The sequence below is a fragment of the Pimelobacter sp. 30-1 genome (assembly GCF_018831735.1).
In the GTDB taxonomy this organism is placed as follows: Bacteria; Actinomycetota; Actinomycetes; order Propionibacteriales; family Nocardioidaceae; genus Nocardioides.
Genome location: NZ_NHTS01000006.1, coordinates 527,444 through 584,789, shown reverse-complemented (window position 1 = coordinate 584,789; position 57,346 = coordinate 527,444). Strand labels below are relative to the sequence as shown.

The window sequence follows — 57,346 nt, the reverse complement described above, 5'->3', positions numbered from 1 at the left end:
GCTGGCAGATCGCCGGTCAGGTCCCGTCGCGGAGGAGGTCCGCGGCCTTCTCGCCGATGAGCATGGTGGGGGCGTGGGTGTTGCCGTGGGTCACCCGCGGCATCGCCGACGCGTCCACCACCCGCAGCCCGGCGACGCCGTGCACCCGCAGCTGCGCGTCGAGCACGCCCTCGGTCTCGGTGCCCATCCGTGCGGTGCAGCTGGGGTGGTAGGTGTGCTCGACGCCCCGGCGCACCGCCGCGGTGAGGTCCGCCCGGCCGCTGCCGTACGACGGCCCCGGGTGGATCTCGTGGTTCGCGAACCCGCGCAGGGCCTGGGCGTTCATCACCTCGCGGGCCCGCTCGATGCCGTCGAGCATCGACGTCATGTCGTCGGGGTGGAAGAAGTAGTTGTTGCGGATCCGCGGTGCCCGCTCGGGGTCGGCCGACGCCAGCCGGACCGTGCCCTCGGACTTCGCGCCCACCAGGGACAGCCCGATCGCGATCGCCTTGCCGTCGTACGTCGCGGCGCCGTGCTCCCAGAAGTAGACCGGCGCGCCGATCATCTGCATCGCCGGGGCGTCGTCCGCGACGCTGGTGCGGAAGAACGCGCCCGCCTCGCCGATGTTGGAGGTGAGCATCCCCTTGCGGCGCAGCAGGTAGTTGACGAGCTGTGCGGGCTTCTCGGCGGAGGCGAGGTTGTCGGGGTGGCTGCTGTCCCAGTTGACCAGGTACATCGGGTGGTCCATCAGGTGCGCGCCGACGTGCGGGTTGTCGACCACGGTGGCGATGCCGTGCTCGGCGAGGTGGTCGGCCGGGCCGATGCCGGACAGCATGAGCAGCTGCGGGGTGTTGTAGGCGCCGGCGCTGAGCACGACCTCGCGCCGGGCGCGGAAGGTGCGCGTCTCGCCGCCGACGCGCGCGACGACGCCGGTGGCGCGGCCGTTCTCGAGGACGACCCGGTGGACCAGCGCGTGGGGGGTGATGGTGAGGTTCGGGCGCTTGCGGTGCGGGGCGAGGTAGCCGTCCCAGACCGTCCAGCGCTGGCCGCGGCGGGTGAAGCGCTGGTAGAGGCCGGCGCCCTCCTGCTGCGCGCCGTTGAAGTCGTCGGTGCGGCCGATGCCGACCTCCGCCATCGCGTCGACGAGGCGGCGCGAGCCCTCGCGCGGGTCGGGGGCGTCCTCGACGTACTGGGGGCCGCGGGCGCCGTGGAACTCGCTCGCGCCCCGGCTGTTGGTCTCCATCCGGCGGAACAGGGGGAGCACCTCGTCGTACGACCAGCCGGTGGCGCCGGCCTTGGCCCAGCCGTCGTAGTCGGTGCGGTGGCCGCGGATGTAGATCATCGCGTTCATGCCGCTGGTGCCGCCGAGCATCTTGCCGCGCGGTTGGTAGATCCGGCGGCCGTCGAGGTGCGGCTCGGGCTCGGAGTCGTAGCCCCAGTCGAGCTTGGTCCGGAACTGCTTCGCGAACGCCGCCGGGATCTGCACGTTCATGCTCGGCCGGCTGCGGCCGCCGGCCTCGATCACCAGGACCGAGACGGACGGGTCCGCGCTGAGTCGTCCGGCGAGGACCGCGCCGCCGGAGCCGCTGCCCACCACGATGTAGTCGTACTCGCTCATGGCCTCAGCGTGGGCGCAGGTCGGTGGGAGGCGCTTGTGACCGACCCCACAATGCCCGGCGGCTTTTGTGGCATGCTCCAAGCCCCGGGTGCCGTCCGCCTCGTTGACTGCGTCGAGACGTCGGGGACACCAAAGAGGAGGGCCCATGGGGGTGCGCGAGAACGAGTCGCCCGCGGTGCGTGCGTGGCTCCAGCAGTTCGTCGAGGACGCGCTGCGCCCGGCCGAGGTCGACGAGTTCGTGCGCAGCGTCGACGAGGTGATCGTCGCCGCGATCCCCGAGATCGCGGGCGACCCGACCCTGGTCGAGGAGCTGCACGCCTCGACCCGCGCGCACTGGCGCAACTTCCTCGTGGTCGGCCTCTCCGACGAGTACCGGCTCGCGCTGCCGCCCGCCGCGATCGCGCTCAGCCTCTCGATCGCGCGCCGGCACCTGGACATCAGCGTCCTGCTCAAGGTCTACCGGGTGGCCAACAAGAGCACCTTCCGCTACCTGACCGAGCACACCCACGCCGACCTGCTCCCGACCGGGCTCCCGCGGGACGAGGCGCTGCTGACGCTGTGGCAGCGCGCCGAGCAGTGGATCGACGAGTCGATCGAGTCGCTGATCCTGCACTTCACCCAGGAGCGCGCGGCGCTGACCGAGGGCGCGCAGGCCCGGCGTGGCGAGATCATCGAGTCGCTCATCGCCGGCGCCGAGCCGGGCACGATGACCGAGCGGGTCCTCGGGCACAAGCTGGGGCTGTGGCAGACCGCGTTCGTGCTGTCCGCGGCGCCGACCGCCCTCACGGACACGCCCTTCTACGACGTCGCCGTGCGGGTGTGCCACCTGCTCGGCCTGCCGGCGCCGCTGACGCTCCTCGCGGCCAGCCGCGAGCTGTGGGGCTGGGTGGCCACGGCGGAGCCGCCGGTGCTCGACACGGCCGAGGTCGGCGACCTGGTGGACTCGCTCGACCTCCACCTGGCCCTCGGTACGCCGTGCAGCGGGCCCGGGGCGTTCCGGACCAGCCACCTGCAGGCGGTCGCGGCGCAGCGGGTCGGCGTACGGGCGCTCGCGTCGTGCCACGCCTACGGCGACGTCGAGCTGGTCAGCCTGGTCGGCGACTCCGACCTCGCCCGCGACCTCGTGCGCCGCGAGCTCGGCCCGCTGCTGGGCGGCGCGCGCGGCCAGGACGCGCTGCGGGCCACGGCGCTGACCTACCTCCGGGTCGGGCAGAACGTCGACCTCGCCGCCCAGGCGCTCTTCGTGCACCCCAACACCGTGCGCTACCGGGTGGGCCGGGTCGAGGAGCAGCTCGGCCACCGCCTCGCCGACCGGGCGGCGGTGCTGGAGACGAGCCTGCGCTGGCTGGAGGTCTACGGCCCCGGCGCGCTCGACTGAGGGGCGCGGGGGCCCGGGCTCAGCGCAGCCCGAGGTCGCGCAGCGCGAGCTGGGCCGCCCGGTAGCCGGCCATCCCGTGCGCACCCGGTCCCGGCGGTGCGGCCGCCGAGCACAGGTAGACCCCGGCGGCGCCGGTCCGGTAGGGATTGCGGCCCGGGCGCGGGCCGAGCAGCAGCGCTCCGGGCGACTTGGCGCCGGTGAGGATGTCGCCGCCGACGTAGTTGGCGTTGGCCTCGGTGAACTGCGCGGGCCGGGTGACGTGGACGCCGACGATCCGCTCGCGCAGGCCGGGGGCGAAGCGCTCGACCTGGTCGATGATCGCCTCGGTGGCGTCGCCGTCGTAGCCGGCGGGGACGTGGGCGTAGGTGTAGACGGGGTGGACGTCGCCGCGCGAGCGCGTGGGGTCGGCGAGGTACTGCTGGCCGAGGAGGACGAACGGGCGCTCGGGCATCCGTCCGGAGGCGACCGCCTTCTCGTTGGCGATGATCTCGGCGGGGCCGCCGCCGAGGTGCACGGTGCCGGCCCGGCCGACGTCGGGGTCGCGCCAGGGGACGCCGCCCTGGACGGCGAGGTCGACCTTGTAGGCGCCGGGTCCGTAGCGGTAGCGCCGGTAGGAGCGGCGGGTGGCGGCGGGGATCCGGTCGGCGTAGAGACCGAGCGCGGCCTGTGGGTTGAGGTTGAGCAGGACGGCGTCCGCGCGGGGCAGCTGGGAGACCGAGGTGACCGGGACACCGGTCTCGATCTTGCCGCCGAGCTCGACCAGGGCCGCCGCCATTGCGTCCGTGAGCGCCTGGGTGCCGCCCACCACGACGGGCCAGCCGTCGTGGTGGCCGGCGGTCAGGATGCCCATGCCGATCGCGGACGAGACCACCTCGGTCAGCGGCCGCATGGCGTGGGCGGTGGTGCCGAGCAGCAGCGCGCGGGCGCGCTCGGTGCGCAGGAACCGGGCCAGCAGCGCGGCCGGCAGCACGGTCGGGGCGCCGAAGCGGCCCATCAGCAGGGGATGGCGGGGCACGTGGACGACGGGGCCGAGGATGTCGCCGGCATAGGTCGGGTAGCGCTTCGAGGGGCCGTCGAACAGCATCCTCCAGCGCCGCCCGTCGGCGCCGAGGCCGGCGGCCGTCTCGGCCACGGAGCGGTGCAGGAGGGCGGCCGGGCCGTCGTCGAGCGGGTGCGCGGCGTCGATCTCGGGCCAGGCCCACTGCAGGCCGTGGGCGTCGAGGCCTGCCAGCACGGGCGACTGCAGGGCCATCGGGTGGAAGGCGGCGCAGTGGTCGACGAGGATCCCCTCGCCGAAGGGCTGGACGGTGCGGGTGCCGCCGCCGATCTCGTCCTGGGCCTCGAGCACGGTCACGGCGACGCCGGCCCGGGCCAGGGTCAGGGCGGCGGCGAGGCCGTTGGGCCCGCTGCCGATCACGAGGGCGTCGGTCATGGGACGACCGTAGGGCGCGCGGGGGCGTCGTACCCATGTCCTGCGGGGCCGGACTTCGGCGGCGGGCTTTGGTCCCAGCGCACAACGGCCGCCTCAGGCCACGCCGACGAGGACCGCGCGGCCGAGCCAGTGGCAGGCGGTGAGGGCGAGCTCGATGGCCTGGCGGTCGGAGCTGATCGAGCGTCCGAGCGCCTTCTCGGCGGACGCGATCCGGTACTTCACGGAGTTCTTGTGCATGAGCATCGCCTCGGCGGTGGCGGTGTAGCTGCTGTCGTTCTGGAAGAACAGGAGCAGCGTGTGCCGCAGCCGTTCGTGCTGCTCGTCGTCGCGGGCCAGGTCGCCGAGCGTCTCCTGGACCCAGGTCCGGGCGGTGTCGAGGTCGTGGGCCAGCAGCGCGGCGATCTTGAGGCCGGGCTCGTCGAACCCCGTGACCGTACGACGGGCGTCGTCGCCGACCATCGCGACCTGCTGGGCGTCGAGCGCCTCGCGGTGGGTACGCCGGAAGCCCTCGACCCCGGACGAGGGCCGGCCGAGCGCGACCCGCGGCACCGGCGGTCCGCCGGAGCGGGTGAGGAGCGCGGCGATCTGGTCGAGGTCGGGCACGACGTCGTCGGCGACCGCGAACCACGCCCAGGCGGTGGCCCGGTCGTGGGGGATGATCAGCGGCGCGCGGGTCGAGCCGAGCTGCTCGGCGATCACGCCCGCCGCCCGGGTGAATCGGGCGAGCTGGTCCTGCTGGGTGCCGGCCTCGTGCACCCACAGCACGGCGCCGAGGTGGGGCACGCGGAGCCGGTAGCCGAGCACGGTCTCGGCGGCGTCGACGTCGGCGACGCGACCGGCGATGAGCTCCTGGACCCGGCCCACCCGGGCGTTGCTGCGCTCGGCCAGCCAGCGCTCGCGCTCGTCCTCGTAGACGGTGATGACGCGCTGCGAGATCCAGTCGATGTAGTCGAAGGTGACCGCGACGACCTCCTCGTACGCCGCGGCCCGCGCGGCCGGCTCGGCGTCCATCCGCTCGCACTCGGCGAACATCAGCTCCAGCAGGTGCTGCTGGCCGAGGCGGTAGGCGCGCACCAGCGCGCTCACCGCGACCCCGCGCTGGGCCAGGCGCCGCGCGTACTCGTAGGCGGCCGACGGCGGCTCGATCTTGTCGAGGGTGATGTCGTGGCGCAGCGAGTAGAGGATGTTCTCGATGTTGCCCTCGATGCTGGCGTAGAGCAGCTCGATGATCGCGGCGTCGCCGTCGAGCTCCTCGATCCGGGTCGAGAGCCGGTCGCGCAGGGCGCCGGTGAGGTCGGGGAGGCGCTGCTGGAGCGCCGCGGCGACCGTCTCGACCAGGTCGCCGGGAGCCTCACCCATGGCCGCAGTGTGGCAGATCGAGCTCGCGCAGCAATCCCTTGACGAGCTTGCCGACGGAGTTCTTCGGCAGCTCGGCGAGCACCTCGACCCGGGCGGGCACCTTGTAGCGGGCCAGTGACGCCGCGCAGTGGGCGAGCAGCTCGTCGGCGCTCGCCGTCCGGCCGGGGCGGGTGGCGACGTACGCGACGGGGACCTCGCCGAGCACCGGGTCGGGCCGGCCCACGACGGCCGCCTCGAGGACCGCGGGATGGCCGTAGAGGCACTCCTCGATCTCCTTGGGGTAGATGTTCTCGCCGCCGCGGATGATGAGGTCCTTGATCCGGTCGACGATGCGCAGGTAGCCGTCCTCGTCGACGATCCCGACGTCCCCGGTGTGCAGCCAGCCGTCGCGCACCGTCCGGGCCGTCTCCTCGGGCCGGCCGAGGTAGCCGCGCATCACGTTGGCGCCGCGGATCACCACCTCGCCGCGCTGGCCCGGCGGCAGCGGATCGCCGGCCGCGGAGACGACGGCGACCTCCTGGCCGGGCAGCGCGATCCCGACGGTGCCGGGCTTGCGGACACCGTCGACCGGGTTGATCGTCGAGGCGACGCTGCCCTCGGAGAGTCCGTAGCCCTCGACGACCGGGATGCCGAAGCGCTCCTCGAAGCGGGTGATCAGCTCGGCCGGCATGGGCGCCGCGCCGCACACGGCGAAGCGCAGCGACGAGGTGTCGTGGGTCCACGCGGTGCGTGCGTCGAGGACGGCGTAGATCGTCGGCACCGCCGAGAAGTACGTCGGCCGGTGGGTCTCGACGAGCCCCCAGAAGGTGTCGGGCGAGAACCGTGGCGCCACCACGACGTCCCCGCCGGCCCGCAGCGGTGAGAGCACGCTGGCGATCAGGCCGTTGGCGTGGAACAGCGGCAGGACCAGCAGGCTCGTGTCGGCGGGGGAGAGCGCGAAGTGCTCGACGAGGGAGGCACTCATCGCGTCGAGGTTCGCGTGGTCGAGCAGCACGCCCTTGGGACGACCCGTCGTGCCGCTCGTGTAGATGACCAGCGCGAAGTCGCCCGGCTGGGCCACGGGGCCGGCCGCGCCGTCGTCGGTGGCGGACGCGGCGGCGGGCGCGTGCACCGTCGCCGCGTCCACCCAGGCGATGCCGAGGGAGGCGGCCAGGTCCCGGGCGCGCTCGTCGCCGACGAGGACGGCCGCGGCCGAGTCCTCGAGCTGGTAGCGGGCCTCGTCGTCGGTCAGCACCGGGTTGATCGGCGTGAGCGCGGAACCGCCGTACCAGGCGGCGAACTGGGTGGTGACGATCTCCGCGCAGTTCGGCAGCATCACCGCGACCAGGTCGCCCGGCGCCACGCCCAGGCCGGCGAACCGGTGGGCGAGGCGTCGTACGGCGTCGGCGAAGGCGGCGTTGTCGAGCGAGCGCTCCCCGTCGCGGAGGCAGGCCCCGGTGGGGTCCTGCGCGGCGCGGTCGAAGGGGATCCGGGCGAGCGCGCTCATGCCGTGACCTCGGGGGAGCCGAGCGCGGGGTGGTACTGCGGGTGGCGCCAGGTGACCTCGGTCGGGACCGGGCCGTCGGGCAGCCAGGGCTGGGCGTCCACGCAGTCGCGGACCCGCCAGGTGCCCCGCTCGACGATGCCGAGGGCGGCGTCCATGACGAAGTAGGCCTGGGTGGGCTTGTGGATCGGCTGCGACTCGACCCAGACCACCACGAACTCGCCGGGCTCGAAGCCGATCCGCCGCTGGATCGCGGTGATCAGCTGGTCGTCGTGCAGGTGGCCGTCGCCGAAGTTCCAGCCGATGATCGCGTTGCAGCAGAACTCCGCCTCGCGCAGCGAGTAGGTCTCGTACTCGTCGCCCAGGTAGTTCTGCAGCACCGAGAACAGGCCGCGGCCCTGGCTGTGCATCGAGCGCCAGCTCAGCGTCATCTGCATCGTCATCTCGGCGACGTCGGGGTCGTAGCCCATGCCGTCGACGAGCTGGTCGATCTGGTTCTTCGCGGGCTTCTTGAGCTGGTTGAGCTTGGCCTCGGCACCGGGCTTGAAGGCCCAGGTCGCGGACGCCCAGTTGCCGGCGTACTGCCGCATGGAGGGCAGGAACGAGACCAGGTCGGGGCGCAGGTTGCCGAGCACGGGGAAGAAGAACAGCGCGACGACGAGCACCGGCAGCAGCCACGGCTCGCTGAGGTCGGTGATCGCGTAGCCGTCGCCCGCGAAGTGGCCCGCGAACAGGAACACGGCGATGTAGGCGAAGAGGATGTTCCACTCCAGCGGCACCGCGAGCGGGAACGTCTGGGTGATGAAGAGGTGGAAGAGCACCATCGCGCCCACGGCGAGCAGGGTGAGCGGCCAGCTCGTGCTGAACAGCAGCACCAGCGGCACGACGAGCTCGGCGGTCGTGCCGAGCACGTGCGCCATGAACCACGCGACCTTCGACGGCTTCAGGTCGCCGGGCAGCGAGCGGTAGTGGGCGCGCTTGACCCACTTCGGCGTGAAGGGCGCGTTGGAGACCATCGGCGGGACGACGTTCTCGAAGTGCGGGTTCATCTTGGAGATCGCGGCACCGACCCAGACGATGACGATGATCAGCTTGGCCGCGACGATGAAGTCGGTGAACGTGAGGATCGAGCCCACGGCCGACGAGACCAGCAGGATCGGCAGGTACTGCTCCCCGCGGGCGGCGAGGAAGAGCGTCTTGTCGCGCAGGCCGCAGAGCACGAGCAGCACGGCCGGGACCAGCATCAGGACGGGGTCGACCATCGCGAACGGGATGCCGTCGATCGTCGCGGGGCCGGCGAAGGCGGCGTACAGCAGGCTGCCGAGGCAGGCGAGGTAGAGCAGGACGTCGAACGGCGTGCGGTTGTCACCGGACGTGAGCGGCACCTTGCCCGGCCACGGGGGGAGCCGGATGGTGTCCGGGCGGGCCCAGTAGCTGATGCCACCGGTCATCGGCTTGAAGTGCGCGGCCAGCGGGCCCCAGGTGCCGCCGATCCCGAAGAGCTCGAGGAAGACCGTCCACAGCACGAGCTTCTGGTAGATCACCGGCTGGTCCCACCACTGCCCGACGTCGAGGGGACCGCCGACGTCCGAGGTCAGCGTCGCGAGCGCGACACCGCCACCGATGTAGAGCACGAGCAGCTTCACGATGTAGATCGTGTGCACCATCTTGGGGGTGCCGAAGCCGTACTCGCTCCAGAAGGTGGCGAGCACGCGGATCCGCTCCTGGCGGGGGCGGGTCAGGAACTCCGCCGGCTCGACCGGCGGGACGTCGGGGGTGAGGAATGGCATCGGTCTGGCTCCTTCGTCGGGACGGGTCGCTCGGCGGCCCGCGATGAAGGTAGGTCCGCGGATGTGGCGGGGGTCACGGCCGCGACGACCGAAGATCGCGGCGTCCTTCGTCCGCCGCGGACAAGCGTTGCTACGTTCGCCGCCATGACGGCGAACGAACGGCGGGCGCCCTGGCGCGCCCCGGACGAGCTCGACGCCGGCCGGCGCGCCCTGTACGACGCGATCGTCGGCGGCGACCGGGGCCGGGACGCCGCGTTCGCCCTGACCGACGCGGAGGGCCGCCTCGAAGGTCCCTTCGACGCGATGCTGCTCGCCCCGGAGAGCGGGGCCGCGGTCCAGGAGCTCGGGGCCGCGCTGCGCTACCGGACGTCGTTGAGCGGGCGGGAGCGGGAGATCGCGATCCTCGCGGTCGCCCACGCCCACCGCAGCGACTTCGAGGTCTGGGCGCACGAGCGGGTGGCCCGGCGCAGCGGGCTGAGCGAGGCCGAGCTCGCGGACCTGCGGGTCGGCCGGGCGGCCGGCACGTTCGGCGCCGAGGAGGCGCAGGTGCACGCCGTGGTCGCGTCCCTCGTCGCCACCCGCGACCTGGACGACGCGACCTTCCGCGCGGGCGAGGCGGCCCTCGGGACCGCGCGGCTGGCCGAGCTGGTCACCCTCGTCGGGTACTACGAGATGCTCGCGCTCAGTCTGCGCGTCTGGCGGGTCCCGCTGCCGGAGACGCCGGACGTCTAGCGTTGCTCCATGGCGACTCCCACCGTCCCCGTGCCCGCGCTGCGCGACCACGCCACCCGGCTCCGCGCCGCGGCCGGCCTCGACGAGGCGCCGATCGCGTCCGCCGCGGGCCTCTGGCTGCTGCTCGCCTCGGTCGCCGAGGTCGTCGAGCCGCCCGACCGCGCGGTGCTGGAGGACGTGCTCGGGGTGGGCGCCGCCGAGGCGACGGCACTGGCGACGGCGCTGCTCGCCGACCCGCACCCGGCGGTCGGGGCGGCGCTCGGCGGGTGGCTCAAGCCCGGGCTGACGCTGGCGCGGGCGCTGCCCGGGCCGGTCGCGGTCGAGCCGCTGCCGGGCCAGGACGTGCTCGACGCCTGGGCCGCCGCGCACACCCGGGGCCTGATCGAGAGGTTCCCCGTCGAGGTGGACGAGCGCACGCTCCTGCTGCTCGCCTCGGCCTTGGTCACCGAGCCGCGCTGGCGCCGCCGGCTGGGCACGGACGCCGACGGCCTGCTCCTGCTCGACGGCGAGCTGCAGGCGATCGTGGCGACCGAGGCCGCCGGACCGGTCGCGGTCGCGAGCCCGCCGAGCGGCGACGACATCGACGTGCTGAGCGTGATCGCGGCGCCGGAGGTCCCCGCCGCCGACGTCTGGCAGGCCGTCGACGAGGTCGTCGCGCGGCACCTCGGCGGCACGCTCGCGCACGGCGACCGGCCGGCCGGGGCGCTCGCCGACGGGCACGCCTGGCGGGTCGCCGAGGGCACCGAGCGGTTCGAGGCGTGGGGCGCGCCCGAGGACGGCGCCGAGGTGTGGACCGGGCGGCTCCCCGCCTGGAAGGCCGAGGCCGAGCACGACCTCACCGAGGCGCCCGGGGTGGCCGAGACCGGCCGGGGGCTGGGTGCGCTGCTGCCGCCCGAGGCGACCGCGCGCGGCATCGACCTGCAGTGCGTCCAGGCCGCCACCGCGTCGTACGACGCCGACGGGTTCCGGGCCGCGGCGGTCACGGCGATGTCCGTGCGCGCCGCCGGCATGCCGTCGTACGTCGAGCGCCGGGTGGCGCGGGTGACGGTCACCTACGACCGCCCCCACGCGCTCGTCGCGCTCGCCCGCGGCGGGGCCTGGGAGGGCGTCCCGCTGTTCCACGCGTGGGTCCGGCCGTGAGCGGGTGATCAGAGCCCCGCACCACCTGCGCGCGACGCTCCCGCGCTGCGGGAGCAGGTGACCGGCACGGCCCCGCCGTGCCCTGTGATGTGCCTCACTCCGGCGCCGCCGGAGGTGCGCCGAGCCGTCTGCTCGGCCTCCCGGAAGGAATCTCACGATGGTCACCGCCCACGACAGCGCCCTGCCGCCGTCCGCCGCCCCTGGCGCTCCCGGAGCCCCGGAGCAGTGGACGCCGCGCCTGGTGTTCTCCCTCGTCTCGATCGTGCTCCTGCTGGAGATGCTCACGATCAGCTACCTGATGATCGCCATGGCGCTCCCGACGATCACCACGCACTACCAGACCAGCCAGGGCGCCTGGCTCCTCACGGCGTTCCTGCTGCTCGGGGCCGTCGCGGCGCCCCTGGTGGGCCGGCTGGCGGACCTGCACGGCAAGCGCCGGATGCTGCTCGTCTGCGTCGCCGGCTCGGCGCTCGGCTCGCTGCTCTCGGCGGTGGCGACGAGCTACGGCGTCCTCATCGCGGGCCGCGCCCTGTCCGGCCTGCTGGTCCCGTGCCTGTTCCTGAGCTACTCGCTCATCCGCGACGTCTTCCCGGCCCGTACCGTCGCGCTCGCGGTGAGCGTGGCGACCAGCGGCATGGGTCTCGTCGCGATCCCGGCGCCGTTCCTGACCGGTTGGCTCATCGACGACCACGGCTTCCGCAGCATCTTCTGGTTCTCGCTGATCGGCCTGGTCGTGCTCGGCGCGATGATCGCGGTGTCCACCGACGAGTCGCCGGTCCGCTCCCGGGCGCGCCTCGATCTGCTGGGCGCGGTCCTGCTGGGCGGCGGCATCGCCGGAATCCTGGTCGCCGTGAGCTTCGGTCCCACCTGGGGCTGGACCTCCGGCCGCACGCTCGGCTACCTCGTCGCGGGCGTCGTCCTCGTCGCGGCCTGGCTGCTCTCGGCACGCACCATCACCGAGCCGCTCATCGACATCGACGTGCTGCGCCGCCGCCCGGTCCTGCTGACCACCATCAGCGCGGGCTTCGTCTACGGCTCCAGCGCGCTGTTCACCATGCTGCTGCCGATGATCGCGATGACGCCGGCCGTGCTCGGCCTCGGCTACGGCTTCGGCCTCAGCGCCGAGGGATTCGCCGTCTTCCAGGCGCCGATCGGCGCGATGGTCATGGTCGGTGGCCTCGTCGTGGGCCTGCTCGTCGGCCGCCGGATGCGCCCCCAGCCGCTGCTCGTCGCGGGCCTGCTCATCATGGCCGCCGGCTTCGCGGCCGTCGGTGTCGCGCACGACGGCAAGGGCCTGCTCATCGTGCTGGCCGGTGTCTTCGGCTTCGGCCAGGGCCTCGGGTACGCCGCCATCCCGAACCTGCTCATCGCCGCGGTGCCGCCGCAGCTGCAGGCCTCGACGGCGAGCATCGTGGGTGTCTTCCAGAGCGCGTTCCCGGCGATCCTCCCGGTGGTCGTGTTCGCGGTGCTGAACAACTCCTACGTCGCGCCGCTGCCGCCCGAGATGACCGGGGGAGCGGTGCTCTACACGAACGACGGCTACCTCGTCGCGTTCTCCATCAGCGCCGGGGCCGCCGTCATCGGCGCGCTCGTCGCGGCGCTGCTGCCGCGCACCATCCGGCAGGTCGACGCGCCTGCCGCCGCGGACGCCGTGGTGCTCACGCACTGACGCGCAGAACCCTCAGGTGCCGTCACCCCGCGCCGATCGGAGCGGGGTGACGGCCGCGCGCCCGTACCCCAAGACCAAGATCCCCGCCCGGGGCACGCTGCACGCCCTGCAGCGGCTCACCGCCGGCTACACACCGGCGCTGAACCGCCAGGTCGTGGCGGCGGGTGGCTTCGCGCGCTGGTTCGACCGCCAGCTCGCCGGTGCGTACGACGACCGCTGGGCCACCCAGACCGCCGCCTGGTGGCCCTCGATCGACGCCACCCCGGCGCAGGTCTGGCAGCGCCACGAGTCCGGCGTCGAGGAGCTGTGGCGCGCGGACGCGAACTACCAGTGCTGGTCCCTGGTCCGCCGGTTCGGCTCGCAGCGCCAGGTGCTGGAGACGATGGCCGACTTCTGGGAGCACCACCTGCACGTGCCGGCCAGCGGCGAGGTCGGGCCGTTCCGGGCGTCGTACGGTCGCACCATCCGGGCCCGGGCGCTGGGCCGCTTCGCCGACCTGCTGCAGGCCGCGGTGACGCACCCGGCGATGGCGGTCTACCTGACCAACGCGAACTCCTCGAAGCGCGCGCCCAACGAGAACCTCGGCCGCGAGCTCCTGGAGCTGCACACCGTCGGCCGCGGCCAGTACGGCGAGGACGACGTCAAGGCGTCCGCCCGGATCCTCACCGGCTGGCGGATCGGCCTGTGGCGCGACTGGGCGGTCTCCTACGACCCCGCGCACCACTGGACCGGGCCGGTCACCGTGATGGGCTTCTCGCACGCCAACGCGGCGGCGGACGGGCGGCCGGTGGTGACGGCGTACCTGAACTACCTGGCCCGGCACCCCGCGACCGCGCGGCGGATCGCGACCAAGCTGGCCCGGCGGTTCGTCTCGGACAACCCGCCCGCGGCGCTGGTGAGCCGGCTGGCCGGTGTCTACCTCAAGAACGACACGGCGATCGTGCCCGTGCTGCGGGCGCTCGTGGCCTCGCCCGAGTTCGCGGCGGCGCGCAACGCCAAGGTGCGCACCCCGGCCGAGGACGTCGTCGCGACCTGGCGGGCGCTCGACGTACGGCTGACGGCGCGACCGCGCAACGGCGACGACGAGGTCGCCGCCAACGTGGTGCTCTGGCAGACCTCGTCGCTGGGGCTCACGCCGTTCGGCTGGCAGCGTCCCGACGGCCGTCCGGACGACGCCGCGGCGTGGTCGTCGACCTCGCGCTTCCTCGCCTCGGTCGACGTGCACTACTCGCTGTCGGGCGGGTGGTGGCCGAAGCGGGGGATGACCTACCGCACGCCCGCGTCGTGGCTGCCGGCCAAGAAGGTCCGCTTCGACCAGCTCGTCGACCACCTCGCCCGCAACCTGCACGGGCAGCGCGCGACGCCGCTGCTGCTGCGCGTGGCGTGCGAGGCGACCGGCTGCCGCCCGGCCGAGGCGATCACCCGCAAGCACCAGCTGGTGCGCTGGGAGATGCCCCGGCTGCTCACCGTCCTGCTCGACAGCCCGACCCACATGACGAGGTGAGCGCGATGACCACCAGCGACCAGGACGGGTGTGCCGAGTTCAGCCGGCTCTCCCGTCGCGGCCTGCTCCGGGGCACCCTCGCGGTGGGCGCCGGGCTCGGTGTCGCGAGCGCCTACGGCAGCGCGTTCGTGCAGACGTCGTACGCCGCCACGCGCTCCGCGCCCGCCGTGCTCGTCGTGCTCTCGCTGCGCGGCGCGGTCGACGGGATGAGCCTCGTGGTGCCCCACGGCGACCCGGTCTACTACGCGGCGCGGCCGCGGATCGCCGTCCCCGCGGCGACCCTGCTGGCCAAGGACGGCTTCTTCGGCCTGCACCCGAACCTCGCGCCCCTGCTGCCGATGTGGAACGCGGGCAAGATGGCCGCGGTCCACGCGACCGGGCTGCCCGCCCCGAACCGCTCGCACTTCGCGGCCATCGAGGAGGTCGAGGACGCCGATCCCGGCTCGGCCGCGCGGGTCGGCTGGCTCAACCGGCTGATCGGCCGCGACGCCGACACCCATCCGCTCCAGGCGATCCAGCTGGGGGAGTCCGTGCCGCCCGTGGCGCTGGCCGGCCCGCAGCCGTCCGTGGCGGTCGAGAGCATCGACGACATGCGGCTCGCCGGCGCCGACCGGTGGGACACCGCCGGACGCCGGCCGCGCTCGATGCGCACCATGTGGGCCGGGGCGCCCGGCCCGCTCGGGGTGGGCGCACGCTCGGCGATGCGCGCGATCGACGACTACGGCCCGGTCCGGGCGACGTCCGGTACGCCGGCGAACGGCGCGCGCTACCCCGGCGGCGACCTCGGCCGGGCACTGGCCGCGACCGCGCGGACGATCCGCGGCGACGTGGGCGCCGAGGTGATCACCGTCGACCACGGCTCGTGGGACCACCACGCCGACCTGGGGACGCTCGAGTGGGGCGACCTGCAGCGGATGACGACCGAGCTGGCCGCGGCCCTGGCCGCGTTCTTCACCGACCTCGGCCCGCTCGCGGACAAGGTGACGCTGGTGACGCTCTCGGAGTTCGGCCGCCGGACCAAGGAGAACGCCAACTACGGGCTCGACCACGGCTTCGGCACCGCGATGCTGCTGCTGGGCGCGGGCGTGCGCGGCGGCTACCACGGCACCTGGCCGGGGCTGACCAATGACGTCAACGCCGACCTGCTCGTCACCACCGACTACCGCAGCGTGCTCTCGGAGGTCGTCGTGAAGCGGATGGGTGCGTCGTCGGCCGCGGTGTTCCCCGGCTTCCGGCCCGAGCCGGTGGGGGCGCTGGCCTAGGAAACGCCCTAGAGCCCGAGCGCGACCAGCACGACCGCGACCGCCGGGAACGCGAGCTGGGTGATCGCCGCGCGCGCCTTGTCGGGCGAGGACAGCAGCAGCACCAGTGCGGCCGCCACCATCGAGCCGGTCCCGGCCAGGACCAGCGTGGCGCCGACCGTCTCGTCGCCGGCCAGGTGCACGATCGCGCCCCCGCCCGCGAGCAGCGCGAGGAACAGGTTGTAGAAGCCCTGGTTGAAGGCCAGCTCCTTGGTCGCCTCGGCCTCCTCGGCGGAGATGCCGAAGGTGGCGCGGGTGCGCGGGCTGGTCCAGGTCAGCGACTCCATCACCCAGATGTAGACGTGCAGCAGGGCGGCGAGCCCTGCGAACACCAGACCCACAGCGGTCATGAGGCGTCTCCTCGGGGTGCGTGGCGGGCGAGGTAGTCCGCGAGGCCGGTCGCCGCGTGGCCGGTGAGCCGCGCGACGTGGTCGGTGACGCCGGCCAGCTCGCCGGCGGCGACGGCGGTGTAGGTCGAGACCCAGGCGTCGTACTGCCACGGCGGCGCCTCCCAGCGCAGCCGCGAGGCGTAGGCCTCCTCGACGGTCTCGTCGTGGAAGGTGACCGGACGCCCGGTGTGGGCGGCGATGACCGCGGCGATCTCGGTGAACGTCAGCGCCTCGGGCCCGGTCAGGTCGTAGGTCGCGCCGACGTGCTCGCCGGGCGCCAGCAGCACCGCGACCGCGCTCGCGGCGATGTCGTCGCGGGTGACCGCCGCCAGGCGTCCGTCGCCCGCCGGGCCGCGGAGCACGTCGTCCTCACCGACCATGTGCGGCAGGAAGTCGAGGTAGAGGTTGTCGCGCAGGAACGTGAACCTCATCCCCGAGGCGCGCAGGTGCTCCTCGGTGAACCAGTGATCGCGCGCCAGCGTGAACGTGGCGTCGGGCGCCGCGCCGTAGAACGACGTGTAGACCACGTGCTCCACGCCCGCCCGCGCCGCCGCGTCGACGAACGCGCGGTGCTCGGCCAGGCGGTCGGCGGTCTCGGCGGCCGAGACCATGAGCAGCGTCCGCACGCCCTCCAGGGCGGCCACGGCGGCCGCCTGGTCGTCGTACGTGGTGCGGGCGAGGGTGGCGCCGCTCAGCTCCGGGGCCCGCGCGGGATCGCGCACGAGCAGCCGCTGGGCGACGCCGCGCGCCGCGAGGGCCCGGGCGACGCGTCCCCCGAGCCCTCCCGTCGCGCCGGTGACCGCGAGGGTCACGACCGGCTCCGTCCGGTCGTCACAGCAGGCCTTCCTTGTCGAGCCAGTCCTTCGCGATGGTGGCCGCGGGGAGCTGCTCGTCGATGCTGCGCGCGTTGAGGTCGACCAGGTCCTCGGTCGACATCGCGGCGCTGACCTTGTTGATGATGCCGGCGGCCTTGTCGTCGACGTTGTCGCTGGCGATCGGCACCAGGTTCGAGGCCAGGAAGAGGCCCTTGGTGTCCTGGAGCGTGACGAGGTCGTTCTTCTTGATCGACGGGTCGCCGGTGTAGATGATCGCGAGCTGGATGTCGCCGTCCTTGAGGGCCTTGACGGTGAGCGGGCCGCCGCCGTCCTCGATGGGCGTGAACTTCACGCTGACGCCGTAGGTGTCCTTGAGACCCTTGGGGCCGTTGGGCCGGTTCTCGGCCTCGGAGTTGGCGCCGAAGGTCATCGGCTCGGTGACCTTGGCGAGGTCGTCGATGGTCTCCAGGCCGTACTTCTCGGCGAACGCGCGGGTCACCACGTAGGAGTCCTGGTCGGCGGCGGGGGACTGGTCGAGCACGTTGAGGCCCTTGGCCTCGGCGGCCTTGACCAGCTCGGCGTAGACGTCGTCGGCCAGGCGGGCCTTGGTGTCGGGCTCCCAGACCTGGAGGAGCGGGCCGCTGTACTCGGGGAAGAGGTCGATCTTGCCGGCCTCGATCTCGGGCAGGTACGCCTCGCGCTGGCCGATCTTGAAGGACCGCTCGACCTTGATGTCGGCCGCCTCGAGCGCCTGGGCGTAGGCCTCGGCGACGATCTCGTTGGAGTAGTACTCCTGGGAGCCGATCACGATCGTCTTGCCGTCCTTGTCCCCCGAGCTGAGGGGGTCGGAGTCCCCGCCGCCGCAGGCGGTGAGGGCGAGGGAGGCGAGCGAGATCAGCACCAGGCCGATCCGGGTGCGGGTCATGACGGAACCTTTCCTTGGGTGGGGGAGCTGGCGCGCTGGAGAGCCGCCATGAGGAGGTCGAGCAGGAGCGCGAGTGCGGCCACGAGGAGCGCGCCCGCGAGCATCTGGGCGTAGTCGCGGGACTTGAGCCCGGAGAAGAGGTAGCGGCCCAGCCCCGTGTCGGAGATGTACGCCGCCAGCGTGGCCGTCGCGACCACCTGGAGCGTCGCGGCGCGGATCCCGCCGAGGAGGACCGGCGCGCCGAGCGGGATCTCGACCCGCGTGATCACCTGCCACTCGCTCATCCCGACCGCGCGGGCGGCGTCGACGGCGCCCGGGTCGGCGGCCTCGATGCCGGCGTAGGCGCCGGCCAGGAGCGAGGGGAAGGCGAGCGCGACGAGCGCGAGCAGCGGCGCCTCGACGCCGATGCCGATCGCCAGGCCGAGCAGGGTGAGCAGGCCGAGCGTGGGCACCGCGCGGATCGCGCCGGCGAGCGCCACCACGACGAGCCGGCCGCGGCCGGTGTGGCCGATGAGGATGCCGAGGGGGATCGCGAGCACCGCGGCGATGCCGACGGCCGCGAAGGTGACCCACAGGTGCTGCAGGATCCGGGTGTCGATGCCGGTGGGGCCGCCCCAGTGGCTGCCGTCGCCGATCCAGCGCAGCGCCTCGCCGAAGAGGTTCATGCGACCCCCTCCGCGGCCGGAGCGGTGCTCGCCATGGTGGTCCGGGTCCGCGCCCGGCCACCCCGCCAGGGCGTCAGCAGGGCGCCGGTGACGACGAGCAGGACGTCGAGGGTGATCGCGAGCAGCATCGTGCCGAGCACGCCGACCAGGATCTCGGCGCGGATGTCGCGCTGGAAGCCGTCGGTGAGCAGGTTGCCGAGGCTGGGGATGCCGACCAGGGCGCCGATGGTGACCAGGCTGACCGTGCTCACGGTGATCACCCGGATGCCCGAGAGCAGCACGGGAACGGCGAGCGGCAGGTCGACCTTCCAGAACAGCCCGGTGCGGGAGTAGCCCATCGCCTCGGCCGCCTCGCGCACCCGCGGGTCGACGGAGCGGAACGCGTCGGCCGCCGTACCGGCGAGGAGGGCGGTGCCGTAGACGGCGAGCGCGACCACCAGCGTGAGCCCCGAGCGCAGCGGGATGCCGAGCAGGACGGGGATGACGATGAGCAGGGGCAGCGCGGGCACGGAGTAGAGCAGGCTCGCGATGCCGAGCACCACCGTGCCGATGCGCGGCCAGCGCCAGGCGATCCGGCCGAGCACGATCGCGACCAGCACGCTGATCGCGATCGCGGGTACGGCGAGGCGGACGTGCTGGACGAGCATGTCCAGCACGTAGTCGCGGTTGGCGTCGAGCCAGGTCATGTCAGGACGCCGACCGGCCGTCCGTCACCGTCGACCACGATGCTGCGTCCGTCGACGTCCACCTCCTGGAGCGTGCGCTCCGCGCGACCGGCGCCGACGAAGTCGCGCACGAAGTCGTCGGCCGGCGCGGCGAGGATCTGCTGCGGCGTACCGGTCTGGGCGACGATCCCGCCCGTGCGCAGGATGACGATCTCGTCGCCGAGCTTGAACGCCTCGTCGATGTCGTGGGTGACCAGGACGATCGTCTTGCCGAGCTCGGCCTGGAGCTGGGCCAGCTGGTCCTGCAGGTCGCGGCGCACGATCGGGTCGACCGCACCGAACGGCTCGTCCATCAGCAGCACGTTGGGGTCGGCCGCGAGCGCCCGCGCCACGGCCACCCGCTGCTGCTGGCCGCCGGAGAGCTGGGCCGGGTAGCGCCGCCCGAGCGCCGGGTCGAGACCGACCAGCTCGAGCAGGCCCAGCGCGGCGGTGCGCGCCGCGCGGCGCGTCGTACCGGTGAGCACGGGGACGGTCGCGACGTTGTCGACGACCCGGCGGTGGGGGAGCAGGCCGCCTGCCTGGGGGACGTAGCCGATCGAGCGGCGCAGCGCGACCTTGTCGAGCTCGTGGACGTCGCGGTCGTCGATGAGCACCGTGCCCGTGGTCGGCTCGACCATCCGGTTGACCATCCGCATCAGCGTGGTCTTGCCCGACCCGGACGTGCCCACCAGGGCGAGCGTGCGGTGCGAGGGGACCGTGCAGGAGAAGCCGGTGACCGCGACCGTGCCGTCGGGATAGGTCTTGCCGACGTCGCGGAACTCGATGCCCATCTGGTCCTCCTCGCTGGGGGTCCCGGACACCCTACGGGGCCGCGGGGACAACGGCGGGGAGTTCGGCGCCAGCAAGCCCGAGGCACCGTGCGAGGCCCGGCGCCGCCCTGATCAGCCCTGGGCGGCCAGCTCCACGATCGCCTCGAACCGCGCGGCCATCGCCTCGGCGAGCGCCTGCGCGGCCTTGAGCGGGCGCACCATCACCATGAATTCGGTGATCAGGCCGTCGTCGTCGAGGACGAGGAAGTCGCAGCCGGTGAGCTCGAGACCGCCGACCGTGGCCTCGAAGACGAGGGCGTGGCCGGTGTCGTCACCGAGCTCGCGGACGTAGCGGAAGTCCTCGAAGACCTCGATGACGTGGGCGAGGATCGCGCCGGTGATCGCCTTGCCGGGGTAGGGCTTGTGGGCGACGGGGCTGCGGAAGACGACGTCCTCGGCCAGGCAGGCGCGCATCGCCTCGACGTCGCGGGCCTCGACGGCCGCACGGAAGGCGCTCACAGCGCGGCCGCCAGCTCGGTGCCCTGCTTGATCGCGCGCTTGGCGTCGAGCTCGGCGGCGACGTCGGCGCCGCCGATCAGGTGGACCTGACCGGGGAACCGCGCGGCGAGGAGGTCGTCGTACAGGGCGCGGACGGACTCCTGGCCGGCGCAGACGACGACGTGGTCGACGTCGAGCACCTGGGGGGACCCGTCGACGGTGACGTGCAGGCCGGCGTCGTCGATGCGGTCGTAGGTGACGCCGCTGAGCTGGTGGACGCCGAGGTCCTTGACGGCCGCGCGGTGCACCCAGCCGGAGGTCTTGCCCAGGCCCTTGCCCTGTGCGGACTCCTTGCGCTGGAGCAGCCAGACCTCGCGCTTCGGCGTGCGGGGGGCCTTGTCGGTGACGCCGCCGCGGACGACTGCGGGGTCGGCGACGCCCCAGTGGGCCTTCCACTCCTCCAGCGTCTCGGGGGTGTGGGCCAGCAGCTCGGTCACGTCGAAGCCGATCCCGCCCGCGCCCATCACGGCGACCTTGGCACCGACCGGCACCCGGCCGGTGATGGCGTCGGGGTAGGAGACGACCTTGGCGTGGTCGATGCCGGGGATCCGCGGGGTGCGCGGCTCGACGCCGGTCGCGACGACCACGTCGTCGTACCCGCTGAGGAGGTCGGGGGTGGCGCGGGTGCCGGTCTTGACGTTGACGCCGAGGACCTCCATCCGGCGGCGGAAGTAGCGCAGCGTCTCGGCGAACTCCTCCTTGCCGGGGATCTGCATGGCCAGGCGGAACTGGCCGCCCAGCTCGTCGCCGGCCTCGAAGAGCGTCACGTCGTGGCCGCGCTCGGCCGCGCTGACCGCGGTCGCGAGACCGGCCGGGCCGCCGCCGACGACGGCGACACGCTTGGCGCGACGGGTCGGGCTGAGGACGAGCGAGGTCTCGTGGCAGGCGCGCGGGTTGACCAGGCAGGACGCGCGCTTGGCCTGGAAGGTGTGGTCGAGGCAGGCCTGGTTGCAGCCGATGCAGGTGTTGATCTCGTCGGCCCGGCCCGCGCGGGCCTTGGCGACGAGGTCGGCGTCGGCGAGGAACGGCCGGGCCATCGAGACCAGGTCGACGCCCTGCTCCAGCACGGACTCCGCGACGTCGGGGGTGTTGATCCGGTTGCTCGCGCAGACCGGGATCGTCAGCTCCTGCTTGATCCGCAGCGTGCTGTCGACCCAGGCGCCGCGCGGGACGCTGGTGACGATCGTGGGGACGCGTGCCTCGTGCCAGCCGATGCCGGTGTTGACGACGCTCGCGCCCGCCTCCTCGATCCGGTGGGCCAGGTCGACCGTCTCGGCCCAGGTCTGGCCGTCGGGGACGAGGTCGAGCAGGGACATCCGGTACATCACGAAGAAGTCGGGCAGCTCCTGGCGGATCCGGCGCACGACCTCGACGGGGAAGCGCATCCGGTTCTCGGCCGACCCGCCCCACTTGTCCGTACGGCGGTTGGTGCGCGCCGCGAGGAACTGGTTGATCAGGTAGCCCTCGGAGCCCATCACCTCGATGCCGTCGTAGCCGGCCTTCCGGGCCAGCTTCGCGGACGCGACGAAGTCGTCGATGGTGCGCTCGACCGCCCGGCCGGACAGGGCGGACGCCTTGAACGGGGTGATCGGCGACTTGGTCGCGCTCGCCGAGACGCTGAACGGCGTGTAGCCGTAGCGGCCGGCGTGGAGCAGCTGGAGCGCGATCTTGCCGCCGTGGGCGTGCACCGCCTCGGTGACCCGCTGGTGCCGGTGGGCGTTGAGGCGGGTGGTCATCTGGGACCCGAACGGCAGCAGCCAGCCGCGCACGTTGGGGGAGTAGCCGCCGGTCACGATGAGGCCGACGCCGCCGGCCGCGCGCTCGGCGAAGTAGGCCGCGAGCTCGTCGATGTGCCAGGGCCGGTCCTCCAGGCCCGTGTGCATCGAGCCCATCACCGCGCGGGACTGGAGCGCGAGGCCGCCGACGGTCGCCGGTCCGGTGAGGAGGGGGTAGGGCGTGGTGGTCACGGGATCTCCTTGGTGTGGGCGTCGAGGTACTCGGTCAGCCAGCGGATCCAGAACTCCTCCATGAGGAGTCCGCCGCGCAGCACGAGGTAGATGTCGAGGTCGGCGTCGCCGAGCGCGCTCGGGTCGGGGAAGTCGCGGGCGGCGAGGAACTCGTAGAGCGAGAGCCGCTTGGTGTGCTCGTCGAGCTGGCGGCGCAGGTCGTCGAGCAGCGCCGCGCGGTCGCCGTACGACGCGCCGCGCATCTTGACGCCGAGCGTGCTGCGGACCGGGTCGGCCACGGTGGGCTCGGCGATCCAGCGGCGCAGCTCGGCATGGCCGGCCGGGGTGACGGCGTAGACCTTCTTGGCGGGGCGGTCGGGCTGGGGCACCACCTCGGCGGTGATCCAGCCGTCGGCCTCCATCCGCCCCAGCACGCGGTAGATCTGCTGGTGCGTCGCGGTCCAGAAGAAGCCGATCGACGCGTCGAAGCGCCGGGTCAGCTCCGCACCGGACGCCGCCCGCTCGCTGAGCGAGACGAGGATCGCGTGCTCGAGGGCCATGGCAGCAGCATGCCCGCGATCGAGCCCCTATGCAACTAGTTGCAGACTTCGTCACACCTGCCGGTGGTAGGTCTTGTTCGCGATCCGCCAGGCGCCGTCGACCCGGAGCAGCACGAACGAGTCGGTGAAGACGTCCGGGCCGTGGTGGAGCGTCATGGTCGCCGTGGCGGTGCTGCCGGTGGCGCTGACCTGGTCGATCCGGCGCCGCCGGCTCGCCTCGTCCGGGGCGGGCGCGCCGGTGAAGAGCGCGCAGTACTCGTCGAGCGTCCACGAGGTGAAGGTCCCCGCGCGCAGGCCCTCGACGTGGGCGGTCGGCAGGAACGCCCGCCGGTGGTACGACGGGTCGCCGGTCGCGTGCCCCGCGGCGTAGTCGTGCAGCGGGGCGAGGACGGCCGGGTCCGTCATGAGCCCGGCGACGTCGGCGCCCGGGTGGAGGGCCGCGGCGAGGAGGGCGACGTCCTTGGCGAGCGCGGCGGCGGCGAAGTCGGCCTCCCGGTCGTCCTGTGGGTCGGCCAGCCGGTCGCGCTTGGCGCGGACCAGGCCGCCGAGGGTGGTGTGCTCCAGGAGGTCGAGGGTCAGGGTGGGGTCCAGGCCGAGGGCGGCGGCGCGGGTCCGGGCGGTACGGACGGCGAGCAGCGCGTCGGCGAGCGCGCCGTTGGCGACGAGCTTGGCGGCCGCGGCCTGCGCCGGCGTGCCGCAGGGGAGCGCGGTGCCGAGGTCGGCGAGCACGGCGGCCGCAGCCGGGCCGGGGGTGCCGCCGACGAGCAGGGTGAGCGTGCCGGCCGCAGCCGGTCCGGTCGAGCCGAGCACGGGGACGTGGACGGTGCCCGGGACGAGTGCGGCGAGCTCGGTCGCCTCCGCGGGGCTCACGGTGGCGGTGTTGACGACGACCGCGCCGGCCGGGAGGGCCGGGCGCACCTCGTCGAGGACGGCGCGGCAGGCGGGGCCGTCGTACAGGCAGAGGAGGACGACCTCCGCGCCGGCGACCGCCTCGACGGCGCTCGCCGCGGTGCCGCCGCCGGAGCGGGTCCAGGTGGTGACGGGGTGGCCGCGCTCGGTGAGCCGGGTGGCGAGGGCGCGGCCCATCCGGCCGAGGCCGAGCAGGGTGACGGGGACGGGCATGCAGCCATGCTGGCGCGCGCCGAGCCCTGCGACCAGCGCAGATCCGGCACCGCTGCCATGCGGAGAACGCATAGGATGCTCGGGTGTCCCTGACCGGCTGGCGTACCTATCTCGCCGTGTGCCGGCTCGGCTCGCTCTCGGCGGCCGCGGCCGAGCTCGGCTACACCCAGTCCGCGGTCTCCCGGCAGCTCGCCACGCTGGAGCGCGAGATCGGCACGCCGCTGGTCGAGCGGCGGGCGCGCGGCGTGGTGCCGACCCCCGCCGGCGAGACCTTCGCGCAGCACGCCCGCCTGGTCGTGACCGCCGCCGACCGGGCGGTGCGGGCCGCCCGCGAGGCCGGCACCGGTACGCCGGCCCTGCTCGCCGTCGGCGCCACCCCCTCGGCCTCGGCCGGCCTCGTCCCGGCGGCGCTGCGGACGCTCCCGGCCGACTCCTGGACGCTCACGACCGGCCTGTCCGCCGTCCTGGAGGAGCAGGTCGCGGCCGGCGAGCTCGACCTCGCCGTCGTCACCGACGCACCGCCGGGGCTGGCGCCCGACCCGCGCCTGGTCCGGCACCCGCTCGGCGAGGACGTGATGCGGGTCGTCGTCCCGGTCGCTCACCCGGCGGCCGGGACGGCGACGCCCGCCGAGCTCGCCGACTTCGCCACCGCGACGTGGGTCGAGGACAACGAGGGCTCGGCGGCCCTGCTGCGGAGCGCGGCCGCCCGGGCCGGGTTCGAGCCGCGCGTCGACCTGACCGCGGCCGACCTGGCCGGCAAGACCGCGCTGGTCGCGGCGGGGCACGCGGTGGCGCTCGTCCCCGGGCTCCTGGTCCCGGCGCTGCGCCGCGACGTCGTCGCCGTCGAGGTCCGCGACGCACCCCGCCGCGGGATCTTCGCGGCCGTCGCGGCGACCCCGGACCCGCCTGCCGCGGCGGTCCGGCGGCTGCTGGCGGCGCTGGTCAGCGGTTGAGCGCGCGGAACTCCTTCATCCGCGCGACGTAGCGCCGCATCCGGCGGGCCGGCACGGCGCGGGGCCAGTCCTCGGCGCGGAACCACGCGTCGGACCCGCCGTCGACGAAGACCACGCTCCCGCACAGGAAGTCCGCGGCGTCCGAGAGCATGAACACGACCCAGGCGGCGAGCTGTCCGGGGTCGCCGAAGCCGCCGATCGGCACCGGGAACGCCTTGATCCGGCGCGCCTCGGCGGGCGTCGCGAGCTGCTGCTCGAGCAGCGGGGTGCGGATCGCGCCGGGTGCGAGCGCGTTGAGCCGGATGCCGGCGCCGGCCCAGTCGCGGGTGACGGCCTCGCGGCGTACCCACTGGCTGACGGCGATCTTGCTGGCTCCGTAGGCGAACGAGGGCGCCATCGACCCGAAGATCCGCAGTGTCGCGAGCGCCTTGGGCACGTCGCGGTCGAGGAGCGCGCGGACCGCGCGGCGCGGGACCATCGGCATCGTCGTGGTGGAGTTGCTGGAGAAGACGACGACCTTCGCCCGCTCGGCGGCGGCGAGCGCCGGGCGCCAGGCGTCGAGGAGCTCGACCACCCCGAGGTAGTTGACCTCGGCGATCAGCCGCGCCCGGTCGCGTCCCGGGGCCGGGCCGAGTCCCGCCGCGAGCACGGCGCCGTCGAGGACGCCGCCCGCGCGGTCGAGCACCTCCCGCGCCGCCGTACGACGGCCGGCCGCGGTGGACAGGTCGGCCACGACGTCGCCGTCCTCGCGGTCGACGCCGATGACGGTGTGCCCCTCGGCGACGAGGCGGGCGACGACGGCCGCGCCCATGCCGGAGGCGGAGCCGGTGACTGCGTAGGTACCCACGGGGCGACTCTAGAACAGGTTCTAGTGGTGCTGCTCCGCATGTCCCGCCGCGGGGTGCGCTAACCTGGAGCCACCACCGGTTGCCGTCCTCTCGACGCACGCCGGTGACGGATCACCCGATCGGCGCTCTCCCGCAGCAGCGCGAGCCGCCGGCGAAACCTTGCAGGGCTGCGCTGTCGGTCCCGCATCGGAAGGACACCTGTGGCTCGAGGAGGCCAGCGGGGGGCGACGCAGCAGCGTCGCGGCTCCGGGTCGGCGCGGACGCGTCGCAACGAAGAGGGCATCATCCCCCAGCTCGCGCGCGCCGTGCGCGAGGTCGAGGCCGCCGTCGCGCGGCGCTCGGCGATGCCGGAGGTGCGCGCGAAGTTCCAGGTCGTCGCGCTGCTGGCGCGCGAGGAGCGGGCCCGGGTCAAGGGGGACACCACCCTCTCGGACGGCCGCCGCGGCGAGGAGCTCAAGCGGCTCGACGGGATCGCGACGATCCTGGCCCAGACCGCCGCTCGCGACAGCACGCTCTTCACGCTGCTCGACGAGAACGCCGAGATCTCCGAGTCGGCCAAGGCGATGCGCCGCGAGCTGCTGCGCAAGGCCGGTGTCGACGAGCCGGAGCCCGAGCCGGAGCCCGTCGTCGAGGACCCCGAGGCGGCCGCGCTGCTGGAGAAGCGGGTCATCCCGCTGTCGGTCCAGGCGCGCCAGCTCGCCAACCCCTTCCTCGTCCCCGACTTCGCCCACGCCCGGGCCAAGGTGCGCCCGCGCCGGCTGGCCGGGTGGGAGCTGCTCGAGCCGCTGTTCCGCTCGTTCGAGCGGGCCGCGCCCGACGCGCCCGCCTGCATGCCGCTGCCGGACGCCGACCAGCTCACCTCGCTGACCGGGCGCCACGCCGCCCCGGCCGGCCGCGAGCTCATGGCCCACCAGGCCCAGCTCATCGCCTCGGCGGCCGCGGGCCATCGCACCTACCTCCTCGCCGACGAGCCCGGTCTGGGCAAGACCGCCCAGGCGCTGCTCGCGGCCGAGGCCGCCGGGGCCTTCCCGCTGCTGGCCGTGGTCCCCAACGTCGTCAAGACCAACTGGGCCCGCGAGGTCGAGATCTGGACGCCCAACCGGCGCGCGACCGTGCTGCACGGCGACGGCGGCGACGCGGACGGGTTCGCCGACGTCTTCGTCGTCAACTACGAGATCCTCGACCGCCACGTCGGCTGGCTCGGCACCCACGGCTTCCGCGGGATGATCGTCGACGAGGCCCACTACATCAAGAACAAGTCCTCGCAGCGCTCCCAGAACGTCCTGGAGCTCTCCGAGCGGATCCGTGCGCGGATCGCCCGGCCGCTGATGATGGCGCTGACCGGCACGCCGCTGATCAACGACATCGAGGACTTCCGCGCCATCTGGCAGTTCCTCGGCTGGATCGACGACGTCGTGCCCCAGGGCGACCTGATGGAGGCGCTCGAGGAGACCGGGCTGACCCCGGCCGACCCCGGCTTCTACCCGGCCGCGCGGCGCGCGGTCGTCGACCAGGGCATCGTCCGGCGCCGCAAGATCGACGTCGCCGCGGACATCCCGGCCCGCCGGATCGCCGACATGCCGGTCGAGCTCGAGGGCGAGGCCGGCCGGTCCATCCGCAAGGCCGAGCGCGAGCTCGCCCGCCGGATGGTCGAGCGGTACGACGCGGCGATCGCGACCCGTCGTACGGGCGCCGAGGTCGAGGGCATCGACCACCGCCTGGTCCGCCAGGTCGCCGGCTGGGAGCGCGAGGACACCTCGACCAAGACCGGTGAGAACGTCTTCGAGATGATGCGCCGGATCGGCCAGGCCAAGGCTGGTCTCGCCGCCGACTACACCGCGCAGCTCGCGCGCAACGTCGGCAAGGTCGTCTTCTTCGCCAAGCACATCGACGTCATGGACCAGGCCGAGAAGACGTTCGCCGAGCGCGGCATCCGCTACAGCTCGGTGCGCGGCGACCAGTCCTCGACCACGCGCCAGCGCGAGATCGACGCCTTCGTCAACGACCCCGACGTCCAGGTGGCCGTCTGCTCGCTCACCGCGGCGGGCGTCGGCCTCAACCTGCAGGTCGCGTCCAACCTGGTGCTCGCCGAGCTCTCCTGGACCGACGCCGAGCAGACCCAGGCGATCGACCGGGTGCACCGCATCGGCCAGGCCGAGCCGGTCACCGCCTGGCGGGTCATCGCGACCCAGACGCTCGACACCCGCATCGCCGAGCTGATCGACAAGAAGGCCGGGCTCGCCGCCCGGGCGCTCGACGGCGCCGGCGACGAGGTCGAGGGCGGCGCGATCGACCTGCAGACCGAGGCGCTCGTCGCCCTCCTCACCGGAGCACTCGAGGCCCGCGGGGACTGATGTCACACTCCGGCGACCCGTCTCGTCCTCCTGTCATGAGCACCAAGATCGCAGTGGCAGGCGGAACGGGACTGGTCGGCCGGCTGGTCGTCGACGAGGTACGGCGGGCGGGGGCGACCCCGGTCGTCATCGCCCGCTCGGCCGGCGTGGACCTCGTGTCGGGCGAGGGGCTGGCGCCCGCGCTCGACGGGGTCGGCGCCGTGATCGACGTGAGCAACGTCGACACCCTCAGCGCGAAGCGGTCGATCGCCTTCTTCGAGGCGGCGACCGGCAACCTGCTGGCCGCCGAGGCGGCCGCCGGTGTGCGCCACCACGTCGCGCTCTCCATCGTGGGCAGCGACCGCGTCGACCTGCCCTACTACCTCGGCAAGCGCCGCCAGGAGGACCTCGTCGCGGCCGGCCCCGTGCCGTGGACCGTGCTCCGCGCCACCCAGTTCCACGAGTTCGCCGGCCAGCTCATCGACCGCAGCCCCCGCCCGCTCGCGCTGGCCCTGCGGATGCGCTGCCAGCCCGTCGCCGCCCGCGAGGTCGCGGTCGAGCTCGTCGCCGCCGCGGTCGACCGCCCGGCCGGGCTCCTGCCCGACCTCGCCGGACCGCGGCCCGAGGCGATGGACGCGATGGTGCGCCGGGTGCTCGCCGCGCGCGGGGGCGGGCGGCTCGTCGTACGGGCGCCGATGGTGGGGCGCGCCGGACGCCAGACCAAGGCCGGCGGCCTGCTGCCCGGCGCGGGCGCGACGCTCGGGACCGAGACCTTCGACGACTGGCTCGCCCGTGCCTGACGTGCGGCCCGGCCTCGCCGAGGAGTACGACGCCCTGCGCCCCCGCATGATCCGCGTCGCCTACGCCATCGTCGGCTCGCGTGCCGAGGCCGAGGACGTCGTCGCCGACTGCTGGCTGCGCCTGGTCGACGCCGACGCCCGGGACCCGGTCCGCGACCTGACCGGCTGGCTGACCGTCGCCGTGGCGCGCGCCGCGACCGACGTACTGCGCTCGGCGCGGGTGCGCCGCGAGGAGTACGTCGGCCCCTGGCTCCCCGAGCCCTTCGTCACCACCGGCACCGGCACCGCACCCGACCCCGCCGACCGGGTCACCCTCGACGAGACCGTCAGCTATGCGCTGGCCGTCGTCCTGGAGTCGCTCTCGCCGGCCGAGCGCACCGCCTGGGTGCTCCACGACGTCTTCGGCCTGGGCTTCCCCGAGGTCGCCGCCGTCGTCGGCCGCACCCCGGCCGCCGTCCGCCAGCTCGCCTCCCGCGCCCGCACCCACCTCGCCGCCCAGTCCCCACGCTTCGCCGTCGACCGCACCGCCCACCAGGCCGTCCTCGACCGCTTCCTCGCCGCCACCGCCGGCGGCGACCTCGACGCCCTCATCGCCACCCTCGACCCCGACGTCGTCGTCACCTCCGACGGCGGCGGCATGGTCGGCGCAGCCCGCCGTCCCGTCCACGGCGCCGACCGCGCCGCCCGCTTCCTGGTCGGCCTGGTCGCCAAGTACGTCGGCGACGTGGAGATCGAGCTGCTCGACGTCAACGGGGCGCCCGCGGTGGGGCTCCGGGAGGACGGGGTGCTGACCTCGCTCGTCGTGCTGACGGTGGTGGGGGAGCGGGCGACGCGGGTGGACATCCTGCGGGCGCCCGCGAAGCTGGCAGCGGTCGAGGCTCAGGCGTAGTTGAACCGCAGCCCGTCCGGCACCTGGTCCGCGCTGTCGCTGTAGGCGTTCATCGCCAGCGTCGCCCGCCGGAAGTACGCCGAGATCGCCACCGCCGCCGGCCGGTCGATCCCGACGTCGGCGAGCGCCTGGTCGAACAGGTCCAGGCACGCCTCGTCGAGGTCGGGGTGCTCGCCGTTGCCGGCGTGCATCCGCTGCATGCCCGACTCGTCGCCGTAGCCGGCGGTGTACAGCGGTGGGCCGCCCAGCGCCTCGGCGAGGTACGCCGCCAGCCGCTCGTCGTGCTGGGGGTGCATGGCGTGCTCGAAGGGGTGGGCGGCGACGGGGTCGGCGAGGCAGAGGGCGTGCCAGCGGCGGCACAGGTCGAGGAGGGTGTCGAAGCCGCCGGCCTGCTCGTAGAGGGTGCTCATGGTGCGAGTCTCCTGTCGGCGTAGCGGAATCCGGCGATGAGCGCCGCGAACAGGGCCGTGATCCCGACGCACACCACGGCGACGTGCCCCCAGCCCTCGGCGCGGAAGTCGAGGAACGGGTAGGGCACCCAGCGGGTGAGGCCGCCGATGGCGAGGGTCCAGGCGAGCCAGGCGAGGGGCCAGGCGAAGGAGACGGCGACCGCGCGGGTGTCGACGCGGGGGCGGGGGCCGAAGGCGAACCAGCCGATCACGGCCAGGGCCGGGACCACCATGTGGAGCATCTTGTCGGCGAGCCAGTCCGCGCCCTGGAGGTCGAGCAGCGGCCGGAGCAGGAAGAAGTGCACGAGGCCGGTAACGGTGATGCCGACGGTGCCGGCCAGGCGCAGCGAGCGGAACCACGGTCCGTCGCGCAGGGGGTCGCGGGCGAGGAGGGTGGCGGCGACGGCGACGAGGAGGTTGGACTGGATCGTGAAGTACGAGACGAGGCGGCCGAGCCGGATGCCGAGGCCCGGTGGGGTCTGCTCGTCGAGCACCCGGCCGCCCTGGACGACGACGAGCTGGAGCACGAGGGCGGCGATGACGACGACGGCGGTGAGCAGGTGCCAGCCGCGGGCGGGGGTCACTCGGCGGCCTCGGGGGTGAGCAGGCGCTGGATGGCGTCGCCGTAGATCGCGATCAGGTCCGCGGGATCGGCGGCGGCCAGGATCGGGTCCTCCTGGACGTAGAGCATGGTGAGCAGGCCGCCGATCTGGGCGACGGCGAGCGCGGCGCGCAGCTCGCGGTCGGCTCCGGTCAGGCGCGGGGTCAGGGGAGCGACGTAGGTCTCGGCGGTGTGCCGGACCATCTCCTCGCGGACCTGGTCGCGGTGGGCGGCCTGGGCGAGCGCCACGAACCGCTTCCGTACGACGGGCCGGCCGGGGTCGACGAAGTAGGCGACGAGGCGGCGTCCCACGGTCTCGATCGGGCCTTCGAGGACGCTGCCCAGGCCGAGGGAGGTGTCCACGGTGCGCAGGAAGAGCGCCTCCTTGGAGCCGAAGTGGCGGATCACCAGCGCCGGGTCGACGCCGGCCTCGGCGGCGATGGCGCGGACCGAGGCGCGCTCGAAGCCGCGCTCGGCGAAGAGGGTGCGCGCGGCCTCCTCGATGGCGGCCCGGGTCGCCCGGCCGGCGGGCCGCAGGTGGTCCGTGGCGGGAGAGGTCTTCGTCACACCGCAACCGTAGGGCATCGGAGTCTTCGGTCAACGGTGTTGACACTCACACCGTCAACACCGTTGACTCAGCCCTCGTGACCGCGACCTCCTCTGCCCCCGGCGCCCCGGTCGACGCCGGAACCGCCCGGACGGGCTCCCCCCTCGTGACCGTCGTCGTGCTCTGCCTGGGCGGCCTCGTCGCCTCGCTGACGCAGACGATGGTGATCCCCATCCAGGGGCAGCTCGCCGGGCTGCTCCACACCAGCGAGGCCAACGCCTCCTGGGTGATCACCTCGACGCTCGTCGCCGGTGCGATCGCGATGCCGATCTCCGGACGGCTCGGCGACCTGTTCGGCAAGCAGCGGGTGCTGGCGATCAGCGCCGGCGTGCTGCTCGTCGGCTCCCTGGTGTGCGCGCTGAGCAACAGCCTCGTGCCGATGCTCGCCGGCCGCCTGCTCCAGGGCTTCGCGATGGGCTTCATCCCGGTCGGCATCGCGCTCCTGCGCGAGGTCACCCCGCCGCGCCTGACCGCGACCGCGATGGCCGCGATGAGCGCGACGCTCGGCGTGGGCGGCGCGATCGGCCTGCCGCTGTCGGCCTGGATCGTGCAGGACTACAGCTGGCACACGCTCTTCTGGGTCTCCACCGGGCTGGCCGCGGTGGTCGCGCTCGCCGTCGTCCTCCTGGTCCCGCACGTCAAGGACGCCGTCCCCGGCCGCTTCGACGTGGTCGGCGCCATCGGCCTGGCGCTCGGTCTGGTCGCGCTGCTCGTCGCGGTCTCCAAGGGCAACGAGTGGGGCTGGAGCCACGGCCGCACCCTCGGCCTGATCGTCACCGGCGTGCTGGTCCTGCTCGCGTGGGGCAGCTACGAGCTGCGCGTGAGCGACCCGCTCTGCGACCTGCGCGTCTCGGCCCGGCGCCCGGTGCTGCTGACCAACGCCGCCGCCATCGCGATCGGCTTCGGCATGATGGCGCAGGCGATCGTCGTCCCGCGGCTGCTGCAGTCGCCGTCGGCGACCGGCTACGGCCTCGACCAGACGCTGCTCGAGACCGGCCTGTGGATGGCGCCCGGCGGTCTGGTGATGATGGCGTTCTCGCCGATCTCGGGCCGGCTGATCCGGGTCGTCGGCGCCCGCGTCACGCTGATGCTCGGCGGCACCGTGCTGGGCATGGGCTACGTCTTCGCGCTCTTCCTCACCGACGCGCCGTGGCAGCTCATGGTCGCCTCGTGCATCAACTCCGCCGGTGTCGGCATCGGGTACGCCGCCATGCCGACCCTCATCCTCGAGTCGGTCCCGCTCGCCGAGGCCGGCTCCGGTGTCGGCATCAACGGCCTGATGCGCTCGATCGGCACCAGCGTCTCCTCCGCCGTGATGGCCGCGATCCTCACCTCCGCCACGATCGACCTCGGCGGGCACGAGCTGCCCAGCGAGGACGCCTTCGCGATCTGCTTCGGGGTCGGGGCGGCGGCCGCCTTCCTCGGCGTCCTCCTCGCCGCGCTGGTGCCCCGGCGCCGGTTGCCGTGACCCCACGGCACGGGTAACCGGAACCTCCCCCCGTCCCGCTCGTTGGACCGGCAGGCCCGTCCTCGGAGCTGGCCGAACGTCGTCGTGGCGACTGGGGGGTTCTGCGACGCAGGAGCGGTCCCGGTCCTCGGACCGGGGCCGCTTCGACGTTCCCGGCCCCTCCGTAGGCGAGGATGGTCCGCGTGTCCGGCCCCTTGATCGCCTCCGACCCCACCGCCGACGCGGTACGACGCAGCGCGCTGCGCCGGATGCGCACCGTCGCGGTCGCGCTGCTCCTGCTCGCCGCCGCCGTCTACGTCGTCACCCTCGGCGAGGACGGCTTCTGGGGCTTCGTCAACGCAGGGGCCGAGGCCTCGATGGTCGGTGCCATCGCCGACTGGTTCGCGGTGACCGCGCTGTTCAAGCACCCCCTGGGCCTGCCGATCCCGCACACCGCGCTGATCCCGAAGCGCAAGGACGACCTCGGCAAGGGGCTCGAGGAGTTCGTGGGGGAGAACTTCCTCCAGGAGGACATCATCCGCGAGCGGGTGCTCGGCGTGCAGGTCGCGCAGCGGGTGGGGGACTGGCTCGCCGTACCCGCCAATGCCGAGCGCGTGGTCACCGAGGGCTCCGAGCTCGCCGCGCTCGCGCTGGGCAAGGTGCGCGACGACCACATCGAGGCGCTCGTGACCGAGGCGCTCGTGCCGCGCTTCCGCGAGGAGCCGATCGCGCCGCTGCTCGGCGGCCTGCTCTCCGAGGCGATCCGCGACGACCTGCACCACGGCCTGGTCGACCTGATGCTCGAGGAGATGCACGGCTGGCTGCTGGCCAACCCCGAGACCGTGCACGACGTGCTGGGGGAGCGGGCGCCGTGGTGGGCGCCGGACTCGGTCAACACCTACGTGATCAACCGGCTCCACCTCGAGGTCGTCCGCTGGGTCGACGAGATCCGCGAGAACCCGGACCACCGGGCCCGCCGCGCCCTCGACTCGATGCTCGTCCAGCTCTCCGACGACCTGCTGGCCAACCCGAGCACCCAGGCCCGCGCCGAGCGGCTCAAGGAGCGGGTGCTCGACCACCCGGCGGTGATCGCGAGCGCGATCTCGCTGTGGCAGGCGCTGCGCAAGGCGCTGCTGTCGTCGCTGGCCGACCCGGCGGGCGCCGTACGGCGTCGGCTGCTGGTGGAGATCGAGGGCGCCTCCGCCCGGCTGCGCACCGACGCGGCCCTGCGCGAGCGGCTCGACCGGGTCGCCGCGGACGGCGCCGTGTTCGTCGTCGACCGCTACGGCGCCGAGCTCACCGCCGTCATCACCCACACGATCGAGCGCTGGGACGGCAAGGAGGCGGCGCGGCGCATCGAGCTGCACGTCGGGCGCGACCTGCAGTTCATCCGGATCAACGGCACCATCGTGGGCGGCCTGGTGGGGGTCCTGATCCACACGATCTCGGTGGTGCTTCACTGATGCCCATGTTCGGCCGCAAACGCAAGGACCCGGAGCCCGCGGGCCCGGTACCCGTCGACGTCGCGATCCGCGACGAGTCGATCCGGCTCGGTCAGTTCCTCAAGCTCGCCAACCTGGTCGAGTCCGGGGCCGAGGCCAAGCCGGTCATCGCCGACGGACTGGTCCAGGTCAACGGCGAGGTCGACACCCGCCGGGGGCGCCAGCTCCGGGTCGGGGACGTCGTGGAGCTGAACGGGCAGGCCGCCCGGGTCGCCGACGGCGACGTACCGGACGACCTGCCCTGGTAGATCGGGCCGAGCGCGTCGCTCGTGCCTCGCGCCGCGCTGCCGGCCGGCGCGGTCGAGGTCATCGGAGCGCGGGGTGCATCGGCGGCCAGGCGGCCGGCCCGGCGTCCCTCGCGGTGACGCCGGGCCGCGCGCACCGGTCGACGGACCTACTTCACGTCGAGCAGGTCGACCACGAAGATCAGCGTCTCGCCCGGCTTGATCACGCCACCGGCGCCACGGTCGCCGTAGCCCAGGTGCGGCGGGATGACGAGCTGGCGGCGGCCGCCGACCTTCATGCCCTGGACGCCGGTGTCCCAGCCCTGGATGACCTGGCCGATGCCGAGGCGGAAGTCCAGCGGCGTGCCGCGGTTGTACGACGCGTCGAACTCCTCGCCGCTGGACAGCGCGACGCCGACGTAGTGGACCGACACGGTGTTGCCGGCCGCGGCCTCGGCGCCGTCGCCGACGGTGAGGTCGGTGATGACGAGGTCGGTGGGCGGGGTGGGGTCGACGAAGTCGATCTCAGGCTTCTGGCTCATCCCGCCAGCCTAGGACCTCGGGTGCGACCCGCGGGATCCGCGGGTCGGTGAAGGGTCGGTAGATCGCGCCGGCACCTTGTAGGCTGCGCGCAGAGCGTCCCACCGCAGGATGGATGGGATCGATGGGGAGGTCTCGGGGGGAACGCCGTGCGGGTCAACGCGACAGGTGCCGAGGCGTGGACGTCGCCGGACAGTGCGTCGCGCCTGGTCTACGCCGCCGGCACGCACCCGGGGCGGGTCCGCGACCTCAACGAGGACTCCTCGCTGGTGGCGCCGCCGGTCTTCCTGGTCGCCGACGGCATGGGTGGCAACGACCGCGGTGACGTCGCGAGCCGGCTGGTCGCGGAGTCGTTCGAGCCGCTGGCCACGCTGCCGCTGGTCGAGGCGGGTGACGTCGAGGCCGCCATCGTGGCCGCGCAGCACCGGGTGGGGGCGCTGGCCGATCCGGCCGAGGGGGCGGCGGCGCCGGGCTCGACGCTGGTCGCGGCGGCGCACGTGCTCCAGGACGGGCACGGGTACTGGCTGCTGGCCAACATCGGCGACTCCCGCGCCTACCTGTTCACCGCCGACGGGGTCCTCGACCAGATCTCGAAGGACCACTCCGTCGTCCAAGAGCTCATCGACGCCGGCCGGCTGACCACGGACGAGGCCATCGGGCACCCCGAGCGGCACATCATCACCCGGGCGATCGGCGCCCTCAGCGCCGCCCAGGCCGACTTCTCGCTGGTGCCGGCCGAGCCGGGGGCGCGGCTGCTGCTGTGCTCCGACGGACTCACCTCGGAGCTCTCCGACACCGCCATCGGGCACATCCTCTCCGAGCGGATGCCGGCCGACCGCACCGTGCTGACCCTGGTCGACGCGGCCGTCTCGGCCGGCGGGCACGACAACGTGACCGTCGTGGTGATCGACGTCGTGGCCACCGCCGGACCCGACGAGGACACCAGCCCGGCGCCCTGGGAGCGGCGATGAGCACGGCGTACGTCCCCGGCGAGCTGGCCACGCTGGTCACCGGCGACGCGATCGTCCTCGCCCCGGCCGACCGGCTCGCCGACCTCGTCGCGCTGGCCGGACCGGGCCTGAGCCCGGCGCCCGCGGCCTGGATCGCCGCGCTCGGCGGCCTGCCCGAGCTCGCCGCCGTCGTGCGCGAGGGCGACGTGCTGCGCCTGCTCGCCCGCGGTGGGTACGCCGTGCGCGCGGGCGGGTTGAGCGTCGACGGCCGTGCGGGTGCCCCGGGCACCACCACCGAGACCTCCACCCCGCTGACCGCCGGCGTCGTCGTCGAGCTCGGTCCGCTCGGGGTGGCGCTCAGCGGTCCCGCGCTGCTGCCCATCGGCGCCGGCGTCGTGCGCAGCGGCGGCGTCCGCTGGTGCCCGCTGGGGGAGCCCGCCCCGGCCCCCGCGGCCCCCGCGGCTCCCGAGCACACCGTCGTCCGCGGGGCCGCCCCGGTCGCACCGGCCATCCCGGTCGACCCCGACCACGACGGCCGCACGATCACCCCGGCCCAGCTCCAGGCGCTGCGCGCCACCCCGTCCGCCGCCGTGCCCGCAGCCCCACCCCCGCCCCTGCCGCCGCCCCCACCGGTCCGCCCGCTGGTCGCGCTGCGCCTCTCCACCGGCCGCGTCGTCCCCGTACGACGCCGGGTGCTCGTCGGCCGCAGCCCCCGGGTGCAGCAGGTCGGCGGCAGCGCCAACCTGCCCGCGCTGGTCACCGTGGACGATCCCTATGTCTCCGGGACCCACCTCGAGGTCTCCTCCGACGGCACCCGGGTCACCGCCACCGACACCTCCACCAACGGCACGCTGCTGACCCGGCCCGGCCAGATCCCGGTCCCGCTCGACCACGGGGTGCCGACCGAGGTGGCGATGGGTGACGTGCTCACGCTGTCCAAGGGCGTCACCGCGACCGTCGTCCCCGCGCACGAGGCGGAGGGCTGAGCATGCACGCGCCGCACATCCCCGGGTTCACCTACGTCGACCTGGTCGGCGAGGGCGGGTTCGCCGACGTCTTCCGCTACCAGCAGGAGCTGCCGACCCGGCAGGTCGCGATCAAGGTGCTGCGCAGCGGCAGCGATCCCGCCTCGCTCGACCTGTTCCGGGCCGAGGCCAACGTGATGGCCCAGCTGTCCAACCACCCCTCGATCGTGCCGATCTACCAGGCCGGGGTGAGCTCCGACGGGCGCGCGTTCCTGGTCATGGAGTTCTGCCCGCCGCCCCACGTGGCCCAGCGCTACCGGGTGCAGCCGCTGGCCGTGGGCGAGGTGCTCGACATCGGCGTCAAGATCGCGAGTGCGGTCGAGACCGCCCACCGGGCCGGGATCCTGCACCGCGACATCAAGCCGCACAACATCCTGACCAGCACCTTCGGGGTGCCGCTCCTGACCGACTTCGGCATCGCCTCGGTGGTCGGCCAGGCGGGGGCGGCCGGCCAGGCGCTGTCGATCCCGTGGTCGCCGCCCGAGACGCTGACCTCCGACAGCCACGACGTGCGCAGCGACGTCTACTCGCTCGCCGCGACGCTCTACTCGCTGCTCATCGGGCACTCGCCCTACGAGCGCCGGGACGCGGCCAACGACAACGCGACGATGATGACCCGGATCGAGCGCGGCCAGCTGACGCCGCTGCGTCGTCCCGACGTGCCGCCCTCGTTGGTCGACGTGCTGCGCCGGGCGATGTCGGTCCAGGTCGAGAAGCGGCCGGTCTCGGCGATGGTGCTGGGCCGCCAGCTCCAGGACGTCCAGATCGAGCTGCGCCAGTCGCCGACCCGGCTCGAGGTGATGGACGCCTCGCCGTCGGCGCTGGTCGAGGAGCACCCCGACGACGCGCGGACCCTGGTCCGCCCGGTCTCGGTGATCATCCCGGCCGAGGTCAGCGCGCGCCCGGCGCCGGTCCGTCCCGCCATCGACGAGTCCACCCGGAACCCGGGCACCGACGTGGTGACCGGTGGCTCGCGCAGCGGACCGGCCCCGCGCCGTACCGAGGAGCGCCGGCTCGGCACCGGCGGCCGGGTCGCCGTCGGCGCGGTCGCGGCCGTGCTCGCCGGCGCGGTCGGGTACGCCGTGCTGGCCGGCGGGGGCGACGAGGGCGACCCGCGCTCGGGCCCGCTGCGCGGCGAGAAGCCCCCCGACGCGGTCCAGGCGCTCGACGCCCCGGCGCCGCCGGTGGTCAGCTCGTCGGGCACCGGCACCCGCTACACCTTCCGCTGGCAGCAGGCCGACCCCGAGCCGGAGGACTCCTTCAAGATCCGCTTCCGCAACGACGGCGTCGCCGGCAAGGCGGAGTACACCGAGGAGACCAGCCGCACGGTGACCGTCGCCCCCAAGGAGTCGGTCTGCCTGCAGGTCTCGCTGCAGCGCCAGGGCCGCCCCATCTCGGCGCCCTCCACCGAGGTCTGCGAGGTGGGCCGGTGATCCGCCGGTGGCGCCGCACGGCGTCCGCGACCGCGCTCGCGCTGCTGCTCGGCACGCTCGTCGTCCTCGCGTTCGAGCACGACGGCAAGCCGTTCACCGAGGTCGACCTCAATGACGGCGGCGTCTGGGTGACCAACCAGAAGGACGGCCTGGTCGCCCGCCTCAACCCCCAGATCGAGGAGCTCGACCTCGGCGTCGACTCCGGCAGCGCCGAGTTCGACATCTTCCAGCGCGGCACCAGCCTCTACGTCGACGACGCGTCCGCCGAGCGCGCGGTCAAGCCGGTCGACGTCGCCCGGGCCAGCGTGCTCGACCCGACCGCACTGCCGACCGGCGCCGTGGTCGCCCACGGCGGGGACACCTTCGCGGTCGTCGACACCGTCAGCGGCAAGGCCTGGGTCCGCTCCGGCGAGGCGCTGCGCGGCTTCTCCGCCAAGACCACCAAGCCCGACCTGACCGGTGCGCTCACCGCGGCGGTCGGTACCGACGGCCGCGCCTACGTGCTCGGCCGCGACGGCGAGGTCACCCCGGTCAGCACCGACGAGACCGGCTTCGCGGTCACCGAGGACAAGATCGACCTCGGCGGCGACGTCGGCCGCGAGGCCGCCGGCGTCACCCTCACTGTGGTCGGCGAGACCCCGGTGCTCTACAACCGCAGCACCCTCGAGCTGAGCCGCCCCGACGCCGACCCGGTCGTGGTCGAGGCCGCCGACCCGACCACCGTCGCGCTCCAGCAGCCCTCGGACGCGGCCGACGACGTCTACGTCGCGACCCACGACGGGCTCTACACCGTCCCGCTCGAGGGCGGCGGGCTCGACAAGGTCAGCCGCGGCGAGGTGGCCGGGCGGCCGGCGGCGCCGGTCGTGATGTCCGGTACCCGCTGCGTCTACGCCGCCTGGGCCGACCCGGCCTCGACCAGCAACTACCTGCGCGACTGCGCCGACGACGCCGACGACGACACCGCGCCGGTCCCCGACCTGCAGCCCGGCGCCGAGCTGGAGTTCCGGGTCAACCGCGACGTCGTCGTCCTCAACGACACCCGTACCGGCGACAGCTGGCTGGTCCAGGAGCCGGGCAAGGCCAAGATCGACAACTGGCCGGCCGTCGACCCCCACAACCAGAACCGGTCCAAGCTCAAGGAGACCACCGAGGAGGTCCCGGACCAGGAGAACCGCCCGCCCGAGCCCCAGAACGACTACCTCGGCGCCCGGCCCGGCCGGACCACGGTGCTCCCGGTGGTCGCGCTCAACGACCACGACCCCGACGGCGACATCATCAGCATCGTCAAGACCACGCCGGCCACCAGCGGGCCCGACTTCGAGGTGCGGATCGTCGGTGGCGGCACGCAGCTCCAGGTCACGGTGCCCGCCGACGCCACGGGCACCTCGGTCTTCCGCTACTACGTCACCGACGGCAAGGTCATCGACCAGGTCCCGGCCGAGGTGCACCTGCAGGTCCGCGAGGAGGGCCAGCAGACCAAGCCGCGGCTGATGGACGACCGCGACCCCCAGCTCAACGTCGTGCGCGGGGCGACCGTCGACTTCTACCTCCTGGCCGACTACGTCGACGCCGACGGCGACGACCTCACGCTGCGTGACGCGACCGCGCGCGGTGGCGACGTGGAGTTCCGGCCCGACGGCACGCTCACCTTCACCGACGACGGCACCGGCGCCGACAGCGCCGAGATCCAGTACACGATCGACGACGGCTTCGACACCGTCGGCGGCAAGCTCAAGGTCCAGGTGCTCGACAAGGCCGCGCCACCCGAGCTGGTGCCCGACCTCGCCTCCGGCGTCGCCGGCACCCAGGTCGTCGTCCAGCCGCTGACCAACGACCGCAACCCCGAGGGCACCGACCTGACCCTCAAGGGGGTCAAGGTGGTCGGCGACGACGCGGGCACGAGCATCACCAAGGACCTCGACAACGGCACCTTCACCTTCGAGGCCGCCAAGGCGCGCAGCTACTACCTGGAGTACTCCGCCTACAACTCCTCCGCGACCGGGACCTCCATCGTCCGCCTCGACATCGAGTCCCCGCCCAAGGACAACCGGCCGCCCATCGCGGTGCGCGACAAGGCGGTCATCACCCCCGGCGGCACGGCCCAGGTCGACCTGCTGCTCAACGACCTCGACCCCGACGGCGACGTCCTCGTGGTCACCCGGGTCGGGCGGCCCTCCAACGACGGCGTCAAGGTCTCGATCGTCGACAAGCGCCTCGCCGTGGTGAGCGCGACGACCGACCTCGCCGGCCAGCCCGCGACCGTCGAGTACTCCGTCTCCGACGGCCGCAGCTCGACGACCGGCCAGCTCGTGATCTCCCAGGCCAACCAGGCCAACCGGCACCCGGTCGCCAACAAGGACCAGGTCACCGTGCGCGCCGGGTCGGTGACCACGATCCCGGTGCTCGACAACGACTCCGACCCCGACGGCGGCAAGCCGCGCCTGTTCCAGTCCGACCTCCTCAACGAGCAGGAGCTCGAGGTCTGGGTGGCCGGCGACGCGCTGCGCCTGCGCGCGCCCGACGAGCCGGGCAGCTACTCGGTGATCTACGGCGTGCGCGACACCGAGGGGCTCAAGGCGACCGCCCAGGTGAGCATCTACGTCATCGCGGACTCGGCCGAGAACAACCACCCGCCGATGCCCCAGCCGATCACCGACCGGGTCATCGCCGGGCGGTCCAAGGTGATCTCGGTCGACCTCGTCGGCGCCGACCCCGACGGCGACTCGGTCGCGTTCAGCAGCATCCTCACCGCGCCCTCGCTCGGCCGGGTGCTCGAGACCGGCGTCGACTGGATCCGCTACGAGGCCTTCGCCGACAAGGCCGGCACCGACTTCTTCCAGGTCTCGGTCCAGGACAAGTACGGCAAGAAGGGCGTCGCCGAGGTACGCGTCGGCGTGGTCCCCGTGGAGGCCGAGAACCAGCCGCCGGTGGCTCTCGACGACAACGTGCTCGTCCAGCCCAACCGGACCATCTCCTACAACGTGCTGACCAACGACGTCGACCCCGACGACGACCCGCTGCGGATCACCGAGATCAACAGCCCGGTCAAGCCCCAGCCCGAGCACCACAACGGCTTCGTCGAGCTCGAGGTGGGCGATGCGCCCGACACCGGGTCCGCCGCGACCAACATCGGCTACACGATCGAGGACGCCGCGGGCGCCCAGGACCACGCCGTGCTCAAGGTCTCGGCGAGCCGGGACGCGCCGTTCTACGCGCCGATCGCGCGCGACGACGTGGCCGACCTGAGCGACATCATCGGCCGCGACCCGGGCGAGTGGGTCGACGTACCGGTGCTCGACAACGACCTCGACTTCGACGGCCCCAAGGCCGACCTGCGGGTCACCAAGTGCATCCCCGGCGCCAAGGGGGAGTGCGAGGTCGGCGAGGGCGAGTCGCAGGTGCGGGTCCGGCTCACCGCCGAGGACCAGGTCGTGCTCTACCGCCTCGACGACGCCGACGACGAGTCGTCGGACACCTTCGGCGTCATCTACGTCACCGGCACCGACAACGTCCCGCCGCAGCTGACCACCGACAAGGACCGGATCCCGGTCAAGGCGGTCGCCGGCGAGAAGGTCGTCTTCGACCTCGACGACCTCGTCGTGACCCGGGCCGGGCGCGAGCCGCGGATCGTCCCCGACCGGTCGCTGTCGGCGGTCAACGGCCAGGTCGACAGCGTCGAGGGCGCCCCGACCTCGCTGTCGTTCCTGCCCGCGCGCGGCCATGCCGGGCCCGCGTCGGTGTCGGTGTGGGTCAGCGACGGCCGGACCACCGGCGAGGACGCCGGTCTCGTCTCGCTGCTGACCATCCCGATCGACGTCAAGCCCGCGGGCAACGTCGCACCCGAGATGCGCGGCGCCGCGGTCGACGTCGGGGTCGACGGCGAGGCGGCCGAGGTCGACCTGGCCGGGCTGACCCGGGACGCCAACGAGGACGACCTCGACACGATGACCTACACCGTGAAGTCGGCGGCCTCGGGCCTCACCGCGACCATCGCGTCGGGCGAGAGCGTCCTCTCGATCGAGGCCGGCGGCGGCGTCAGCGACGGCGACACGCTGCGGGTCGAGGTCACCGCGGACGACGGCCACGGCGGCACCGCCGAGGCGACCGTCACCGCCCACATCGTCGACAGCGACCGCCCGCTGCTGCAGATCCCGCCGATCACCGTGGCCGCGGACAAGGACGAGGTGCGCTCGGTCGACCTCGCCGACTACGCCGTCAACCCCTACCCGGGCGAGCCGATCAAGGTCAGCAAGGCCCGGATCGAGAGCGGCAAGGGCCTCGACGACCTCGAGACCGCCGGCTCCAGCGTCTCGTTCCGCCCGGTCGGCTTCGGCACCTCCACGATCAAGGTCACCGTCAGCGACGCCTCGGGCGACGAGTCGCGCTCGGTGCCGGGCCGGGTCAACGTGGTGGTCGTCGACGCACCCGCGGCGCCGGCCCGCCCGACCCTGTCGTCGGTCGAGGCCTCCTCGGCCGTGCTGTCGTGGCGCGAGCCGGAGTCCAACGGGGCGCCGATCACCGAGTACGAGGTCCGTGGCTCCCACGGCTTCCAGCAGGTCTGCACGGCCACCACCTGCACCCTCGCCGACCTCACCCCCGGCGAGACCTACACGTTCACGGTCCGCGCCCGGAACAAGGTCGGCTGGGGCGACCCGAGCCCCGCCTCCGAGGGGATCACGCCCAACAAGGCGCCCGACCTGATGACGCCGCCCACGATCGTGGTCGAGCCCCGCCCGACCGGCAGCCGGATGGACCGCCAGCTCACGGTGCGCTGGACCCCGCCCGCCAACGAGGGCTCGGCGATCACCGGCTACGAGATCAAGGAGGCCGGCAGCGGCCGCTCCTGGACCGCCCCGGGCGGCGCGACGTCGTACACGGTGCCGGGGCTCGACAACGGCACGCCCTACGCCTTCGAGATCCGCGCGATCAACGACGTCGAGCCGCGCCGGCAGTTCTCGGGTGCCTCCCAGGCGGTCGCGCCGTTCGGCGTACCGGTCCGCTCGGGCGCGCCGCCCCAGCTCACCGCGAGCGAGGACAGCCCCTACACCAACGAGCCGTGGGTGCGCATCGACTGGTCGCGCTGGTCGGAGTCGCAGAGCAACGGCAACCCCGTCTCCGAGTACGTCATCAGCTGCAGCGGCTGCAGCCGGTCGAGCTACACGGTCGGCGCCACGGCGACGTCCAAGACCTTCGGCGCCGGCGACGGCATCCGCAAGGGCCAGCAGGTCACCCTGACCATCGCCGCGACCAACGACGCCGGCACCAGCGACCGCAGCCCCAGCGTGACCGGGCGGCCGTGGACCAAGGCCGGCCCGGTGCGCAACCTGCGCGAGGTCGGCAGCTCCACGGCCGACCGTACGGCGACCATCGGCTGGGACCCGCCGGCCGACGACGGCGGCCTGCAGATCCGCCACTACGTCGTGCAGACCGGGTCGGGCACCTCCGTCACCGTGCCGTCGGCGCCGGGCGGCGGCGGGCGCGAGATCACCTTCCCCGACAACGGCACCCACGAGGTCCGGGTGTGGGCGGTGACCTTCAACGGCGACCGTGCCGTCGAGGGCCAGGCCGACTCGCTCGGCGGGATCCTCACCTGGGGCAAGCCGTTCCCGCCCGACGACACCTCGCGCACGAGCACCAGCTACTACGGCGTGGACCTGCGGCTCCAGGCCGGCGCGCCCAACGGCAAGCCGGTGACCGGCGTCCAGTTCAGCACCGACAACGGGGCGACCTGGACCGACAAGCGCTCGGGGGAGTACTGGTCGGGCGCGGTCGACCAGGGCGGTGCCACCGCGCGGATCCTGGTCCGGACCCGCTCGTCGGCGACCGGCGACCGCGAGTTCAGCGACCCGGTGGCGATCACGGGCACCTCCAAGGAGAAGTACCTCGCGATCGGCATCTCCTGCAACATCCTCGGCCGGTGCGCGATCAGCGTCGACGGCGACGGCTTCATCCGCGCGCCCCGCGACGCCGTCGTCTCGCTCAACGGGCTCAGCGTCTACAACGACTCGTGCGGCTCGTTCACCCAGTCGGTCAACGGCACGTTCGACTACACCGCCGGCGGCAACGGCTGCCGCGTCACCGGCGATGCCAAGCCCTCGGTCACCGTCGACGGCGTCTCCCGCACCGCCCCCTGATCCGCCCGAAAGGAAATCATGTCGCTCACGACCGAACAGACCGAGTGGTTCGCGCAGACCTTCGCCCAGCTCGTCGCCAACGTCGAGCAGGCCATCGTCGGCAAGACCGAGGTCGTCCGGCTCGCGTTCGTCGCGCTGCTCGCCGAGGGCCACCTGCTGCTCGAGGACTACCCGGGCACCGGCAAGACCTCGCTGGCCCGGGCGATCGCCCAGACGATCCACGGCGACCACCACCGGATCCAGTTCACGCCCGACCTGCTGCCCAGCGACGTGACCGGCGTGACGATCTTCGACCAGCGCAGCCAGGAGTTCGAGTTCCACCAGGGGCCGATCTTCTCCAACATCGTGCTGGCCGACGAGATCAACCGGGCCTCGCCCAAGACCCAGTCGGCGCTGCTCGAGGTGATGGAGGAGAACCAGGTCACCGTCGACGGCATCACCCACCCGGTCGGCCAGCCGTTCATGGTGATCGCGACCCAGAACCCCATCGAGCAGGCGGGCACCTACCGGCTGCCCGAGGCCCAGCTCGACCGGTTCCTGATCAAGACCTCGCTGGGCTACCCCGACCACGAGAGCACCGTCCAGATCCTCACCAACGCCCCCAAGGGCAAGGCCGCGACGGTGCTGCGCCCGATCATCAGCGGCGACAACGTGCTCCACCTGATCGGCCTGGCCCAGCAGGTGCACGTCGAGACGGCCGTCTACGAGTACGTCTCCGGGCTCACCGAGGCGACCCGCGAGTCCTCAGAGGTGGTGCTCGGCACGAGCGTGCGCGCCGGGCTCGCCCTGGTCCGCGCGGCGCGGGCGCTGGCGCTCTCCTACGGCCGCACGTACGTCGTCCCCGACGACGTCAAGACCCTCGCCGTCCCGGTCCTCGCGCACCGGATGGTGCTCGACCCCGAGGAGGATTTCCGCGGCACCACCTGCGAGGACGTCGTGCGCCGGGTCCTCGAGCGCGTGCCCGTCCCGCTGGAGCCCGCTGCTCGATGAGTCCCCGCTCCTGGGTGGCCGGCGTCCGCCGTACGCTCACCGCTGCCTCCCGGCGCCGCGCGGCGCTGGGCGGTGCGCTGCGCGACCGGGTCGCCGAGCGCACCCGGCGGGTGCGGACGGCGCTCGCGCCGGTCACCGACACGGTCACCCCGGCCGGGTGGCTGGTCGGGCTGCTCGCCGTGGTCCTGGTGGTCGCGGGCCCGCTGCTGCACTGGCGCGAGCTGGTCGTCGGCGGGGTCTTCCTGGGGCTGGTGCTGCTCATCGCGATCGGCTTCGTCGTGGGCCGCTCACCGCTGGCCGCGCGGCTCGACCTCGCCCGGGACCGGGTGATCGTGGGGGAGCGGGCCAACGGCTACCTCACCGTGACCAACCCCAGCCAGCGCCGGGCGCGGCCGCTGATCGTGGAGTTCCCCGTGGGCGCGGGCCGGGCGGCCTTCGAGCTGCCCGCCCTGGCACCGGGGGCGCTGCACGAGGAGCTGTTCGCCGTCCCGACCGCGCACCGGGCCGTCCTCGACGTCGGACCGGTCACCGCGGTCCGCGCCGACCCGCTCGGGCTGCTGCGCCGGGTGCGCCACCTGAGCGAGATGGACCGGCTCTACGTGCACCCCAAGACGCTGCGCGTCGACGGCTCCGCGGCCGGGCTGGTGCGCGACCTCGAGGGCCGCACGGTGCCCAAGGTCTCTGACAACGACGTCTCGTTCCACGCGCTGCGCGGCTACGTCGCCGGCGACGACCGGCGCCACATCCACTGGCGCTCGAGCGCCAAGACCGGCACCCTCATGGTCCGCCAGTTCGAGGAGACCCGCCGCTCGCACCTGCTCACCGTGGTGAGCTCGCGGCTCGAGGACTACGGCAGCGACGACGAGTTCGAGCTCGCCATCTCGGTGGCCGGCTCGCTCGGCACCCAGGCGCTCGCCGACGGCCAGCAGCTCAGCGCCGCGGCCTCGCACGGATCGCTGCCCTCCAACGGGGCGCAGCGCTTCCTCGACGGTCTGTCCGGGCTGGCCTACGACTGGCAGGCCCGCCGGATCGTCGACGTCGCGCGCCACCTGGGCAACGACGAGCTCGCCGCGAGCGTGATCGTGCTCTGCCTGGGCTCCGGCGTGAGCATCACCGACCTGCGCCGCGCCCGCCAGCACCTGCCCGTCGACACCCGGGTGATCGCGGTGCGCTGCCTGACCGGCACCGAGCCGTCGGTGCGCTGGCTCGGCGACCTCGCCGTGGCCACGGTCGGGCGGCTCGACGAGCTCGCGGTCGCCGTACGACGGGTCGCGGCATGAGCGCGCCCGCGGTCAGCGGCAGCCAGCCGGTCGTCGTCGTCCCCCAGCGGGGACGCCGGGCCGGAGCGGCGCTGCCGTGGTGGCTCGTCACGGTCGACGCCGTGCTGGTGCTCGGGCTCGGCGTGCTCTGCGCCTGGCCGCTGGGTGCCGCCTACGCCGGTGACCGCTGGCTGCTCGCGGTCGTGGTCGGGCTGCTGCTCGGCGTGCTCGTCGGGTGGCTGGGCGCGCGCTGGCGCTGGGGGCCGTGGACGACGACGCTCGCCGCGGCGGTGGGCTACTTCGCGGTCGGCTCGGCGGTCGTCGTACCGCTGCGGGCGCGGGGTGGCTTCGTCCCGACGGCGGACTCGCTGCGCGACCTCACCGTCGGCCTGGTGCACGGCTGGCGCGAGGCGCTCACCCTGCCGGTGCCGCTCGGCGAGAGCGGCGTGGTCCTGATCGTCCCGCTGGTGACCGGCCTGGTCGGCGCGCTGGTGGCCACCGTGCTGCTGTGGCGCTCGAGCCGGCCGGGGCTGGCGGGCGTCGTCCTCGGTGGGGTGCTCGTGCTGTCCTCGGCGTTCGGCGACATCACCGCCGGCGCCGCCCTGACCCGCGGCCTGGCCGTCGCCGCCGTCGGCCTGGTCTGGCTGCAGTGGCGCGGGCAGCGTCACGTCCGCGGCCGCTGGGGTCGCCGGGTCCTCGCGACCCTGCTCGTCGTCGGCGTGGCCGGCGGTGCCGCCACCGGGCTGGGCGCCCTCGGCGACCCCGAGGCCCACCGCGTCGTCCTGCGCGACCACGTCGACCCGCCGTTCGACCCCCGCGACTACCCGAGCCCCCTGGCCAAGTTCCGCGCCTACAAGAAGGAGCCGATCCGCACCGAGACGTCGCTGTTCACCGTCGACGGCCTCGACAGCGGCACGCTCGTGCGCCTCGCGGTGATGGACACCTACGACGGCGTCGTCTGGAACGTCTCCGGCGGACCCGGCTCACCCCACGACTCGGGCACCTTCCGCCGGCTGCGCAACGACCCCGACGCCAACGCCGAGGCCACCGTGCGCGGCCGGATCACCGTCGGCGCCTACACCGGCGTCTGGGTGCCGAGCGTCGGCGAGACCCTGGCGATGACGCCGATCCGCGACGGCCGCACCGACGACGCCTCGGCCGCCGAGCTCGTGATCAACCCCGAGACCGGCACGGTGGCCCAGATCGGGGGCGTCGCGCCCGGCACCACCTTCGAGGTCGAGGCGATCGCGCCGCCGTCCCTGGTCAACGAGGAGATCGCGGTGCTCCAGGCCGACGCGGGCGTCTCGCTCCCGCCGCCGGCGATCGTCCCCGAGGAGCTCGTCGACCGGGTCCAGCGCTGGAAGAGCCAGGACGGCTTCGGCGGCGGCACCGACGGCGAGCTCGCCCAGTACCTGCGCGACGCCTTCCGCGAGCACGGCTTCTACTCCGACGGCATCGACGACGACGTCCCGGCCGGCCACGGCGCGAGCCGCCTCGCCATGCTCACCAAGACCGCGAACCCGGTCGGCAACGCCGAGCAGTACGCCGCCGCGATGGGCGTCATCGGCCAGCGCCTCGGCCTGCCCATCCGGGTGGTCATCGGCTTCAAGGTCCCGCCGGGCGGCGGCGACGTCCGCGGCGAGAACGTGACCGCCTGGACCGAGGTCAAGCTCGAGGGCGCCGGCTGGGTGCCCTTCGAGCCCACCCCGCCCGAGGACCAGAAGCTGCGCCAGCCCAACGACGAGCCCGACGAGGAGCCGCAGCCCCAGGTGCTCCAGCCGCCCCGGGTCCCCGGTGACCCCAAGGAGGCCAGCGACAACCTCCAGCAGGGCGACGGCCAGCGCAAGGATCTCGACATCCTCGAGGTGCTCGGCGCGATCATCGGCGTCGTCCTCGATGTCGCCAAGGTCCTGCTGCTCCTCTCGCCGCTGTGGGGCGTGCTGCTCTACAAGCTGCTGCGCCGTCGCCGGCGCCGCTGGGCCGGCGACCCCACGGTGCGCCTGACCGGCGCCTGGCACGAGCTGGCCGACCGGATGCGCGACCTCGGCGTCCGCTCGGCGCCCGGCGCCACCCGCCGCGAGAGCGCCTACGCCGCCGCGGACCGCTACGACGTCGTACCGGTGGTGACGCTGGCGCACACCGCCGACCGCCACGTGTACGGCGAGGGCGAGCCCAGCCTCGACGAGGCCCAGGCCTACTGGGCCGACGTCGACACCGCGCTCAAGCGGCTGCGCAAGGCCACCCCCTGGTGGCGCCGCGTCCTGGCCCGCGTCTCGCTCGCCTCGGTGCCCTGGCGCCCGGCGTCCGCGCGCGCCCGGGCGGCCCTGGGCCGTCCGTTCCGCCGGGCCGGTGGGACGCTGCGGCGGTGGGCGGGGCGGCTGCGGCCGAGGCGCCGGTAGCCCCGGCGTGGTGGTCTCGGTGCGGCCGAGCTCACCGCCGTCGAGTACGTCACCGTCCCTCCGGGGTGCGCCGTCGACCTGAGCGGCAGTGCGCCCGGCCGGGTGGACCTGCCGCGCGACGGCCGCACGCACACCGCGCGCCTCCAGCGGACCGGCCGGGTCAGCAACAGCACCGTGAGCGCGACCAGCGTGGTGACCGGAGACGTCTCCGGCGACGCGCGGGGCGGCGTCCGGATGGGCCTGGCGATCTCCAGCCAGGTGAGCGCCCGCCCGCTCGGCGGCACGATCTGCGCGCTCTCCTACACGCTCGACTCCGCCGTCGTCGCGGCCTCCGCCGACTCCGGCACCGAGTACGTCGTCCCACCCGGCCGGTCGCTGACCCGCCTGGTCCCGCCCGGCGGGTACGCCGTCGGCACGCGGGTGACCGCGCAGGTCGCCGTCCCCGCGACCTCGGGCACGCCCGCGCCGGTCGCGGCGTCGGCCTCGGTCAGCGGAACGCTGGAGCTCGTCCCGATCGGCACCCTGCGCCGCCAGTCCGGCGCGGCCCGTGCGTTCCTCCGGGCCGGCCACCGCGACTGCGCCGCGCGCCGGGTCACGATGACGCTGAGCCCCCGGGCCCGGACGAAGGCCCGCCGGATCACCCTCGCCGTCGCCGGGAGGCGGGCCGAGGTGCTCACCGGCAAGGCGCTGCGGCGCGGCACGGTCACCCGCGGCAGGATCCCGGCCCGGTCCGACGGCGCGATCAGGGCGACCGTGGTGACCCGGGCCGGCGCCGTGCGGAGGTTGTCGGCCACGTCGTGGCCGTGCGCCTGAGCCCCGGCCTCGGGAACGTTGACAAGTGACAGCACTGTCAACAAGCATGAGGCGGCCGGACGTGACTCCCGTCACGCGGCGCGACATGGGGAGGTCGGCGATGGGCGGCGCACGCATGCGGAGGGCACGGTTCGGGGGAGCGCTCGCGACGGTCGTCGCGGTGCTCGCGACGCTGGCACCGGCGACCGCGACAGCGACGGAGAGCCCGGTGGCCGCACCGGCGCCCGACCCGTTCTTCACCTACACCGGCGCCACGCCGCTGCGTGACCACCCACCCGGGACGGTGCTCAAGACCCGGGCGCTGCCCTACCGGGTCGCCGGGATCCCGCTGCCGCTGCGGGTGGTCCAGATCGTCTTCCGCACCACCGACCAGCAGGGCCGGGCGGTCGCGGGGGTGACCTCGGTGATCAAGCCCCTGACCGGGACGACGAGCCGGGTGATCTCCTACCAGTCCTTCTACGACTCCCTCGACCCCGAGCACGGCCCGTCCCGCGCGATCGCCGGCAGCACCGCGCCGGGCGCGATGGCCGCGCACGTCGAGACCGTGCTGATGTCGGCCTTCCTGCTGCGCGGCTACGCGACCGTCATGGCCGACACCGAGGGCCCGACCGCCGACTTCGCCGCCGGACCCGAGTACGGGCGGGTCACCCTCGACTCGATCCGGGCCGCGCTGCGCACGCCGGCCACGGGCATCGCGCCGGCCGCGAAGGTCGGGATGGTCGGCTACTCCGGGGGCGCGATCGCGACCAACTGGGCCGCGGTGCTCGCGCCGTCGTACGCCCCGGACGTCAACCGGCGCCTGGTCGGCGCGGCCGAGGGCGGCGTGCTGGTCCGCCCGGCCGCCAACCTGCGCTACGTCGACGGCAGCCTGGTCTGGGCGGGCGTGATGCCGATGGCCGTGGTCGGGGTGGCCCGCGGGTTCGGGGTCGACCTGATGCCCTACCTCAGCGACGAGGGCAGGCGGATCTACGCCCGGCTGGAGAAGGCGCCCATCATCGACGTGCTCGGCCGCTACCCGGGCCTGACCTGGGCCGACCTGACCAAGCCGGCGTACGCCGACCCGGCGAACATCCCGGTGTTCGTGCGCACCGTCAACCAGCTCAACCTCGGCACCCAGCCCGTCCCGACGGTCCCGATGTTCATCGGGCAGGGCACCGGCGGCCAGATCGAGGGCACCCGGGGCGACCGCCCCGGTCTCGGCAAGGGGGACGGCGTGATGCTGGCCGGCGACGTCCGGTCGCTGGCGCGCAAGTACTGCGCGGGCGGGGTCGCGGTGGTGCACCGGGAGTACCCGCTGAGCCACTTCACGTCCGTCCCGTTCTGGCTGCCCGAGGCGATCGCGTGGCTCAGCGCGCGCTTCGCCGGCCAGCCGGCGCCCGACAGCTGCGCGACGATCCCGGCCGGCAACCCGCTGACCCCGCTGGCACCGGCGCGCTAGACAACCTGCTGTGATCTGCGACCCGCTCGCTTGCCGGTGGGGGAGGCCGCGGTCATACTCGTCCCGAAACTAGAACGTGTTCTACATGGGGGACGACGCGTGTACGACTTCGCAGACGAGCAGGTGGCTGCCGCGGCCGGCGGCGCCCCGGCGCGCGCCCTGATGCTCCTGGAGCTGCCTCGCTGGAGCGTCGAGTACGGCGCCTCCCGGATCCTCGACCTCGCCCGCGCCGTCGCGCCGGGCGAGCCCGACCACGGGGAGGGGCGCCCGGTGCTCGTGCTCCCGGGCTTCTCCGCGCACGACCGGCTCACCGGCCGGCTCCGCGGCCACCTCGCCCAGCGCGGCTGGGAGCCCTTCGGCTGGGAGCTGGGCAGCAACCACGGGCTCACCGAGAAGATCGTCGCGGGCCTGCCGCGCCGCTTCGCCCAGATCGCCGGCCAGTACGACGAGCCGGTCAGCATCGTGGGCTGGAGCTTCGGCGGCCTGCTCGCCCGCTGGCTCGCGCACGAGAACCCGGACCGGGTCCGCCAGGTGATCTGCCTCGGCTCCCCGTGGCGCGCCGAGGGCGAGCGGACCCGGGCGACCGCGCTCTTCGAGCGCTCCCGCGAGAAGCACGGCATCGTCGCGAACGCCCGCGAGATCGTCGACCGGCTGCGCGAGCCGCTGCCGGTCCCGCTCACCGCGGTCTGGTCCAAGAGCGACGGGATCGTGCCCTGGCACGGCTGCACCGTCGACGAGAACGACGGCCGCGACGGCCGTCCGCCGGCCGAGAACGTCGAGGTGGTGAGCAGCCACGTCGGCATGGTCGCCAACCCGCTCGTGCTCTCGGTGGTCGCCGACCGGCTCCGCCAGGACCCGGCCGCCTGGGAGCCCTTCTCCTGGAGCCGCCTCGTGCCGGGGGTCGCGTCGTGAGCGCGCTCGCCGGCCGCGACCCGGCGTACGTCGCCGCCGCGCTGCCGGCGCTCAGGCTGGCGATGCGCACCTACTTCCGCTCCCGGGTGAGCGGGATGGACAAGGTCCCCGAGGGCGGCGCGCTCCTGGTCGGCAACCACTCCGGTGGGCTGATGCCGATGGACGTGCCGATCATCGCGGTGGCCTTCGCCGAGGAGTTCGGCGCCGACCGGCCGCTCTACTGCCTGGCCCACGACCTGCTCTTCACCGGCGCCGCCGGCCCGGTGATGCGCCGGTTCGGGTTCGTCAACGCCACCCGCGAGGCCGCGCACGAGATCCTCACCGGCGGCGGCGTCACCATCGTCTTCCCGGGCGGGGACTACGACACCTTCCGGCCCACCCGCAAGGCGACCGTCGTCGACTTCAACGGGCGCACGGGCTACCTGCGCACGGCGCTGAAGGCCGGCGTTCCGATCGTCCCGGTGGTCTCGGTGGGCGGCCAGGAGTCCCAGCTCTTCCTGACCCGGGGCGAGTGGATCGGGCGGCACTCGCCGCTGCGCCGGCTGATGCGCACCGACCTCTTCCCGATCGGCTTCGGCTTCCCGTTCGGGCTGGTCCCGGCGCCGCTCAACCTGCCCCTGCCGACCAAGATCACCACGCAGGTCCTCGACCCGATCGACATCGCCGCCGAGTTCGGCCCCGAGCCGGACCTCGCCGAGGTCGACGCGGTGGTCCGCGGCCGGATGGAGGAGGCGCTGCGCGCGCTCGCCCGCCGCCGGCGCCTCCCGGTGCTGGGGTGAGCGCGGTGCTGCGCCGGATCCGTACCCAGCTCTGGGTGTTCCGGGTGCTCGTCGCCAGCCGGATGCTCGTCGCGATGAGCCCGGCCAAGTACGTCCGCCTGGTCCGGGTGCTGCGCCGCCAGGGCACCAACGCGACGACGAGCTTCGCGCTCGCTGCGGTCCGTGACCCGCACGGCGCGGCGCTGGTCGACGAGCGCGGCACGCTCACCTGGCAGGACCTGCAGGACCGCTCCGCGGCGCTCGCCGCCGGGCTGCTCGACGTCACCGGGGGACCGGTCGAGACGGTCGCGATCCTGTGCCGCAACCACCGCGGCTTCGTCGACGCACTGCTCGCGAGCTCGCGGCTGGGCGCGAGCGCGCTGCTGCTCAACACCGGGTTCTCGGGACCGCAGCTCGCCGACGTCATGGAGCGCGAGGGCGCCCGCGTGATCCTGTACGACGAGGAGTTCGCCGGCGTCGTCGCCGACGCCCGGGCCCGGGTGCCCGGCCTGGTCGAGGTGCTCGGCTGGACCGACGCACCGCTCGCCGAGGGCGTCCTCGGCATCGAGGCACTGGTCGCGCGTCATGCCGGCCAGGCGCCGCCGCGCCCGGCCCAGCGGGGCCGGGTCGTCCTGCTCACGTCCGGCACGACCGGGACGCCGAAGGGTGCGCGCCGCAGTGGGGGCGGCGCGGACGAGCTGGCGGGGATGCTGGAGATGATCCCGTGGCGCGGCGGCGAGACGGTGGTCGTGGCGGCGCCGATGTTCCACGCCTGGGGCTTCGGGCAGCTGGTGATCGCGGCGACGATGACCTGCACGGTCGTCACGCGCCGCCGGTTCGACCCCGAGGCGACGCTGGCCCAGGTCGAGGACCACCGGGCGAGCGGGCTGAGCGTCGTCCCGGTGATGCTGGAGCGGATCATGGACCTGCCGGACGCGGTCCTCGACCGCTACCGGCCGGCGACGCTGCGGTTCGTCTCGGCCAGCGGCTCGCGGATGCGGCCGCAGTCGGTGACCGCGTTCATGGACCGCTACGGCGACCTGGTCCACAACAGCTACAACGCCACCGAGGCCGGCCAGATCAGCGTCGCCCGGCCGGCCGACCTGCGCCACGCGCCGGACACGGCGGGCCGGCCGGTGCGCGGCACGCTGCTGCGCGTCGTCGACGACGCCGGCCGCGACGTCCCGGCCGGCGTGGTGGGCCGGATCCTGGTCCGCGGGGCCTCGCCGTTCGACGGCTACACCGCCGGTGCGGAGAAGGAGTTCCTCGACGGCTACATGGTCAGCGGGGACGTCGGCCGGCTCGACGCCGAGGGCCGGCTCTTCGTCGTGGGCCGCGACGACGACATGATCGTGTCGGGCGGCGAGAACGTCTACCCGATCGAGGTCGAGAAGGTCCTCGGCGCCCACCCGGCCGTGCGCGAGGTGGTGGTGGTCGGCGTGGCCGACGAGGCGTTCGGCCAGCGCCTGGCGGCGTACGTCGTGCTGGCGGGGCCGGTGAGCGCCGACGACCTCAAGGCCCACGTCAAGGCCCAGCTCGCCGGATACAAGGTGCCGCGCGAGGTCGTCGTCCTCGACGCGCTGCCGCGCAACGCCTCCGGCAAGGTGATGGTGCGCGAGCTGCCGGCGGTCGCGCCGTGAACGTCCGGCCCGCGATCGAGCGGATGACCGGGATCGACGCGGGTTTCCTCTACATGGAGACCCCGTCGGTGCACATGCACACCCTCAAGATCGCGATCCTCGAGGCCGACGACGCCCTGTCGTACGAGTCCTTCGTGGCCGGCATGCTCGCCCGCCTCAAGCGGCTGCCGCCCCTGCGCCGGCGCGTGGTGGAGGTGCCGTTCGGGCTCAACCACCCGGTGTGGGTGACCCAGCCGCGCATCGACGTCGCCCACCACATCCGGCGGCACCGGGTCGGCGGGGACGGCACCATGCGCGACCTGGAGCAGCTCATCGGGATGATCGCCAGCACGCCGCTGCACCGCGACCGCCCGCTCTGGGAGCTGCACTACTGCGCGGGTCTGGAGGGCGGCCGGGTCGCCGTCGTCGGCAAGATGCACCACGCGCTCGCCGACGGGGCCGCGGCCAACGCGCTCCTCGCCAACGTCACCGACGTGCGCAGTGCGGCCGCGCCCGAGGCGGTCCAGGAGGAGTACGCCTCGACCGAGCGCCTGCCCGGACGGATCGACCTGCTGCGCCACGCCTGGGCCGATGCCGCCGCCCAGGTCGGCACGCTGCCGGGGCTGCTCCTGCGCACCCTGCGCGGCGTCCTCGGCGTCCTGCGCGAGCGACGGGCCGGCGCCCGCTCGCCGCTGCCCGTGCTCCACGCGCCGCGGGTCTCGTTCAACGGCGCGCTCACGCCGCTGCGCTCCTTCGCGACGGTGACCCTGCCGCTGGCCGAGCTCAAGCGGGTCCGCGCCCAGCACCAGGCCGCCGGGCTCGACGTCACCCTCAACGACATCGTGCTCGCCACCACGTCGGGCGCGCTGCGCCGCTGGATGGCCGACCACGACGAGCGCCCCGCCGCCTCGCTGCTCGCCGGGGTCCCGGTGAGCGCCGACGAGCGCGACGCCGTTCCGCGGCTGGGCGGCAACCGCGTCTCGAACCTCTTCACCACCCTCGCCACCGACGTCGAGGACCCGACCGAGCGGCTGCGCACCATCGCGCGCACCACCGCCGACGCCAAGCGGATCCAGGCCCGGCTCGGCACCTCGATCCTCGCGGACTGGTCGCAGTTCACGCCGCCGCGGCCGTTCACCGCCGCGGTGCAGGCGTACTCCCGCCTGCGCGCGGCGTCCTGGCACCCGGCGGCCTTCTCCGCGATCGTCTCCAACGTGCCCGGCCCGCGCGAGCCCGCGACCGTCGGCGGCGCCCGGCTGCGCGACCTGTTCAGCGTCGGCCCGCTCGTCGACGGGATCGGCCTCAACGTGACGGTCTGGTCCTACGTCGACCGGATGAACTTCTCGCTGCTCGCCTGCCCGGACCTGCTGCCGGACGTGCACCACCTGGCGGCGTACTTCCCGGCGGCGCTGGCCGAGCTCGACCTCGCGCCGCCCGCGCCCGCCGACGCCACCACCGACCGGAGGAACCTCGCGTGACCACCCGTGTGATCAGGAAGGTCGGCGCCGGCGTCGGCCGCGCCGCCGTGCTCGGTGTCCGGACCGGCATCCGGCGCACCCAGCGGTTCCCGGCCCTGCCGGACCTCCCGGCCGGGCGCGTGCTCGACCTGCCGGGCCGCGGCGAGGTCTTCGTGATCGACACCGGCGTCCCGGAGGGCCTGAGGGACGCGCCCACGCTGCTGCTCTTCCACGGGCTGGCGACGACGTCGTACCTGACCTGGTTCAGCACGGTCGACGAGCTGCGCGACCGGCACCGCGTCGTCATGCTCGACCAGCGCTGGCACGGCCGGGGGATCGTCTCGGAGCGCTTCTCGCTCGAGGACTGCGTCGACGACGCCGCGGCCACCCTCGACGCCCTCGGGATCGCCTCGGTCGTCGCCGTGGGCTACTCCATGGGCGGTGCCCTCGCTCAGCTGTTCTGGCGCCGGCACCCCGAGCGGACGGCCGGGCTGGTGCTGGCCTCGACCGCCGCGTGCTGGAAGGAGAACCTCGGCGACGCGATGTTCTACCCGGTGCTGGGCGTGGCCAACGACCGCTTCCGCGGGCACTACCGGGCCCGGGTCGCGGAGGTGCGCGCCGGGCTGCCCGTCGTACCGGACCTGGGGGAGGAGATGTCGACCTGGGCCTGGGCGGAGTTCCGCAGCACCAGCGCCTGGGCGATGCCCGAGGTGCTCGGCGCCCTCGGCCGCTTCGACGCGCGGCCCTGGCTGGGCGAGATCGACGTACCGACCTCGGTCGTCGTGACCGGCCGGGACCACGCCATCCCGACCGCCCGGCAGCGCGCGATGGCCGCCGCCATCCCGGGCGCGACCGTGCGCGAGACGCCCGGTGGGCACGCGTCGGTGGTCTTCGACGTGCAGCGCTGGCGCCCGGAGTTCCTCGCCGCGGTGGACGAGGTCGTCGCGCGGCTGGGCTAGCCCGGCGTCCGGATCAGGACTGGTGCACGTAGTTGTCGAGCTGGTCGCGCTCGAACTGCAGCTGGTCGATCTTGTGCTTGACCATGTCGCCGATGCTGACGATCCCGACGACCGCGCCGTCAGCCGAGGCGACGGGGATGTGCCGGAAGCGGCCCTCGGTCATCACCT

Annotated in this window: 48 protein-coding genes (1 of these 48 only partly in view); 27 read left to right on the top strand and 21 right to left on the bottom strand. The window is 73.9% G+C overall.

The genetic code is table 11. The features are described from left to right. Positions 1-16 precede the first annotated feature (16 nt). Positions 17-1,597 (bottom strand): GMC family oxidoreductase, encoded by a 1,581-nt coding sequence (locus CCO04_RS17710; RefSeq protein ID WP_215815433.1) that lies wholly within the window; start codon positions 1,595-1,597, stop codon positions 17-19. A gap of 145 nt (positions 1,598-1,742) precedes the next feature. On the opposite strand from CCO04_RS17710, the gene CCO04_RS17705 reads away from it, so the two are divergent. After that, positions 1,743-2,975 (top strand): CdaR family transcriptional regulator, encoded by a 1,233-nt coding sequence (locus CCO04_RS17705; protein WP_215815432.1) that lies wholly within the window; start codon positions 1,743-1,745, stop codon positions 2,973-2,975. Between the two features lie 19 nt (positions 2,976-2,994). On the opposite strand, the gene CCO04_RS17700 is transcribed toward CCO04_RS17705, so the two are convergent. The 4 genes from CCO04_RS17700 to CCO04_RS17685 form a co-directional block, all read right to left on the bottom strand. Next, positions 2,995-4,407 carry an NAD(P)/FAD-dependent oxidoreductase gene (locus CCO04_RS17700; RefSeq protein WP_215815431.1) on the bottom strand — a complete coding sequence of 471 codons (1,413 nt, stop codon included), beginning with the start codon at positions 4,405-4,407 and terminating at the stop codon, positions 2,995-2,997. A 93-nt stretch (positions 4,408-4,500) separates the two neighbouring features. Further along, entirely contained in the window at positions 4,501-5,766 is a 1,266-nt protein-coding gene (locus CCO04_RS17695; protein ID WP_215815430.1) for a CdaR family transcriptional regulator, read from the bottom strand. Then, complete coding sequence (locus tag CCO04_RS17690; RefSeq protein WP_215815429.1) at positions 5,759-7,252, bottom strand: class I adenylate-forming enzyme family protein; 1,494 nt, start codon at positions 7,250-7,252, stop codon at positions 5,759-5,761. The genes CCO04_RS17695 and CCO04_RS17690 overlap by 8 nt, the downstream gene beginning before the upstream one ends. Further along, positions 7,249-9,039 carry a DUF3556 domain-containing protein gene (locus tag CCO04_RS17685; RefSeq protein ID WP_215815428.1) on the bottom strand — a complete coding sequence of 597 codons (1,791 nt, stop codon included), beginning with the start codon at positions 9,037-9,039 and terminating at the stop codon, positions 7,249-7,251. The genes CCO04_RS17690 and CCO04_RS17685 overlap by 4 nt, the downstream gene beginning before the upstream one ends. A 144-nt stretch (positions 9,040-9,183) precedes the next feature. On the opposite strand from CCO04_RS17685, the gene CCO04_RS17680 reads away from it, so the two are divergent. The 5 genes from CCO04_RS17680 to CCO04_RS17660 all read left to right on the top strand — a co-directional run bounded on the left by CCO04_RS17680 (position 9,184) and on the right by CCO04_RS17660 (position 15,346). Then, entirely contained in the window at positions 9,184-9,771 is a 588-nt protein-coding gene (locus CCO04_RS17680; RefSeq protein ID WP_215815427.1) for a carboxymuconolactone decarboxylase family protein, read from the top strand. A 9-nt stretch (positions 9,772-9,780) separates the two neighbouring features. Next, complete coding sequence (locus CCO04_RS17675) at positions 9,781-10,911, top strand: hypothetical protein (protein ID WP_215815426.1); 1,131 nt, start codon at positions 9,781-9,783, stop codon at positions 10,909-10,911. A gap of 157 nt (positions 10,912-11,068) precedes the next feature. Next, positions 11,069-12,580, top strand: coding sequence for an MFS transporter (locus CCO04_RS17670; RefSeq protein ID WP_215815425.1), 1,512 nt, complete (start codon positions 11,069-11,071; stop codon positions 12,578-12,580). A gap of 46 nt (positions 12,581-12,626) precedes the next feature. Next, positions 12,627-14,084 (top strand): DUF1800 domain-containing protein, encoded by a 1,458-nt coding sequence (locus CCO04_RS17665; protein ID WP_215815424.1) that lies wholly within the window; start codon positions 12,627-12,629, stop codon positions 14,082-14,084. 5 nt (positions 14,085-14,089) lie between these two features. Beyond that, positions 14,090-15,346: a DUF1501 domain-containing protein gene (locus tag CCO04_RS17660; RefSeq protein WP_215815423.1), complete on the top strand. Its 1,257-nt coding sequence runs from the start codon at positions 14,090-14,092 to the stop codon at positions 15,344-15,346. Positions 15,347-15,354: 8 nt separating this feature from the next. Here the strand turns inward: CCO04_RS17660 and CCO04_RS17655 are convergent, their stop codons facing one another. The 10 genes from CCO04_RS17655 to CCO04_RS17610 form a co-directional block, all read right to left on the bottom strand. Next, a complete protein-coding gene (locus tag CCO04_RS17655) occupies positions 15,355-15,735 on the bottom strand; it encodes a DUF1304 domain-containing protein (RefSeq protein WP_215815422.1) in 381 nt (126 codons plus the stop codon). Beyond that, a complete protein-coding gene (locus CCO04_RS17650) occupies positions 15,732-16,586 on the bottom strand; it encodes an SDR family oxidoreductase (protein WP_215815421.1) in 855 nt (284 codons plus the stop codon). Before CCO04_RS17650 ends, CCO04_RS17655 begins: the two co-directional genes overlap by 4 nt. Before the next feature lie 19 nt (positions 16,587-16,605). Continuing rightward, entirely contained in the window at positions 16,606-17,514 is a 909-nt protein-coding gene (locus tag CCO04_RS17645) for an ABC transporter substrate-binding protein (RefSeq protein ID WP_215815420.1), read from the bottom strand. Next, positions 17,511-18,179 carry an ABC transporter permease gene (locus CCO04_RS17640; RefSeq protein WP_215815419.1) on the bottom strand — a complete coding sequence of 223 codons (669 nt, stop codon included), beginning with the start codon at positions 18,177-18,179 and terminating at the stop codon, positions 17,511-17,513. Before CCO04_RS17640 ends, CCO04_RS17645 begins: the two co-directional genes overlap by 4 nt. Then, positions 18,176-18,865 carry an ABC transporter permease gene (locus CCO04_RS17635; RefSeq protein WP_215815418.1) on the bottom strand — a complete coding sequence of 230 codons (690 nt, stop codon included), beginning with the start codon at positions 18,863-18,865 and terminating at the stop codon, positions 18,176-18,178. The genes CCO04_RS17640 and CCO04_RS17635 overlap by 4 nt, the downstream gene beginning before the upstream one ends. Next, on the bottom strand, positions 18,862-19,674 hold the full coding sequence (locus tag CCO04_RS17630) for an ABC transporter ATP-binding protein (protein ID WP_215815417.1): 813 nt from the start codon (positions 19,672-19,674) through the stop codon (positions 18,862-18,864). The genes CCO04_RS17635 and CCO04_RS17630 overlap by 4 nt, the downstream gene beginning before the upstream one ends. 111 nt (positions 19,675-19,785) lie before the next feature. Then, positions 19,786-20,172, bottom strand: a complete 387-nt coding sequence (locus CCO04_RS17625) for a nuclear transport factor 2 family protein (RefSeq protein ID WP_215815416.1) — start codon at positions 20,170-20,172, stop codon at positions 19,786-19,788. Next, a complete protein-coding gene (locus CCO04_RS17620; protein WP_308281310.1) occupies positions 20,169-22,178 on the bottom strand; it encodes an NADPH-dependent 2,4-dienoyl-CoA reductase in 2,010 nt (669 codons plus the stop codon). Before CCO04_RS17620 ends, CCO04_RS17625 begins: the two co-directional genes overlap by 4 nt. Then, complete coding sequence (locus CCO04_RS17615) at positions 22,175-22,717, bottom strand: PadR family transcriptional regulator (RefSeq protein ID WP_215815415.1); 543 nt, start codon at positions 22,715-22,717, stop codon at positions 22,175-22,177. Before CCO04_RS17615 ends, CCO04_RS17620 begins: the two co-directional genes overlap by 4 nt. 51 nt (positions 22,718-22,768) lie before the next feature. Further along, positions 22,769-23,839 (bottom strand): nuclear transport factor 2 family protein, encoded by a 1,071-nt coding sequence (locus tag CCO04_RS17610; protein WP_215815414.1) that lies wholly within the window; start codon positions 23,837-23,839, stop codon positions 22,769-22,771. Between the two features lie 83 nt (positions 23,840-23,922). Between CCO04_RS17610 and CCO04_RS17605 the strand changes: the two genes are divergently transcribed. Then, the gene (locus CCO04_RS17605; protein WP_215815413.1) at positions 23,923-24,792 is read left to right on the top strand and encodes a LysR family transcriptional regulator; all 870 of its coding nucleotides are present in this window, start codon (positions 23,923-23,925) and stop codon (positions 24,790-24,792) included. Here the strand turns inward: CCO04_RS17605 and CCO04_RS17600 are convergent. After that, positions 24,782-25,639, bottom strand: coding sequence for an SDR family oxidoreductase (locus CCO04_RS17600; RefSeq protein WP_215815412.1), 858 nt, complete (start codon positions 25,637-25,639; stop codon positions 24,782-24,784). The genes CCO04_RS17605 and CCO04_RS17600 overlap by 11 nt on opposite strands. A 201-nt stretch (positions 25,640-25,840) precedes the next feature. Here CCO04_RS17600 and CCO04_RS17595 point away from each other — a divergent pair, with 201 nt between their 5' ends. The 3 genes from CCO04_RS17595 to sigJ are packed head-to-tail and all read left to right on the top strand — an operon-like array spanning position 25,841 to position 29,662. Then, complete coding sequence (locus CCO04_RS17595) at positions 25,841-27,994, top strand: DEAD/DEAH box helicase (RefSeq protein ID WP_215815411.1); 2,154 nt, start codon at positions 25,841-25,843, stop codon at positions 27,992-27,994. Between the two features lie 35 nt (positions 27,995-28,029). Next, positions 28,030-28,773 carry an SDR family oxidoreductase gene (locus tag CCO04_RS17590; RefSeq protein ID WP_215815410.1) on the top strand — a complete coding sequence of 248 codons (744 nt, stop codon included), beginning with the start codon at positions 28,030-28,032 and terminating at the stop codon, positions 28,771-28,773. Continuing rightward, positions 28,766-29,662 (top strand): RNA polymerase sigma factor SigJ, encoded by an 897-nt coding sequence (sigJ, locus tag CCO04_RS17585; protein WP_308281309.1) that lies wholly within the window; start codon positions 28,766-28,768, stop codon positions 29,660-29,662. Before CCO04_RS17590 ends, sigJ begins: the two co-directional genes overlap by 8 nt. Here the strand turns inward: sigJ and CCO04_RS17580 are convergent. The 3 genes from CCO04_RS17580 to CCO04_RS17570 are packed head-to-tail and all read right to left on the bottom strand — an operon-like array spanning position 29,653 to position 31,279. Then, positions 29,653-30,072, bottom strand: a complete 420-nt coding sequence (locus tag CCO04_RS17580) for an oxidoreductase (RefSeq protein WP_215815409.1) — start codon at positions 30,070-30,072, stop codon at positions 29,653-29,655. The genes sigJ and CCO04_RS17580 overlap by 10 nt on opposite strands. Then, positions 30,069-30,695 carry a Pr6Pr family membrane protein gene (locus CCO04_RS17575; protein WP_215815408.1) on the bottom strand — a complete coding sequence of 209 codons (627 nt, stop codon included), beginning with the start codon at positions 30,693-30,695 and terminating at the stop codon, positions 30,069-30,071. The genes CCO04_RS17580 and CCO04_RS17575 overlap by 4 nt, the downstream gene beginning before the upstream one ends. Further along, complete coding sequence (locus CCO04_RS17570; protein ID WP_215815407.1) at positions 30,692-31,279, bottom strand: TetR family transcriptional regulator; 588 nt, start codon at positions 31,277-31,279, stop codon at positions 30,692-30,694. Before CCO04_RS17570 ends, CCO04_RS17575 begins: the two co-directional genes overlap by 4 nt. 77 nt (positions 31,280-31,356) lie before the next feature. Here CCO04_RS17570 and CCO04_RS17565 point away from each other — a divergent pair, with 77 nt between their 5' ends. The 3 genes from CCO04_RS17565 to CCO04_RS17555 all read left to right on the top strand — a co-directional run bounded on the left by CCO04_RS17565 (position 31,357) and on the right by CCO04_RS17555 (position 34,516). Next, positions 31,357-32,787: an MFS transporter gene (locus tag CCO04_RS17565; protein WP_215815406.1), complete on the top strand. Its 1,431-nt coding sequence runs from the start codon at positions 31,357-31,359 to the stop codon at positions 32,785-32,787. A 173-nt stretch (positions 32,788-32,960) separates the two neighbouring features. Beyond that, positions 32,961-34,229, top strand: coding sequence for a DUF445 domain-containing protein (locus tag CCO04_RS17560; RefSeq protein ID WP_215815405.1), 1,269 nt, complete (start codon positions 32,961-32,963; stop codon positions 34,227-34,229). Positions 34,230-34,234: 5 nt separating this feature from the next. Continuing rightward, positions 34,235-34,516 carry an RNA-binding S4 domain-containing protein gene (locus CCO04_RS17555; protein ID WP_252373361.1) on the top strand — a complete coding sequence of 94 codons (282 nt, stop codon included), beginning with the start codon at positions 34,235-34,237 and terminating at the stop codon, positions 34,514-34,516. 146 nt (positions 34,517-34,662) lie between these two features. On the opposite strand, the gene CCO04_RS17550 is transcribed toward CCO04_RS17555, so the two are convergent. Next, the gene (locus CCO04_RS17550) at positions 34,663-35,034 is read right to left on the bottom strand and encodes an FKBP-type peptidyl-prolyl cis-trans isomerase (protein ID WP_215815404.1); all 372 of its coding nucleotides are present in this window, start codon (positions 35,032-35,034) and stop codon (positions 34,663-34,665) included. A gap of 147 nt (positions 35,035-35,181) precedes the next feature. Between CCO04_RS17550 and CCO04_RS17545 the strand changes: the two genes are divergently transcribed. The 14 genes from CCO04_RS17545 (at position 35,182) to CCO04_RS17480 (ending at position 57,178) form a co-directional block, all read left to right on the top strand. After that, the gene (locus tag CCO04_RS17545; RefSeq protein ID WP_215815403.1) at positions 35,182-36,003 is read left to right on the top strand and encodes a PP2C family serine/threonine-protein phosphatase; all 822 of its coding nucleotides are present in this window, start codon (positions 35,182-35,184) and stop codon (positions 36,001-36,003) included. Beyond that, positions 36,000-36,968, top strand: a complete 969-nt coding sequence (locus CCO04_RS17540) for an FHA domain-containing protein (protein ID WP_215815402.1) — start codon at positions 36,000-36,002, stop codon at positions 36,966-36,968. The genes CCO04_RS17545 and CCO04_RS17540 overlap by 4 nt, the downstream gene beginning before the upstream one ends. A 2-nt stretch (positions 36,969-36,970) precedes the next feature. Then, positions 36,971-38,440: a serine/threonine-protein kinase gene (locus CCO04_RS29510; protein ID WP_215815401.1), complete on the top strand. Its 1,470-nt coding sequence runs from the start codon at positions 36,971-36,973 to the stop codon at positions 38,438-38,440. Continuing rightward, positions 38,437-44,574 carry an Ig-like domain-containing protein gene (locus CCO04_RS17530; RefSeq protein ID WP_215815400.1) on the top strand — a complete coding sequence of 2,046 codons (6,138 nt, stop codon included), beginning with the start codon at positions 38,437-38,439 and terminating at the stop codon, positions 44,572-44,574. The genes CCO04_RS29510 and CCO04_RS17530 overlap by 4 nt, the downstream gene beginning before the upstream one ends. Positions 44,575-44,592: 18 nt before the next feature. Further along, positions 44,593-45,564, top strand: coding sequence for a MoxR family ATPase (locus CCO04_RS17525; protein WP_215815399.1), 972 nt, complete (start codon positions 44,593-44,595; stop codon positions 45,562-45,564). Beyond that, positions 45,561-46,844, top strand: a complete 1,284-nt coding sequence (locus tag CCO04_RS17520) for a DUF58 domain-containing protein (protein ID WP_215815398.1) — start codon at positions 45,561-45,563, stop codon at positions 46,842-46,844. Before CCO04_RS17525 ends, CCO04_RS17520 begins: the two co-directional genes overlap by 4 nt. Then, complete coding sequence (locus CCO04_RS17515; RefSeq protein ID WP_215815397.1) at positions 46,841-49,222, top strand: transglutaminase-like domain-containing protein; 2,382 nt, start codon at positions 46,841-46,843, stop codon at positions 49,220-49,222. The genes CCO04_RS17520 and CCO04_RS17515 overlap by 4 nt, the downstream gene beginning before the upstream one ends. Positions 49,223-49,324: 102 nt before the next feature. After that, positions 49,325-50,035, top strand: a complete 711-nt coding sequence (locus CCO04_RS17510; protein WP_215815396.1) for a hypothetical protein — start codon at positions 49,325-49,327, stop codon at positions 50,033-50,035. Positions 50,036-50,096: 61 nt separating this feature from the next. Beyond that, a complete protein-coding gene (locus CCO04_RS17505; RefSeq protein WP_308281306.1) occupies positions 50,097-51,473 on the top strand; it encodes a lipase family protein in 1,377 nt (458 codons plus the stop codon). Between the two features lie 99 nt (positions 51,474-51,572). Continuing rightward, positions 51,573-52,385 (top strand): triacylglycerol lipase, encoded by an 813-nt coding sequence (locus CCO04_RS17500; protein WP_215815395.1) that lies wholly within the window; start codon positions 51,573-51,575, stop codon positions 52,383-52,385. Further along, positions 52,382-53,164: a lysophospholipid acyltransferase family protein gene (locus CCO04_RS17495; protein ID WP_215815394.1), complete on the top strand. Its 783-nt coding sequence runs from the start codon at positions 52,382-52,384 to the stop codon at positions 53,162-53,164. Before CCO04_RS17500 ends, CCO04_RS17495 begins: the two co-directional genes overlap by 4 nt. After that, the gene (locus tag CCO04_RS17490; RefSeq protein ID WP_215815393.1) at positions 53,161-54,783 is read left to right on the top strand and encodes an AMP-binding protein; all 1,623 of its coding nucleotides are present in this window, start codon (positions 53,161-53,163) and stop codon (positions 54,781-54,783) included. The genes CCO04_RS17495 and CCO04_RS17490 overlap by 4 nt, the downstream gene beginning before the upstream one ends. After that, positions 54,780-56,240, top strand: a complete 1,461-nt coding sequence (locus CCO04_RS17485; RefSeq protein ID WP_215815392.1) for a wax ester/triacylglycerol synthase family O-acyltransferase — start codon at positions 54,780-54,782, stop codon at positions 56,238-56,240. The genes CCO04_RS17490 and CCO04_RS17485 overlap by 4 nt, the downstream gene beginning before the upstream one ends. Continuing rightward, a complete protein-coding gene (locus tag CCO04_RS17480; RefSeq protein WP_215815391.1) occupies positions 56,237-57,178 on the top strand; it encodes an alpha/beta fold hydrolase in 942 nt (313 codons plus the stop codon). Before CCO04_RS17485 ends, CCO04_RS17480 begins: the two co-directional genes overlap by 4 nt. Positions 57,179-57,191: 13 nt before the next feature. Here CCO04_RS17480 and CCO04_RS17475 read toward each other — a convergent pair whose 3' ends face one another. Continuing rightward, on the bottom strand, positions 57,192-57,346 hold the 3' end of the coding sequence (locus CCO04_RS17475; protein WP_215815390.1) for a CBS domain-containing protein. The gene runs 280 nt beyond the window's last position; only the last 155 of its 435 coding nucleotides appear in the window; the start codon falls outside the window, past its right edge — the gene reads right to left on this strand; it ends in the stop codon at positions 57,192-57,194.

What these genes read in the sequence shown, in the direction of transcription:
- CCO04_RS17710 (WP_215815433.1), bottom strand. Translation starts at nt 1,597, where the DNA reads ATGAGCGAGTACGACTACATCGTGGTGGGCAGCGGCTCCGGCGGCGCG.
- CCO04_RS17705 (WP_215815432.1), top strand. Translation starts at nt 1,743, where the DNA reads ATGGGGGTGCGCGAGAACGAGTCGCCCGCGGTGCGTGCGTGGCTCCAG.
- CCO04_RS17700 (WP_215815431.1), bottom strand. Translation starts at nt 4,407, where the DNA reads ATGACCGACGCCCTCGTGATCGGCAGCGGGCCCAACGGCCTCGCCGCC.
- CCO04_RS17695 (WP_215815430.1), bottom strand. Translation starts at nt 5,766, where the DNA reads ATGGGTGAGGCTCCCGGCGACCTGGTCGAGACGGTCGCCGCGGCGCTC.
- CCO04_RS17690 (WP_215815429.1), bottom strand. Translation starts at nt 7,252, where the DNA reads ATGAGCGCGCTCGCCCGGATCCCCTTCGACCGCGCCGCGCAGGACCCC.
- CCO04_RS17685 (WP_215815428.1), bottom strand. Translation starts at nt 9,039, where the DNA reads ATGCCATTCCTCACCCCCGACGTCCCGCCGGTCGAGCCGGCGGAGTTC.
- CCO04_RS17680 (WP_215815427.1), top strand. Translation starts at nt 9,184, where the DNA reads ATGACGGCGAACGAACGGCGGGCGCCCTGGCGCGCCCCGGACGAGCTC.
- CCO04_RS17675 (WP_215815426.1), top strand. Translation starts at nt 9,781, where the DNA reads ATGGCGACTCCCACCGTCCCCGTGCCCGCGCTGCGCGACCACGCCACC.
- CCO04_RS17670 (WP_215815425.1), top strand. Translation starts at nt 11,069, where the DNA reads ATGGTCACCGCCCACGACAGCGCCCTGCCGCCGTCCGCCGCCCCTGGC.
- CCO04_RS17660 (WP_215815423.1), top strand. Translation starts at nt 14,090, where the DNA reads ATGACCACCAGCGACCAGGACGGGTGTGCCGAGTTCAGCCGGCTCTCC.
- CCO04_RS17655 (WP_215815422.1), bottom strand. Translation starts at nt 15,735, where the DNA reads ATGACCGCTGTGGGTCTGGTGTTCGCAGGGCTCGCCGCCCTGCTGCAC.
- CCO04_RS17645 (WP_215815420.1), bottom strand. Translation starts at nt 17,514, where the DNA reads ATGACCCGCACCCGGATCGGCCTGGTGCTGATCTCGCTCGCCTCCCTC.
- CCO04_RS17640 (WP_215815419.1), bottom strand. Translation starts at nt 18,179, where the DNA reads ATGAACCTCTTCGGCGAGGCGCTGCGCTGGATCGGCGACGGCAGCCAC.
- CCO04_RS17635 (WP_215815418.1), bottom strand. Translation starts at nt 18,865, where the DNA reads ATGACCTGGCTCGACGCCAACCGCGACTACGTGCTGGACATGCTCGTC.
- CCO04_RS17630 (WP_215815417.1), bottom strand. Translation starts at nt 19,674, where the DNA reads ATGGGCATCGAGTTCCGCGACGTCGGCAAGACCTATCCCGACGGCACG.
- CCO04_RS17615 (WP_215815415.1), bottom strand. Translation starts at nt 22,717, where the DNA reads ATGGCCCTCGAGCACGCGATCCTCGTCTCGCTCAGCGAGCGGGCGGCG.
- CCO04_RS17610 (WP_215815414.1), bottom strand. Translation starts at nt 23,839, where the DNA reads ATGCCCGTCCCCGTCACCCTGCTCGGCCTCGGCCGGATGGGCCGCGCC.
- CCO04_RS17590 (WP_215815410.1), top strand. Translation starts at nt 28,030, where the DNA reads ATGAGCACCAAGATCGCAGTGGCAGGCGGAACGGGACTGGTCGGCCGG.
- CCO04_RS17580 (WP_215815409.1), bottom strand. Translation starts at nt 30,072, where the DNA reads ATGAGCACCCTCTACGAGCAGGCCGGCGGCTTCGACACCCTCCTCGAC.
- CCO04_RS17560 (WP_215815405.1), top strand. Translation starts at nt 32,961, where the DNA reads ATGGTCCGCGTGTCCGGCCCCTTGATCGCCTCCGACCCCACCGCCGAC.
- CCO04_RS17555 (WP_252373361.1), top strand. Translation starts at nt 34,235, where the DNA reads ATGTTCGGCCGCAAACGCAAGGACCCGGAGCCCGCGGGCCCGGTACCC.
- CCO04_RS17550 (WP_215815404.1), bottom strand. Translation starts at nt 35,034, where the DNA reads ATGAGCCAGAAGCCTGAGATCGACTTCGTCGACCCCACCCCGCCCACC.
- CCO04_RS17540 (WP_215815402.1), top strand. Translation starts at nt 36,000, where the DNA reads ATGAGCACGGCGTACGTCCCCGGCGAGCTGGCCACGCTGGTCACCGGC.
- CCO04_RS29510 (WP_215815401.1), top strand. Translation starts at nt 36,971, where the DNA reads ATGCACGCGCCGCACATCCCCGGGTTCACCTACGTCGACCTGGTCGGC.
- CCO04_RS17525 (WP_215815399.1), top strand. Translation starts at nt 44,593, where the DNA reads ATGTCGCTCACGACCGAACAGACCGAGTGGTTCGCGCAGACCTTCGCC.
- CCO04_RS17520 (WP_215815398.1), top strand. Translation starts at nt 45,561, where the DNA reads ATGAGTCCCCGCTCCTGGGTGGCCGGCGTCCGCCGTACGCTCACCGCT.
- CCO04_RS17515 (WP_215815397.1), top strand. Translation starts at nt 46,841, where the DNA reads ATGAGCGCGCCCGCGGTCAGCGGCAGCCAGCCGGTCGTCGTCGTCCCC.